This window comes from Streptomyces sp. NBC_01622 (assembly GCF_045209635.1).
Taxonomy (GTDB): domain Bacteria; phylum Actinomycetota; class Actinomycetes; order Streptomycetales; family Streptomycetaceae; genus Streptomyces.
Window position 1 is genome coordinate 9,549,716 of record NZ_CP109293.1, and the last position, 55,049, is coordinate 9,604,764.

The following is a 55,049-nucleotide window of genomic DNA, read 5'->3' on the forward strand; positions in this document are numbered from 1 at the left end:
GGAGTTGGTTCCAGGGCGCGCGGGCTTCGGCGAGAGTGGTGACGGGGCTCTCGCCCGTCGCTGTGTGGCTGGCCATGTTTCCCGCAGAGGTACCGTCGGCGGCGGCCGTCGGCTGGTCGTTCTTCACGGCGTTTCCTTGCGTCGCGAGCGGAGCCGGTGCGGGTTTTGGATCTCTCGGCTTCGCGAAACGGTCTGTGAGGTGCGGGTTTCTGGCCCGGCCGCCGAACCTGCCGACTTGCTCAAGGGCGGCAGAGCGTACGGCGACCGGGCCGGAGGTCACCCGGAGCCCTCGTCGAGGGCGGGGCCGCGGCGGGCCTTGCGGAGCGCCTCATCCTCGGTGAGGTCGCTGGAGAACATGTCCCAGGCCGTGCGTTCGCTGGGGGTGCCATCAGCGTGGACGGTGGGACTGTTCTTCAGCTTGTCGCCGAACACCTTCTGGAACATCAGGCCCATGTGGTCGCCGACGTTGTCGAGGAACTCCTTGCCCCACGGGGAGCTGCACAGCAGCGCGGGTAGCCGGTCCGTACTGACCAGCCAGTCCCCGGCGCTCTTGATACGACGGGTGCCGTGTGCGTCCCGCTCGGGGTGTTCGGGGTCGGGTTCGAAAAGGTCCAGCCCCAGGTCGATGTAGTCGGTGAGGCATTCCCAGCCGAACCGGCCGTCGCCGCGTTCCTCGTCGTGGTCGCGCTGGTCCTCTATCGCGTACAGGTGCTGCTGCCGCACCCACTCGTGGGCCTTGTAAAGCGGCCAGCCGAGGGCTTCGGCGATATCCGAGAGGAGCAGGTAGCTCTCGTCCTCCGTGACGTACACGATGGGCGCCTCGCCGAACCCGGCGAGGTCGACGATGTTCCCGGCCGGGAACGGGGCGAGCGTCTTCACGGCGCTGACGCGGTCGAGGGCGGCGATCACGTTCGGGATCTGCTCGTCGGGACCTTCGTTGATCAGCCGGTCGTCGTGCTTGGCGACGAGGCGCTCGGCGAACAGGATGTGGACGGAGAGGGTCACGCGCCCGCTCCCGCCTGCTTGGCGGCGGCCTTCGCCCACAGCTCCGGCAGGACCGCGATGATCTGCCGCATCGTGGCCTCGGGGTTCGGCATCCGGTTGGCCGCGACGGTCAGGTCGTGCGCGAAGCTCTCTTTGAAGGCGCGGCCGAGTTCGGTGAGCTGGCCGCCCTCGACAACGAGCGCGTCGTCTGCGCCCTCGGCGAGGATCGCGGCCGAGTGCCGGGTGAGTTCGACGACGGGGACGGTGGGCATAGCGCCCGCAACGTCTGGCATTCTGGTCAAGACGTTCTCCTCAGGTGAGAGATGGGCCCTCGGTCGCTGGCAGGCGGTTAGCCGGGGGCTCCGTCGTTTGATGGGGGCGTAGAGCCCGGCCGTTGGCGCGTCTATCGCCGACGGCCGGGCGTCTCATGCGCCTTCCAAAAGGCGGACAAGGGAAGCGGTGACGACGCGGTGGCGGGCGCCGAAGCTGAGCACCGAGACCGGCGCCTCTCCTCGCTTCACGAGGTCGTACAGATAGCTCTTGGATACGCCGATGGCGCGGGCGGCCTCCGGTACCCCGACGGTGGCGGGCCATGTGCGGATCTCATCGAGGGTCGGTACGGCGCCCATCAGGCAACTGCCTCGGACCGCTCGCCGTTGATCCATGCATCGACGTCCGCGCGCCGATAGCGGATACGTCCGCCGCGCCCCGGGGACAGCTTGGTGAACTTCGGGCCGGTGCCCCGCCACCGCTTGTCCTTCAAGGTGCTTGTGGTGAGGCGCGTGATATGGCCAACCTCGGCGGGCGTAAGCCAGTCATCGGGACTGCCCGCATCCTGCGGCATACCGGCCGAGGTCAGGGCGAGTTTACGCATAGAACTCTGCCGTTCTGTCAGAGGTTCTCTGTCGTTCTGAACAGTACGAGAGTGTCGGTAGATATGCAACAACGGCAGTGAGATGCTGTCGTTGTGACAGAGGATCGAAGCATCGAGAACCCGCGCCCACGGCGAGCAGACTCGTGGGGTCCCACCAGTCGACGCGTGGCCGAGAACCTGCTCGAACTGCGTAAGGCGCGCGGGCAGTCCACCCTCAAGCTCTCCGCTGCCATGGAAGAGTTGGGGCAACCGGTCCCGGCAAGCGGCATTACGCGGATCGAAAAAGGGGATCGGCGCGTCGACGTCGACGACCTCGTCGCGTTCGCGCTGGCCCTCAATGTGTCGCCGAACGCGCTGCTCCTTCCGGCCAGGTGGGACTACGGCCAGGTCAACCTCACTCCGAACAGGAGCGTCTCCTCTCGGACCGCGTGGCTTTGGGCTGAAGGGCGCTCGCCAGCCAACGACTACGGCGTCAGTCCAACAGAGATCGTCGGCATGCCCGACGAAGATGACGACGAGGACGCGAAGGACTCCGAGTACTGGACTCAGCGAGAGGCGTACGAGTCACTCACGCACCCGCCCGAGCGCAGGCGCGCGGCACGGCACAGTGCGAATCGGGCGGCAAAGGCTACGACCAACGCAGTGGACATCCTGGTGAACGCGGTACTGGATGGCGACAAAGAGGCTGCAAGCCGCCGACTCAAGGCCGCCAAGTTGCAGCTACGGCAGCTGGAAAACGAGATCGCTCAGATCGAGCTTGAACTCGACAACTAGCAGGGGAGGGGGCGCCGGAGGCCATGTCGGACAACGTGAAGAAAGTGGTCCTCAGCAGCGGCACTGTGCGGTACCGCACAGTGGTCGACGCTGGCCGCGATGAGAACGGCAAGCGGATCCAACTCACGATCACCAAGGACACGAAGAGAGAAGTCCTCGCCGAACGCGCCCGCATCCAGTCTCAGCGGGCCGCCGGCACTCTGATCGCCCCCAACAAGATCACCGTGGGGGAGTGGCTGGACCAGTGGCTAGAGTACAAGCAGCGGGACGTCGAGGAGACGACGATCCGCACGTACCGGCTTGCCCTCGTGCACGTCTACGACAAGCTCGGGTACATCCGACTGCAGGAACTCGGCGAGGACCAGGTGCGCGAGTTCGTCGACGAGCTCGTTGCCACCGGCCGGCGCAAGGGCGGCGAGCCCGGTAGCCGTCTGGCGGTGTCGACGGTCGACGGGATCCTGATCCGGTTGCGGGAGGCCCTGAACCGGGCCGTGGTCCGCAAGCTGATCGCGGTCAACCCCGCGCAGTCCGTGCGGGTCGCGCTCGTCGACAAGAAGCTCGACAAGCGGGAGCGGGAACGACCCAAGCCGTGGACCGTGGCCGAGGTGCAGCTGTTCATCGCGGGCATCGAGGGCGACCGCCTGTACGCGCCGATGCTGCTCAGCCTGATGGGGCTGCGGCCGGCCGAGGTGTGCGGGCAGCGCTGGATGGACGTCGACGTGCGGCTCGGCACGCTGGACATCACGAACACGCGGACGATGATCGGCAACGTCCGGATCCTGGAGAAGGACACCAAGACGGCGTCCGGCGAGCGGATCCTGCCGTTGCCGTCGAAGGCGCTGGAGTCCCTGAAGCGGTTCAGCGCACGGCAGGCGCGGGAGAAGCTGGCCGCAGGCGAGGCGTACACCGACACCGGATACGTGGTCGTCGACGAGCTGGGGATGGCGCTGAACACGCGGCAGCTGCGGGAGCACGCTTACCGGACGATGCGCCGGCTCGGCCTGCGCCAAGTCCGGCTGTACGACGCCCGGCACAGCTGCTTGTCGTACCTCGCCGTGAACGGCGTCCCGGACGTTGTCCTCGCCGCGTGGGCCGGTCACTCGTCGGCGAGCTTCACCAAGCGCAAGTATGTCCACGTCGAGGCCGAGGACATGCGGGCCGCAGCTGCCGCGTGGGATGCGTTCCATGGTGGTGATCCAAAGGCCGCCACGTGAGAGATTGTGAGAAACGATCTCCCTGATACCGTGGAAAACAGCGCTTGACCAGCATAGATACTGAACGAAGTAGAACAGTGTACGGATTCTACTGGCGATTCGTGCAGGCCAGCGCCACAGTCCCCTTCGTCGGAAGCTACGAGACCTCCGTCACCGTCCCGAGTCGGCCAGCCCGGCCAGCACCCCCGCATGGCACGGCAGCGGCGCGCACCAGCAGGCCAGCGTCAGTCCGCGCAGCTCCGGCACCAGGGCCAGCAGGTCGGGGCGCTCCAGCAGATACGCCCGGTACTTCGCCATCACCTCCGCGCGCGTGCCGTCCCGAAGGCGCGTGGGGGTGTCGTAGGCGAAGGGGTTGTAGAGCGGGTGCCGGGGGAGGTCCCAGCCGCCGAGGGTCCAGCGGCGGCCTACGTAGACGAGGTCCTCGGGGGCGAGTTCCAGGCGGGGGCCGAAGTCGTGGATGCGGCCCCTGACGTTGATCACCCGCGTGGTCATGGGGAGTTACGCCGCCGGGCCCTCGTAGGGGAGGAGGTCGGGGCGCTTGGGGGAGAGGCCGTCGCCGGAGGAGCGGCCGGTGAGGCGGCGGCCTATCCAGGGGAGCAGGTACTGGCGGGTGAAGCGGACGTCGGCGACTCGGCGGGCGGTCCAGTTCGGGGGCGGGGTCGGCGGCATCGGCGTACGCCACTCCGGGTCCTCGGCCTCGTAGCCGAGGGTCTGCCACGCGGCCTCGGCGACCCGGCGGTGGCCCTCATCCGTGAGGTGGAGGCGGTCGACGTCCCACGCGCGCGGGTCGGCGAGTGAGGGGGCGCCGTACAGGTCCACGACGAGGGCGCCGTGCCGGGCGGCGAGGTCGTCGACGCAGGCGAAGAGCTCCTCCATGCGCGGGCGGAAGCGCTCCAAGACCGGGCCCTGGCGGCCGGGGCTGCGCATCAGCACCAGGTGCTTGCAGGCGGGCGTGAGGCGTTCGACGGCCTCCTCCATCAGGGCGCGCACCCTGCCCATGTCGCACTTGGGGCGCAGGGTGTCGTTCAGGCCGCCCACCAGCGTGATCACGTCGGGCTGCATGGCTGCCGCCGGGCCGACCTGCTCGTCGACGATCTGCGCGATCAGTTTGCCGCGCACGGCGAGGTTGGCGTAGCGGAAGCCGGGCTTCCGGGCGGCCATCCGTCCGGCGAGGAGGTCGGCCCAGCCCCGGTAGGTGCCGTCCGGGAGCCGGTCCGACATGCCCTCGGTGAAGGAGTCGCCGATCGCGACCAGGCTGGTGTGCGTGGGATTCGTCTGCATGGCGACGAAGATGATATCCCGCGTCCATACCCGCCGGTCGGTGACCCTCCACCGATGCTCGCCGTGCCTACGCTCGCTGCCCGAACAACTCCCGCAGCACGTCCTCCATGGTGACAAGACCGGTCAGCCGGCCCTCCTCGTCGAGCACCGCCGCGAGGTGCGTACGGCCGCTGCGCATCGCGGTGAGGACGTCGTCCATGGGCGTGCTCTCCCGGATGTTCGCGATGGAGCGCATGTCCTCCACCTTGAACGGCTCGTCGCGCGGCGAGGCGTCGAACGCGTCCTTGACGTGGAGGTAGCCGATGATCCGGCGCTCGCCGTCCACCACCGGGAAGCGGGAGAAGCCGGACTCGGCCGACAGCACCTCCAGCTCGGCCGGTGTGATGCCGGCGACCACGTAGTCGACGCGTTCGAGGGGGAGTACGACGTCCCGGACCGGCCTGCTGCCGAGCTCCAGGGCGTCGTTCAGCCGCTCCCTGGCGCGCTCGTCGATGAGGCCCGCCTCGCCGGAGTCCCGGACGATCCGGGCGAGTTCGGTGTCCGAGAAGGTCGCCGTGACCTCGCCCTTGACCTCGACGCGCAGCAGCTTGAGCAGCGTGTTGGCGAACGCGTTGATCGTGAAGATCACCGGCCGCAGAGCTCGGGAGAGGGCCACCAGCGGCGGTCCCAGCAGCAGCGCGCTGCGCACCGGCTCGACCAGGGCGATGTTCTTCGGCACCATCTCGCCGAGCAGCATGTGCAGATAGGTCGCCAAGGCCAGCGCGATCACGAAGGACACCGCATGGCCCGCGCTCTCCGGGACGCCGACCGCGCGGAACACCGGTTCCAGCAGATGCGCGATCGCCGGCTCGGCGACGATGCCGAGCACCAGCGTGCACAGCGTGATGCCGAGCTGGGCCGCGGCCAGCAGCACGGACACCTGCTCCAGACCCCACAGCACGCTCTTCGCGCGCCGGTCGCCCTGCTCGGCGTGCGGCTCGATCTGGCTGCGGCGCACCGAGATCAACGCGAACTCGGCGCCCACGAAGAAGGCGTTGACGACCAGCGTCGCCAACCCGATCAGCAGTTGTACGGCGGTCACAGCTCCCCCTTCGCGGAGTCGGAATCGGAGTCAGGACCCGATGTGTCGAGCGGCGCGTGCAGTAGCAGCCGCGCGGCCCGCCGCCCCGACGCGTCCACCACGTCGATCCGCCACCCGGCGACCTCGACGGTGTCACCGACCTCCGAAATCCGCCCCAGCTCGGTGGCGACCAGACCGGCCAGCGTCTCGTACGGCCCCTCGGGCGCCCGCAGCCCGACGCGCGCGAGCTGGTCCATCCGGGCGGCGCCGTCCGCCGAGTACAGCGCGCGGCCCTCGTCGTCCGTCCCGGCCGGGGCCAGGTCGGGCGTCTCGTGCGGGTCGTGCTCGTCCCGCACTTCTCCTACGACCTCCTCGACGATGTCCTCCAGGGTCGCGACCCCCGCCGTACCGCCGTACTCGTCGATGACGACGGCCATCGTGCGCTTGCCGGACAGCCGGTCCAGGAGGCGGTCCACGGTGAGGGATTCCGGGACGAGGAGGGGTTCGCGCAACACGTCGGAGAGGGGGAAACGGGACCGCTGGTCCGCCGGTACCGCCAGGACGTCCTTGATGTGCACGGTGCCGACGACGTCGTCGAGGCTGCCGCGGTAGACCGGGAAGCGGGACAGCCCGGTCGCCCGGGTCGCGTTGGCCACGTCCTCGCAGGTCGCCTGGGTGTCGAGGGCGACGACCTGGACGCGGGGCGTCATCACGTTCTCCGCGGTGAGGTCGGCGAGGTTCAGGGTCCGGACGAACAGTTCGGCGGTGTCCGGCTCCAGGGCGCCCTGCTTGGCGGAGTGCCGGGCCAGCGCGGCCAGCTCCTGCGGCCCCCGCGCGGAGGCCAGCTCCTCGGCCGGCTCCAGGCCGAAGGCCCGCACCACGTGGTTGGCGGTGTTGTTCAGATGGCTGATGAACGGACGGAACGCGGCACTGAACCAGCGCTGCGCGTTGCCCACCCGTTTGGCCACGGCCAGCGGCGAGGAGATCGCCCAGTTCTTCGGCACCAGCTCGCCGACGACCATCAGGAACACCGTCGACAGTGCCGTGCCCAGCACCAGCGCGACGGACTTCGACGCGGAGTGCGAGATGCCCAGCGACTCCAGGGGGCCCGCGATGAGTGCGGCGATCGACGGCTCGGAGAGCATGCCGACGACCAGGTTGGTGACCGTGATGCCGAGCTGGGCACCGGAGAGCTGGAAGGTCAGATTCCGTACGGCCTTCAGGGCACCGGAGGCGCCCCGCTCGCCGCGCTCAACCGCGCGCTCCAGTTCGCCGCGCTCCACGGTGGTCAGCGAGAACTCGGCCGCGACGAAGGCGCCGCAGAGGAGCGAGAGCAGGATCGCCACCAGCAGCAGAAGCACTTCGGTCATCGGGTCACCTCCGTCCCATGATCGGACAGGGCAGGGAGGTTCGCGCGATGTCGCGTACTGGGAGGCTCGCCCATGGGCGGACGCTCACACCTTTCGAGGAGATGCAGAAGTTCCGGGTCGTCCGCCAATGGTAAAGGATGGGCAAAGCGTTCAGGTGGTGAGGTGCTTCACCCAGCGCCGCCAGTGGTCCTCGCGTGCATACCCCGCCGCGCGCCACGCATGCTGCCCGGTCTCGTTGCGTTCCAGCACCATCGCGTCCCCGCGCCGCCCGCCGAGCGCCACGAACCGCTCCTCGGCCGCCGTGAGCAGCGCCGAGCCGATGCCCCGGCGGCGCTGCTCCGGGTGCACGGCCAGCCGGTAGAGGTGACAGCGCCAGCCGTCGAAGCCGGCGATCACGGACCCGACGAGCCGCCCGTCGCGCTCCGCGAGGATCAGCGCGTCCGGGTCCCGGTCGATGAGCCGGGCCACGCCGTCGCGGTCGTCGCTGATGCTCGTCCCTTCGGCGGCCTCGCGCCAGAACGCCAGCACGGCGTCGATGTCGGTACGGGCCGCGCTGCGGATATGAAGATCACTCATGGGAGGAGCCAAGCAGAGGGCCGGCGGGTGCGGCGAGCGGATTTCGGCGAAGTTCCTCGACGACCGGCGCGAATGCCTCCAGGAGCGGCTCCAGCACGGTGAGATAGGAGAACCCGTACCGGTCGCGCAGCGCGCGCAGCTTCGAGGTGATGTGGTCCAGGGTGCCGACCAGCATCACGGGGAGGTCCAGCACCTGCTCCAGGGTGAGGTCCGGCCGACGCTCCAGCAGCGGACCGAGCGCGCCCGCGGGGTCGTCCGTCACCGCCACCATCTGGATCAGCAGGTTGAGTTCGGCGGGTTCCGCCCGCCCGGCCGCGAACTCCCGGTAGCGGGCGACCCGTTGAGCGAACTCGGTGGAGTCGACCGGCGCCAGCTTGCCCTCCGTGTCGCCCGGCACCAGCCGCGCACCCGTGAACGCCGCGATGTCCGCGTGCTCGGCGGTCAGACGCAGCACGCGGTCGCCGTTGCCGCCCAGGAGCAGCGGTACCCGGCACTCCGGGGTGCCCAGTAGTCGATCCAACTCCTCGACCGTACGCCGGAGATGATCCACGCGTTCGCCCGGCGAACCGAAGGGCAGCCCCGCCGTGTCGTGCTCCGCCTGGATGTAGCCGGTGCCAAGGCCGAGTTCGAGGCGACCGCCGGTCAGGTCGTTGGTTGTCGCGACCTCGCGGGCCAGCAGAGTCGGGTTCCAGAAGCCCGCGTTGAGCACGAACGTGCCCACCCGTGGCCGCTCGGTGGCGTCCGCCGCCGCGACCAGCGCCGGGAACGGCGCGACCATGCCCAGATGGTCGGGGACCAGGATCACGTCGTAGCCGAGTTCCTCGACGCGTCGGCATCTCGCGCGCCACTCGCCGGCGGGCGCGGACGTGAGCAGACTGGCCCCGAAGCGGAACGGGCGCGGCATGAACTCTCCTTAGCAGCGGGGACTTCAGAACGACCGTCGCGATTCCGTCACTCGTGCGCGATCGCCGCCAGCACGTTCATACGCGACGCGCGCAGCGCCGGCAGCAGTGCCGCCACGATGCCGACCACCGCCGAGCCGATGACGACCGCGACGATCGTGGTCCAGGGGACCGCGAGCGCCTTCATGCCCTGGAGCGCCAGGACTTGCTGTGCGCAGACGCCCCACACCAGGCCGAGACCTAGCCCCAGCACCGCGCCGAACACCGCGATGACCACCGACTCCAGCCGGATCATCCGCCGGAGCTGACGCCGTCCGAGGCCGATCGCGCGCAGCAGGCCGATCTCGCGGGTGCGCTCGACGACCGACAGGGCAAGGGTGTTGACCACGCCGAGCACCGCGATGACGATGGCCAGCCCGAGCAACGCGTAGACGAGATACAGCAGTACGGCGATCTGGTCGTGGACCAGCTTCTTGTAGTCGGCCTCGTCGCGGACCTGCACCTGCGGATAGGGCTTCAGCGTCGTGTCCAGTGCCTTGCGGAGCTGGTCGGCGCCGGTGCCGGAGGCGGCGTTCACATACAGCGCGGAGTCCTGGCCGTTCGGTACGTACTTCTCGGCCGTGGCGATCCCGAAGAACAGCCCGCCCTGCGTCCCGAACCCGTCCGCCGAGTCCTGGTCGCTGAGCGCGCCCACCGTCAGCTGTGTGGTGCGTCCGCCCGGGAACTCGACGGGGAGCACGCTGCCCAGCCGTACGTCGTGGTCCTTCGCGAAGTCGACGTCCATGGCGAGGTGTCCGGCCGCGAGCGCCGAAGTCGTGTTCCCCTGGGCGTACTTGATGTGGGCGACGTCGTCGAGCGGGGTGTCGTAACCGGCGGCCGTCGTCTCCACCCGCTTGCCGTCCGGCAGCCGGACCGCGAGCGGCGCGAAGCGGGCGCGTACGACGAGGCCGACGCCGTCGGTGGCGCGCACATGGTCCGTGACCTCCTTGGAGAACGGCACGAAGCTGCCGTTCTGGATCACGAAGTCGGAGCCCAGGGTCTTGTCGATCTGCTGGTCGAAGGACTTGGACATGGAGGCGCTCGCCACCGACATCCCGCCGACCAGGGCCAGGCCCACCATCAGGGCCGCCGCGGTGGCGCCCGTACGGCGCGGGTTGCGCAGGGCGTTGCGCTGGCTCATCCGGCCGACCGAGCCGAACAGGGCGGGGAAGGCACCGCCCAGCACCCGGATCATCGGGCGCACCAGGAGCGGGCCCGCGATCACGGTCGCGATCAGGGTCAGTACGATCCCGAGCCCCAGGAGCGAGGCGGCCGAGGTGGTCTTCGTCGCGGCCGCGCAGCCCGCGAGCGCGGCCACGCCGATCGCGCCGACGATCGAACCCACTACGGCCCGCACCCTCAACGGCCGCCCCACACCGGCGACTTCGGCGTCCGCGAGGGCCGCCATCGGCGAGACCGTCGCGGCCCGCCGGGCCGGGAGATACGCGGCGACGAAGGTGACGCCGACGCCGACGACGTACGCTGCCACGGGAGTCGGCCAACTCACCACCATCTCCGTGGTCTTGAGGTTCATGCCGAACGCGGTCATGAGTTTGATCAGCCCGGCCGCGAGTCCGATACCGGCCGCCAGACCGAGCGTCGAACCGACCAGGCCGAGCAGCAGCGCCTCGGTGAGCACCGAGCGCCGCACCTGCTTGCGGTCGGCGCCGAGGGCGCGCAACAGGCCCAGTTCGCGGGTGCGTTGGGCGATCAGCATCGAGAACGTGTTGACGATCAGGAACACACCGACCAGGACAGCGATACCGGCGAAGCCCAACATCACGTACTTGATGACGTCGAGGAAGCCGCCCAGGTCGGCAGCGGCCGACTTGGCCTGCTCGTCGGCGGTCTTGATGTCGTAGGAGCCGGACGAACCGATCGCGGCGGCCACCCGCTGCTTGAGCACGGCGTCGGACACACCCTTGGCCGCGTCCACCGAGATGCTGGTGGCACGGTCGGACGCGCCGAGGAGTTGGGACTTCGCGGTGGCGGGGTCGAGGAAGACCAGCGCGGCACCGGGGTTGGTGGTGGTGAAGGTGGCGATGCCGACGATCTCGACCTTGAAGCTGCCGGGCTGCGCCTGCACGGTCAGCGTGTCGCCGATCTTGACGTGCTTGTTGTCTGCGGTGTCCGCGTCCAGGAGGGCCTGGCCGGCGCCCTGCGGGGCGTGTCCCGAGGTCAGTTTCACCGGGCTGCGGTCGGTGAGGTACCAGTCGGTGGCGATGGTGGGCGCGCCCGTGGTCGGCCCGACCGACTTGTCCTTGCCGTCGACGACCACGATGTTCTGCACGGACACGTCGGCGTGCGTCGCGGCGACCCCGGCCACCTTCGCCACCTGCCCGGCCAGCGCGGCGGGCACGGTCTCGGTCGCGCCGGTGGGCACCGAGGACTTGAGGTCCTGCTTCGGCTCCACGGTCACATCGGCGGACGTGGAGGCGAAGAGGCGGTCGAAGGTACGGGTCACCGTGTCGGAGAAGATCAGACTGCCGGCCACGAACGCCACCGACAGCACGACGGCCAGCGCCGAGAGCAGCAGCCTTCCCTTGTGCGCGAGGAAGCTCCGGAGGGTCGCCTTCAGCACGGGTTCAGTCCTTGTCCTCGGTCTGTGGCAGCGGCCCGTCGAGCTGCCCCCTGGCCAGGTCGAAGCCGGGGGTCTGGGGGTCTCCCCCAGAAAAGAGGCGCATGCGCTCCAGCACGCCCTCCGCCGTGGGCCGCTCCATCTCATCCACGATCCGCCCGTCCGCGAGGAAGAGCACCAGGTCGGAGTGGGCGGCGGCGCCCGGGTCATGGGTGACCATGACCACGCTCTGCCCCAGGCTGTCCACCGCGTCACGCAGGAAGCCGAGCACCTCAAGACCGGCCCGTGAGTCGAGGTTGCCGGTCGGCTCGTCCGCGAAGATCAGCTCGGGCCGGGAGGCGAGCGCCCGCGCGCAGGCCACCCGCTGCTGCTGGCCGCCGGACAACTGGGACGGCCGGTGCTTGAGGCGGTCCCGCAGCCCCAGCGTGTCGATGACCTGGTCCAGCCACTTCTGGTCCGGCTTCTGGCCGGCGATGTCCATGGGCAGGGTGATGTTCTCGGCCGCGTTGAGGGTCGGGATGAGGTTGAACGACTGGAACATGAACCCGATCCGGTCGCGGCGCAGCCGGGTCAGCTCGCGGTCCTTCAGGCCCGTTATCTCGGTGTCGCCGAGCCACACCTGCCCGGCCGAGACGGTGTCGAGCCCCGCCAGGCAGTGCATCAGCGTGGACTTCCCGGAGCCCGAAGGCCCCATGACGGCGGTGAAACGGCCGCGCGCGATGTCCACGTCCACCGCGTCCAGGGCGAGCACGGTCGTCTCGCCCGAGCCGTACGCCTTGGTCAGACCGCGGGCGCGGGCCGCGATCCGGCCGGCCGAGGCCTGGCCCGGGGCGTGCTCCGCTGCAGGTGTGGACAAGACGGCCTCCTGGAGTTCCCTCGCTCGTGGACGTGCCCGGCTCCGTACTCCCGGCCGAGCCTAGTGTGACGCGGCGCACACCCGATATCCCCCGTGCGGCCGAGGCGGTCTCCGCCCCAGGTCGGGCCCCCGATACCGGTGTAAGGGGCACTCTCCACCCACCGGACGAGCCCTTGCCTCTGCTAGCAATTCGGCGCTAGCGTCTAGGTATGGCGAAGACCCAGCTGAACGTACGCGTGGACGAGGGCACCGCCCGCGCGGCGCGTGAGCGTGCCCTGGCCCGTGGAATGAGCGTCAACCGCTACATAGAAGAGCTGGTCAGACAGGACACCGGAGAGGTCGGCCACACCTTCGTCGAGGCCGCCGCCGACTTCATGAAGCAGTACGAGTCCGTCTTCGCCGACGAGTTCGGCGCCGACGGGGAGAGCACCCGCGAAGGTCGCCGCTGATCCCTTGAACAACCTCAGGATCGACCTCGCCTGGCTGCTGATGCTCGCCGAACAGAAGACACCCGGAGACCCCCAGGTCACCGACTGGGGCGCGCTCGTCGCCGCCGTAGCCCGCCACCAGGCCGACATATTCGACGTCCCCGTCTACGACAGCCCGCACGCGCGCGCCGCCGCGTTACTCCAACTCCTCATCCACGTCCCCGCGTTGGAGCGCTCCAACGCCCTCTTCGCCTCGGCCGTCGCCTACGCGTACCTCGTCGCCAGCGGCCTGAAGGTCATCACCTCGCCCGAACAGGTCCGCGATCTGGCCCGGTTGGTGAAGAGCGGCGAGGCGTCGGTCGACGACATCGCCCACGAACTGCGCCGGTGGAGCCTGTGATCACCCGTCCGCGACCGGGCGCCAGGCCGTACCCAGGACGCAGTACGACGTCGGCAGCGCGGGCCCCTTCTCCGGGATCAACACCCGCCGGTACGGCCCGAGTTCGAACCCCGCCTCGCGCAGCGCGGCGACCGGCTCGCGGGCCAGATGGCAGCCTCCGTTCAGCGGCGGCCACAGCGTGCGGTCCAGGGCGCGCTGGGTGAACGTCATCGCCGGTCCGCCGCCCCGGCCGTGCTCGAAGAACCGCACGACTCCGCCGGGCCGCAGCACCCGCCGTGCCTCCGCGAGCGCCCGCGGCACATCGCGCACGCTGCACAGCACCAGCGAGAGCACGACCGCGTCGAAGGCCTCGCTCTTGACGGGCAGCTTCTCCGCCGCGCCCGGCACCACGTCGACGGGCACCTCGGAGCGGCGAGCGGACTCCACGGCAAGCTGCCGCAGAGTCCGCTCGGGCTCGATCGCGACCACCTCCGAGACGGCGCTCGGGTAGTGCGCGAAGTTCAGCCCGTTCCCGGCGCCGATCTCGATCACCCGCCCGGAGAGCCCGGCGAGCAGCCGGTCCCGCATTCCGGCCAGGCCGAACCGTGACTCGGCGCGCACACTGAGACGGGCGTAGTAGCGGGCGAACAGTGGGTGGTGGACGGCGTCCCGCGGCAGAGTGCCGGAGCCTGCGGACCGTAGCGGCATGGCGACCTCCCGGGCAGGACCGGACCGGAACCGGTCCCTACCGGGATTGTCCCCCCTGCCGCCCTTGACCACCCCCGCTGCCGCCGGGGAAGGACCGGGGCCGGGTCAGGAGATGAAGTCCCGGACCTGCTCGTAGACGCCGTGGTCGTTGTTCATGTTCGTGTGCGAGATGCACCCGACGTCGACATTGGTCGCGCCGCTCAGTTCGGCCGAGGTGTCCGGGTTGATCGCCTCGTCGCAGTCCGACCAGTAGGCCGCGTACGACACACTGCCGGGCGTCTCGTCATCGGAGTTGAGCGCGGTGAGGAAGGAACTCCCGGTCTGCATCTCCTTGCAGGACGTGTACAGCCAGCCGCACAGCGAGGCGATGGAGGTGCCGTGGTTGACCCCGGCGACGGACACGAAGTGGTCCACGTACGACGTGCCGCCCAGGTTCTTGAGGAAGTAGCGGGAGCTGAGCGTCCCCATGGAGTGACCGACGATGTCGACCTTCGACGCCCCGGTCTGCGCGAGCACGCTCTTGACCTCGGTGGCCAGCTGCGAGGCGGTCGTGACGTTCGACTGCGTCCAGTCGTACGACCACGCGAACAGCTCGGACGAGGAGTAGCCGTCGGCCTCGAAGTCCGCGACCCAGTCGTCCCAGCCGCTCGCCGAACCGCTCAGGCCGTGCACGAAGACGATGGGATCGTGGCTCGCCGCGTGGGCGGGCGTCGAGGCCAGGGAGAGTGACAGAAGGAGCGAGGTGGTCACGGCCGACAGGGCCGTGGCGATGCGACGCTTGTGGCGCTGCATGATGCCTCCTGATACGGGTGGGGTTGTCAGGAGTGTCAGCGGGGGTCTACGCGCGCCGCATCGGCGAAATCGCCGGTCTTTACGTGTGAATTAACTCGCCAGTAACGTCAGTTGTGTGGTGACACCAGTGAACCCCCCACCTCTGGACCGCACTTGGCCACCGTCGCGCACCGACGTGTGGCGAACGCCCGATCCCGCGCTCCCCGAGGGCGTCCGCATCCGACTGCTCCGCGCGGCCTACGGCGACCCCCGCGCCGCCGCCGAACTCCGCTCGCGCCTGACCCCACGCCAGGCCGCGGGACTCGACCCCCTTCCCACCGAACCGGCGTCCCTGGCGCCGGAGTTGCTCAGCCGCCACCGCCGGGAGATCCGAGCCTTGCCCGACGCCACACGCCTGCTCCTGCTGCTCGCCGCCGCCGACCAGTACCCGGTCCCCACCCACGCCTTCCTGCGCGCCGTCGCGGCGGGCCGGCTCGACACCCGGCCCCTGGAAGCCGCCGAGACCGCAGGGGTCGCGCAGGCGACAGCCGGCGGCATCGTGTTCCGTGACGCCTGGACGAGGATCGCCGCGTACGAGACCGGGTCCCCGGCGGACCGGCGGGACGTCCACCGGCTGCTGGCGCGGGTGTTGCGCGCCGAGGGCGAGACGCCTCGCCGCTCCTGGCACCGGGGCGCGGGCGCGCTCGGCCCCAGTGTGCGGCTCACCGCGGAACTCCGGACGGCGGCGGGGAAGGCACGGGCGACGGGTGAACACGCCCTCGCCTGCGCCCTGGTGGAACGCGCCGCCGCCCTCTCCCGCGACCCCCGCGAACACTCCCGCCTCCTCGACCGCGCCGCCGGTGACGCCTGGCAGTCCGGCGAGGGCGACCGGGCCCGAAGACTCGCCGCCGCGACGGACAGCGACGCGCTGAACGGGGTGTTCGCGCTGCGGTCCGGCAACGCGGCGGAGGCGTTCGACGCGTTGCTGGTCGCGGTGGCGCGACGGGGGGCCGAGGAGTCGGTGGCGGGGGCCCACCTGAGGGAGACGCCCCGGACTCCCGCCCCGGATCACGCGGTTCACCTCCTCGCCCGGGCCACCGAGGCCGCCGTCTACACCGGGGACCTGAGACGCTGCCGGGAGGCGGCAGCCGTCGCCTCCCGGCTCGGGATCGTGCCGCACGGGACGCTCGGGGGACTGGCCGCCGCCTTCGAGGGGCGGTACGAGGACGCGCGGGACCTGCTGAAGGCCGCCGCCGGAAGATGCGGCCCCGGCGGCGACCCCACCCTCCTCGTCCACGCCGGCATCGCCGCCCTGATGCTCGGCGACCACACCCGCGCCACCACCGCCACCGTGCGGGCGGCGGCCTCGGCCCGGGCGCGCGGCGCGACGGTGATCGTGGCGCAGGCGATGGAGTTCCGGGCGTACGCCGAGTTCTGGACCGGGCACTCGCGAGCCGCCGAGACGGCAGCGGCGGACGCCCTGTGGCAGGCCCACGCCACCGGTCAGGACAACGGCGCCTGCCATCTCCAAGCGGCCCTCGCGATGTTCGCGGCGCTCACCGGCGACGCGGACCTGTGCCGGGAACGCGCCGCCGCCGCCCGCTCGTACGCCCTCGGCCACGGCCTGGGACTGGCCGCCGCGCTCGCCCAATGGGCGCTCGCCTACCTCGACTTGTGCAGCGGACGCTTCGCCGCCGCCGCGGCCCGGCTGCGCGCGCTCGCCGGATTCGGCCCGGGCCACGGCCACCGCGCGATCCGCCACCTGGCCACCCCGCACTACGTCGAGGCCGCCGCCCGCAGCGGCGACACCCGTATCGCCCGCGCCGCGCACGCCGACTACGACCGCTGGGCCCGTGCCGTGCGCAGCCCCGACGACCTCGCCCTCAGCGCCCGCTGCCGGGCCCTGCTCGCCCCCGGCGACGAAGCCGTGGAGCACTACCGCACCGCCCTCGACCTGCACGCGCGCGGCACCCGCGACTTCGAACGGGCCCGCACCGAGCTGCTGTTCGGCGGCGCCCTGCGCCGACTGCGCCGCCGCACCGAGGCCCGCGACCGCCTGCACACCTCACTGGAGGCCTTCGAGTCCTTCGGCGCCCCGCACTGCGCGGCCCAGGCACGAGCCGAACTCCGCGCCCTCGGCACACCCGTGGGCGCGACCGCCCTCCCTACACCTGCCGCTCGCCTGACGGCCCAGCAACTGATGGTCGCCCGCATGGCCGCCGACGGCGCCACCAACCGCGAGATCGCCGTCCGCCTCGCCCTCAGCCCCCGCACCATCGACCATCATCTGCGCGGTGTCTTCAGCCGGTTGGGCATCCGCTCCCGGATCGAACTGGTACGGCTGCTGGCGGAAGGGGAGGCGTCCTGAAGCCCCCGGATCTGCCGCCCGGCACACACGTCCCGGCGGGAGGTGTGGCGCCCAAGGAGCCGCTGGAAGAGGCGGTGTTGCGGGAAGTCGCGGAGGAGCGCGGGCTGACCTGCGTGCGCGTGCTGCGCCCGATCGCGGAGGAGCACACCCCGCACCCGATCCGCCGCTTTCCGCGCCACACCACCTTCTTCGAAATGGAAGCGGACGGCGACGCGGAGGTGCCGGACATGTGGGACCACCAGGTGACGGGCACGGGGCGCGACAACGGCATGACCTTCCACTGCCGTTTCGAGTCGCTGCCCCTGGATTTCCCCTTGGCGGATGGTCAGGACGCCTGGCTGGACCGGCTGGAGGCCTGAACGCCGTCCGGTTCCGGTGCCTCGCGCACCCCGAACCCCTCCGCGTCCCACGCCCCGTCAAGCCGCGGGGCCAGCCAACTCGGCGCCGCAGCACGGAAGTCGGCAGGGGCGAGGGCCCCGGCCCCCTCCGGCAGCGCGCCGAGCAGTGGTGCGCCGGACACCTCCGGCAGGTCGGCGACGTTGCAACGCGACGCGAGATCAGGAGTGGTGGGCCAGCTGCCGATGACCACGCCCAGCAAGTCGAGCCCCTGGGAACGGAGTTCACGGGCCGTCAGTTCCGTGGTGTTCAGGGTGCCCAGGCCCGCCGACGCCACGACCAGGACCGGTGCGCCCAGCAGCCGCGCCGCGTCCGCCAGCGTGCCACCCTCCGCGTCGAACCGTACGAGCAGCCCGCCCGCGCCCTCGACCAGGACGAGGTCGTGCTCGGTGGCCAACTTCTGGGCGGCTTCCGCTACTTCGCGCGGACGGACCGGAGGCATACCGGCCCTGCGGGCCGCCGTGCCAGGCGCCAACGGCTCGGGGTAGCGGGCGAGTTCGGCCGCCGTCACGGCGCCCGCGAGCCTCGCGACCTCGTCGGCGTCGCCGCGCTCGTCCGGCCGTAGACCCGTCTGGGCGGGTTTCAGGACGGCCACCGTGCGGCCGGCCGCGAGGGCCGTCGCGGCTACGGCGGCCGTGGTGATCGTCTTGCCGACCTCCGTGCCCGTGCCCGTGATCACCAGTACCGGCATGTCATCCCTCCCGTGCCGCCGCGCACACCGCGCGGGCGATCCGAGCCAGGTCGGCGTCGCCCGTGACGTACGGCGGCATCGTGTAGACGAGGTCGCGGAACGGCCGTAGCCACACGCCCTCGCGTACGGCCGCGTCCGTGGCGGCCTTCATGTCCACGTCGTGGTCGAGCTGGACCACACCGATGGCGCCGAGGACGCGGACGTCCCGGACGCCGGGAATCGTGGTTGCCGGGGCGAGGCCCTCCCGCAGGGCCGCCTCGATGCGCTTGACCTCCGTCAACCAGTCCTGGTTCAGGAGGAGTTCGATCGACGCACAGGCCACGGCCGCCGCCAGCGGGTTGCCCATGAAGGTCGGGCCGTGGGCCAGGACCGGCACCTCGCCCCGCGAGATGCCGTCCGCCACGCGGGGCGTGCACAGCGTCGCCGCCATGGTCATGTAGCCGCCGGTCAGCGCCTTGCCCACGCACATCACGTCCGGCGTCACCGCCGCGTGCTCCGCCGCGAACAACGCCCCCGTACGGCCGAAACCCGTCGCGATCTCGTCGAACACCAGCAGCACGTCATGCGCGACGCACGCCTCGCGCAGCACCCGCAGATACGCGGGGGAGTGGAACCGCATCCCGCCCGCGCCCTGCACCACCGGCTCCACGATCACCGCGGCCAGCTCGTGCGCGTGGCGTTCGATCAGCTCGCGGAGATGGACGGCGTACGACTCGTCGTATTCGGTCGGAGGCGCGTCGGCGAAGACCTGCCGCGGCAGTACTCCCGACCACAGTTCGTGCATCCCGCCCTCGGGGTCGCACACCGACATCGGCTGCCAGGTGTCCCCGTGGTAGCCGCCGCGCCAGGTCAGCAGGCGCTGTTTCGCGGGGCGGCCGAGCGAGCGCCAGTACTGGAGGCACATCTTCACCGCGACCTCGACCGACACCGAGCCCGAGTCGGCCAGGAACACGTGCTCCAGCCCCTCGGGCGACATGTCGACAAGGAGCTTCGCCAGGCGTACGGCGGGCTCGTGCGTGAGCCCGCCGAACATCACGTGGCTCATCCGGCCCAGCTGCTCGCGCGCGGCCTCGTTGAGCACGGGGTGGTTGTAGCCGTGGATCGCCGACCACCAGGACGACATCCCGTCGACCAACTCGCCCGATCCGTCAGCCAGCCGGAGCCGGACCCCGCTCGCCGATTCCACGACGAGCGGTTCGACACGGCCGGGCATCGGACCGTACGGATGCCAGACGTGCCGACGGTCCAGCTCCAGCAGCTCCGGGACGGGCAGGCGGCCGGTCGGGTCAGGCATTGGGCGCGAGATCCGTTCCGGCACCTCGACGGCGTACGGCGACCAGGTCCCGACGGACCTCGTCGACCTGCGGCGCGGGCGTGGAAGCGGGGGCCGAGCCACAGACGCCGGCGCCCTCGTGCGAGTCGCAGCCCCCGCAGGCTCCCTCATGGGACCCGCAGCCACCCGCCGCAGCCCGGTGCTCCGGCAGCGTCACCTCGCCCGCGCCCTCCACCTCGAACCCCGCGTCCGCGATCATCTCCAGGTCGGCGTGGCCGGCCTGGCCCTCGGACGTCAGATAGTCGCCGAGGAAGATCGAGTTGGCGAGGTTCAGGGCGAGGGGCTGCATCGTGCGCAGGTGGACCTCACGGCCGCCCGCGATGCGCACCTCGACGTCCGGGCACACGAACCGCACCATCGCGAGGATGCGCAGACACCGCTGCGGGGTGAGGTGCCACTCCTGGGCGAGCGGGGTGCCCTCCATCGGGATCAGGAAGTTCACCGGCACCGAGTCCGGGTCGAGGTCGCGCAGCGAGAAGACGACGTCGACCAGGTCCTCGTCCGTCTCGCCCATGCCGGCGATCAGGCCGGAGCAGGCGGAGAGCCCGGCCGCGTGCGCCTTCTGCACGGTGTCGACGCGGTCGGCGTACGTGTGGGTGGTCGTGATGTCCCCGTACGTCGACTCGGACGTGTTGAGGTTGTGGTTGTAGGCGTCCGCGCCCGCGTCGCGCAGCCGGTCGGCCTGGCCGTCGGAGAGCAGGCCGAGGCAGGCGCACACCTCGACCCCCTCGTTCTGGTCCTTGATCGCCTTGATGGTGCCCGCGACCCGGTCCACGTCCCGGTCGGTCGGGCCCCGGCCGGAGGCCACCAGACAGACCCGCTTGGCGCCACCCGCCACACCGGCCGCCGCGGCCTTCGAGGCGTCGTCGGGTTTCAGCCACGTGTACTTCAGGATGTCGGCCTTGGAGCCGAGCCGCTGCGAGCAGTACGAGCAGTCCTCGGGGCACAGGCCGGACTTCAGGTTGACGAGGTAGTTGAGCTTCACCCGTCGGCCGAACCAGTGCCGGCGCACCTTTCCGGCCGCGGCCACGACGTCCAGCAGGTCGTCGTCGGAGGTGGCGAGGACGGCGAGTGCTTCGGCGCGGGTCGGCAGCTCGCGCCGAAGCCCCTTGTCCACGAGCGTGTTCAGCAGGTCCATGAGTCCCGATCCTGTCCTACGGGACCGCCCTCGGCCAAGGAGAGATTGCACAAGACATGGGGCCGGCGGTGTGGGTATCACCACACCATGGGCGGCTGGTCGTCCGATTAGTGTCTGTGCACTGCCTACAAAAGCCCCGGAGGAACCATGGCGTTCGGCTGGATCGACGACCAGGCGGAGCTGCGCCGCCGCGCCGGGCTCGTACGGACCCTGCGCCCGCGCCCCGCCGACTCGCCGCTCCTCGATCTGGCGAGCAACGACTACCTGGGCCTCGCCCACCATCCCGAGGTCGTCGAGGGGGCCGCGGCGGCGGCGCGGACCTGGGGCGGCGGGTCCACCGGGTCGCGGCTCGTCACGGGCACGACCGAACTGCATGCCCAGTTGGAGCGCGAGCTGGCCGAGTTCACCGGGTTCGAGGCCGCTCTCGTCTTCTCCTCCGGCTACGCGGCCAACCTCGCCGCGGTCACCACGCTCGCGCCGCACGGCTCGCTGATCGTCTCCGACGCGGGCAACCACGCCTCGCTGATCGACGGCTGCCGGCTGGCCCGGGGCGCCACCCAGGTCGTGGGACACGCGGATCCGGACGGGGTGCGGAAGGCGCTGCGGACGCATGACGGGCCGGCCGTCGTCGTGTCCGACTCGGTGTTCTCCGTGGACGGGGACGCGGCTCCGGTGGGGGCGCTCGCCGAGGCGAGCCGGGAGTTCGGGGCGGGGCTGCTGCTCGACGACGCGCACGGGCTCGGGGTGCTGGGCGAGGGCGGGCGCGGGGCGCCGTACGCGGCGGGGCTCGCGGGGGCCGAGGACGTGGTCGTGACGGTCACCCTGTCCAAGTCGCTGGGCAGTCAGGGCGGGGCCGTGCTCGGGCCGGCCCGGGTGATCGACCATCTGGTCAACGCGGCGCGGACGTTCATCTTCGACACAGGCCTCGCCCCGGCCGCCGTCGGAGCCGCGCTGGCGGCGCTCACCCTGCTGCGGCGCGAGCCCGAGCGGGCCGCCCGGGCGCGCGCCGTGGCGGGTGAACTGCACACACGGTTCACCGCCGCGGGTCTGGAAGCGGTACGTCCGGACGCCGCGGTGGTGTCGGTGCGGGCACCGTCCCCGGAGGCGGCCGTGCAATGGGCGGCCGACTGCCGTACGGCAGGGCTGGCCGTGGGCTGCTTCCGTCCTCCTTCCGTGCCCGACGGCATCTCACGGCTCAGGCTGACCGCCCGAGCGGACCTCTCCGGGGCCGAGATCGAACGCGCTGTACGTGTGATCGGCGAGACGCGACCATGAGTCGGCGTGACACGGCCGTGAGTCGCTGATGGCCGAACCGATCAGTGGAACGCGGTGAGGAAGCCCGTCCAGCTCTCGGGGGAGAAGAGCAGGGCGGGTCCTTGCGGGTCCTTGGAGTCGCGTACGGCGAGCAGCCCCGTGTCGGGGCCCGAGCGCGGACGGGCCGCCTCGACGCAGTTGTTCGCTCCCGTGCTGTAGCTGCTGCGCAGCCACCGCACTCCGGACAGTTCGGTACTGGAAGGTACGTTCCGAGGCAGTGCAGACATGGTGCCTCCTTACGCGCCGTCACCTATCCCGGCGATGTAGTCCAACGAGTCCTCGGGCGAAAGGGCGTGGAACTGAAGGGTGTTGAAGGCCTCGCTGTAGGCCTCTAGGTCTTCTTTCCGTTCGAGGTAGAGGCTACTCGTCAAGTGGTCGAGAACAACCACGTCCAGATCAGAAGTGCTCGGAAAGGAGAAGATAACGAAAGGTCCGGTGATGCCGATGTGTGCTCCTGCGGCGAACGGCAAGACCTGAAGCCGGACTTGGGGCAGCTGGGCCGCCTCGATGAGCCGCTCCAGCTGCCGTGCCATCACACCCGGCCCGCCGACCTCCCGGCGCACCACCGCCTCGTCGAGGACCACGCTCAGTTCCAGCGGCGGATCCGCCCGCAGGATGTCCTGCCGGGCCAGCCGCACCTGCACCAGCGCGTCGAGCCGCTCCGGCCCGTCGTTGTCGAGGCCTCCCACGGCGGCCCGGGTCACCGCCCGGGCGTACTCGCGTGTCTGCAGCAGTCCGGGCACCACCGAGGTTTCCAGGGTGCGGATCGTGCTTGCCTGTGACTCCAGGCTGATGAAGTCCCGGTAGGCGGGCGGCAGTACACCGCGATAGGCGTGCCACCAGTGGTGCCGGCCGCCGCCGTCGTCCGAGCCCGCCAACACGAGCAGCATGTCCCGGAGTTGTGCGTCGCCGACCTGGTAGGCGTCCAGGAGTAACCGGACGTCGGGCGGTTTCACGCCACTCGCGCCGGTCTCGATCCGGCTCACCTTCGACTGGTGCCAGCCGACCAGCCGGGCCGCCTCACCGCTGGTGAGCCCCGCATCCGCACGCAACGCGCGGAGTTCGGCGCCCAGTTTCCGGCGGCGCACCGCGGGACCGTACTGCATGGGTTTCTCCTTACTCCTTCCGAGCCGCCCAAATACGGTCTGGGGTCGCAGAGTTCACCGCTTCGAGCGACAGATATATGCATATCTTGGTGGATCGCCACTGTTACCGACGCGGTAATGGCAGTCTGGCGAAGAAGCACCAGTCCGGGACCGTACTCGAACCATCCGCTCCGTGCCGGACACCGGTCCCGCGGGAAAGGGACGACCGCGCCATGGCAGACCATCTGGAAGCATCCGTCACTCTGCCGAGCGATCCCGCCTCGGTCTCCACCGCCCGCTCCTACGTGGTCGGGACCCTCGTGGAATGGGGACTGCCGGCGGACACGGAGGTTGCCGACACCATCCGCCTCATCGTCTCCGAACTCGCCACCAACGCCGTACAGCACACCTTCGGACAGTCACCCACCTTCACGGTGGACATCGAGCTGGAGCGTGACGAACAGCTGCGCATCGGAGTCACCGACAGCCATCCCCGCTTCCCGAAACGCCTGCCGGCCGCCGTCCAACAGGACAACGGCCGGGGCATGGTGATCATCCGCTGGCTGACCGCGGAGTGCGGCGGCAAACTCAGGGTCCGGCCCACCCTGGAGGGCGGCAAGACGGTCTCCATCGAGGTGCCCTGGACGGTACCGGCCCGCCCGGTGACCGCGGCGGGCCAGCAGGAGCCGTAGCGGACCATGCCGAACACCTCCGGACACCCGAGGGGGTGGCGGTCCGTCAGGAGACCGCCACCCCCTCGGGAGTTTTCAGCGCAGGTCAGCTGACCCGGCCGTACCAGACGCTCTTGGTCCAGATCTTCTGCAACCGCACCACGTCCCCGGTCCTCGGGGCGTGCCAGATCTTTCCCTTGCCGGCGTAGATGCCGACGTGGTAGACGCTGGAGCCCGAGTGGAAGAAGACGAGGTCCCCGGCCTTGCGGCTCTTGGCCGAGATGTGGTGGGTCTTGTTGTACTGCTGGGCCGCCGTACGGGGCAGCTTCTTGCCCGCCTTCTTGTACGAGTACAGCGTGAGCCCGGAGCAGTCGAAGCGGCCCGGTCCGGTGGCCCCGTACCTGTACGGGGCACCCTTCTTGGACGCCGCGACCTGGAGTGCCTTTGTCGCGGGTGTCGCGGCCGCGGCGTCGGATGCGACACCCGGGATCACGACGGAACCGCCTACGGCGGCGATGGCGAAGGCCGAAGCCGTACCGGCCCGGACCATCAGCGACGGGACACGATTGAGCGCAGTCATGCGCAACCCTTCGTCAGCCGCCTGTGAAGGATGACCTGTCGGATTCGGGCTGGCGAAGTTGCCCGGCCGCACACTCGCGGCTTCACCCCAAGGGCTGCTCGACCCGGTCATGGCGTGACCGTCCCGGCGACCCGTCGTGCTTGGGTCCTCCACTCCTGCCGATGCAATCCTGTCGACCTGTCATCCGGGCGGCGGCAGGACTCGGCGTCCGCCCGGATCGCCCCGCCGCTGCGGCGGGGTCTTGTCGTCAGACAGGGATCTTCACCTATGAATGTCCGGAAAGCCCAACGGAATCGGGGATTTGTGGGGTTACTCACCACTCACCCGTTCGGCTGAACGCGGCTGTGTTCGAAGGCGTGTCGAGGGTGCATGACCCTCGGACCAGCACCGGAACACCTCACCCGCCCCTCGGGCTACGCGTGTTGCGCAACCCGGACGGCCGCATGGGCGGAGCGGCGACTACGCCGATCGGGGGTACACCGTTCGGCCCGTTTCGCCCCCGCCCGGGACGGTCGCGTGTCCGTCAACTGTCGGAGGGTGCGGGGATCGTGACGCGAGCCGTGCGGCGCTCCCCGTCCAGCACGCGCAGCGCCCGCGTGAGGGTGGGGGCGTGCAGTTCGGTCTCGCCCCGCTGGTGCATCAGGGCCAGCGCGTCCCGCAGTTCGGTGGCCTTGGCCACCAGTGCCTGAGCGGCCCTCAGTCCACGGTACGTGTCCCCGTGGTGCGCGGGGTTGATACGGCCCAGCAGGTCGGCCACATCCAGATAACGGTCGATCAACTCGCCCTCGGCGCGCGTCAGTGCGGGCAGCGGCGGAAGCTCCGGCGGCAGCATCGTCGGCTCACTCCCCGCCGGGCTCGGTGAGCGAGGTCTTCCGGGTCGACACGATCCGGTCCACCAGCCCGTATTCCAGGGCCTGTTGGGCATCCAGAATGCGGTCCCGCTCGATGTCCTGGCTCACCTGCTCCACCGTCCGGCCCGTGTGCAGGGCGAGTACGGCCTCCAGTTGGGACCGGGTGCGCGCCAACTCCTCGGCCTGGATAGCGAGATCACTCGCCTGACCCTGGATCGGCTCGGGCAGTGAGGGCTGGTGGAGCACCATCCGCGCGCCCGGCAGCGCCGACCGCTTGCCCGGGGTGCCCGCCGCAAGCAGCACCGCCGCGCTGGTGCCGGCCTGGCCGAGGCAGATCGTCTCCACGTCGCACGTGACGAACCGCAGCGTGTCGTAGATCGCCGACATCGCGGTGAACGAGCCGCCGGGCGAGTTGATGTACAGCGAGATGTCCCGGTCCGGTGCCTGGTACTCGAGGTGCATGAACTGGGCCATCACGTCGTTCGCCGAGATGTCGTCGATCGGCGTCCCGAGGAAGACGATCCGTTCCTCCAGCAGCTTCGAGTACGGATCCATCGTCCGGTGCCCGGAGCTGGTGCGCTCCGTGAATTCGGGCAGGACATGGCGGGCGAACGGTCGGGTCATGGGTACCCCTCCTTCGGCATCTGTAAGAAATGTACAGGACGTACATGACGTTATGATGGGAGCGGATTCTAGTGATCAAGTAAAATGCCCAGGTCGGAGGGCCTTTATTGCTCCCTGTGGGGGCTCGTGTCTCACATTCCTGTCACGGTTTGACGGCTCTATGTCGGGAGTGTTGTCGCCGTTGCATTCGGCAACTGGCCTGTGGTCCTCCCATGGCCACCCTGATCTGCGAGCCTGTCGCGACTCGCCGCGGTAGGAGCGTCCGTCAATGGGTGTGGGCGGCCCGGCTGGAATGCCTGAGCCTCAACAGGCCCGTTGCTGCACCGCGGTCGTCGGCGATCGGGTGGGTATCCCCGATCATGCGAGTCCTACCGTGTCCCCGGTGGCAGTACGACGAGCGCCGGCACACGACGCTGCAGCCGCGGTGTTCTCCGGCCGTTTCCCCGCCGCAGAGGCCTCCGCTCCGGCTATCGAGCCCACTGCGGTGCCCCGGGCTCGTGCCGTCTCCCCTGACGGGGCGCCCCCAGGGATCAGGCAAGGGGGAAAGATCGCGCAGCGGATCGTCCCCCACACCCTGCGGCCCGATGCGCTGCGGAGACCTCGTCGAGCTCGGGGATGTGTTTCGTGCTCATCAGCAGCGCACGGAACCTGGCCGGTTGCTTCGTGGTGTAAGCGATCAGCTGGCGGGCTTGTTGGTGGTGTTGGGTAGTGCGGTGGTGCTGCCGGGCTGGGATCCTTGATCGACTGCCGTGATGGAGTTCCGGCACGGAGGAACCTCTGGGAGTGGCAAGAAGTAGCCGCCGAATCAGTGCTCTCTACGACTTGAGTACCACAGCCTAGGGTGCTGTCTAGGGTGCGGAAATATGAGCTGACCTGTGGAAACGCCTGTGTGCACGCTGGGGCGGGCGGGGCGCTGGGTCCGTACTTCCCGGGTCGCTGAGTGAGATGGTTTGACGGTCTTGCCGGTGTGGCCGCGTTGGTCCGGGTGTGTCGATGACTTCCTGGTCCCCAAGGCCACGGACGGAACGCCCTCGCGTGGAGGACGTGATTGAGTCCGCGGTGACCAAGCGCCTGGGCGCTCTGCCTGTCGCTGCCGAGTTTCTGCGTCGGCTGGACGTCGCGGGGATCGTCGACGGGCTGCGGCCACCGGATTCGCGGGCGGACCTGATGCACGGCCAGGTGATCGAGGTACTGGTGGCGTACCGGCTGACCGCTCCCGCGCCGCTGTTCCGCGTCGGGGACTGGGCGTACTCGTGTGAGGCCGTCAAGGGTCTTGGTGGAGTCCGATGCGTGTCCCGTCTGGTGCATTGACGGATCTCATCGGTGTCTTGCTGGGGGCTTCGGCGATCAGCGGCGTTGTCGCGTCCGGCCGGTGGCAGCAAAACGTCTCCTCAGGGACACCACCGGAACTCGAAGATGTCCATGGCGAGACGCCGACGTATCAATCGGGTAGGAGGGCCGGGTGATCGGCCCTCCTACCCGATTGATGCTCCGTCAGAAGAGCAGCTCAGGCTCAACTTCCGAGATGCATCCTCCGCGGTTACCTACAGCGAGGACCCCGGGGACGACCGTCGGCGACTCCCAGTCGGCGAAGAGCACGACGACACAGACGGCCTGTGCTGACCTGAGCCCACACACGGAGACGCCCCGGTGAGCGTCAGGGGAGTCGCAGGGGTTGTCTGGGCCTCGCAGGGCGATTGTCCGCGGGCTGGTTCCGAGCGGCCTGTACGGGCCGGTGCGGGACTGCCTCGACGGCGTCTTGGGCGACTGACGCGTTCCTGAAGTGTGGCTGCTGCTGGTGCGTCGGTTACAGGCGCTTCGCTGTGCGGTCGCGCAGCAGCAGTTGCGGCCACACCTCGTGTGCGATGAGGGTGAGGTCGTAGCCAGCCGGGTGTTCGCGCTGCAGCTTGGCCCGCGCTTCGAGCACGGCGGGGTAGAGGCTGCCGGTGGTCGAGATCGCCGAGACGATGTCGTCAAAGTCGCTGCTGGCGTCTGCCGTAGTGGTGGGGTCCGCTTTTTTTGGGGGCCCGGTCGCTGGCGAGCGAGAAGCCGGCGGCTTGCGCCGGAGCAGGGCTTTCAGGCGGTCCCGCTGCTCAGGGGTGAGTGGGGGCGCCTGGTCGGCCAGTTCCTGGGCGTAGCGCTGAATGTCGGCGATCTCCGCAGCGGTCAACGCCATCAGTGATCTCCTCACCAAGGCGTACATTCTCGACGACGGCCGTGATGCTGGACTGCGGCGTCACTGGGCCGGGCAGTTCGCGGCATGCATTCCGACGGGATCGGCCGGCAGGGGAGTGAGGCAGCTCCGGGGGCTCCGACAGCGCCGGCCCGTCGTCCGGCTCCCCGGGGACCGAAGCGCCGTGTGTTCAGGGCATCGGCATCCGTGCGCTGTGCACACCTGCATCCTGGGCGTCGGTTCGCAGCCGCAGTGGGTTGAGCGCGGTGCCTGCCCGGCACCGGTTGCCGCCTTGCGGGCCCGGCCTGCCAGGGCTGTCAGCCCTGCGCGGTGTGCGGCTATCGAAGCGGCAACGGCGCCCCCGGCTTGGATGGCCAGTGCGGGGATCGGACGGAGGGCGACAGTGGCCGCAGCTGCAGTCTGTGAGTTGCTCAAGCGCTCGGCAGGCGTCGCAGGGTCGGGACGGGAAACGGTCCTTGACGAACGCAGTGTGTCGTCCCTGGGCGGAGGGCCGGAGCGTGGCTGCGGGGCCAGCCATGCATGGGCAGGTGGTGTCGAGAGTGTTGCCATGCTTCCACGATTCCATCGCGGGGAGTCCCCGATGCGCATTTCTTCCGGAATGCCTCCAGCGCGGCATTCCATATGCTTTGTATGAATATGTGCAATGCTCACCTGGAGCAGGAGTGCCCTTGCCGAGAACTCCGTCCGTGCAGTTCAGGCCGTATGTCGGTACTCGTGGAGGGCGCCGCCGAGGTGGTCACGTCGGCGTATGTCGAGGTGGGTGAGCTGCTCCGAATCGGTGATCGGTGGGGGCAAGGCGCGCAGTGGTCGGGCGCCTGCGATGCCCTGGTGGGGCCGGTGGGAGTTGTAGTGCTGCTCGAACTCGCGCAGGGCGTGGAGCAGATGGTGCTGGTTCCAGATCAGGGTGGGGTCCAGCAGTTCGTGCCGGCAGGTCTGTATCCGGCGTACAGCCCGACTCGTCTGCTATCAGGGCTCTGACCTGGTCTTTTGGCCCGGTCGGGGTCCTTTTCAGTGTTCGGGTGCTTCCCGCTTCTACCTGCGAGTTCCTGGGAGTTCCCGCGGAAGTGTGCACGCGTTGTGCACTGAGTCGGGGTGCCCGGCGGTGGGTTCGATGAGCGATGTCACCGAGCCTCGGGAGGGGGCTGCCGGGAGCCGGGGCTTCGACCTGGACGCATGGATTCGGCCTCTGTGTGCTCTTGTCGTTGCCGGGGTCGCCGCGTATGCCTCGTATGTTCACCAGGGGGAGTTCGCGCTGCAGGGCGGAGCGGACACGGTCAGCGCTTCGTTGTGGCCGCTGTCCGTGGACGGGCTCTTGCTCCTGGCCGCGGTCGGCCTTTTGAAGCCCGTGGCGCCTCACACGCGCCGGACGCGAGGCGTGGTGTGGCCGGCTTTCCTGCTGGGGATCGCGGTCTCGCTGGCGGCGAACATCGCGGCGGCACGGGCGTTGGAGTGGAAGCCGGTCCTTGTTGCCGGGTGGCCTCCCGTCGCGTTGCTGTTGTCGGTGGAACTCCTGGTGCATCGCCCGGTTGACCGGCTGGATGTGACGACAGGGCATATGGGAGATGGGGACAGTCACGCGAGGAGCGAGTCGCTGCAGGAGGACGGCGATCCGTTGCTGCCACGGGCTCGCATGGTCGATGCCCAACATCGGGAACTGTACCAACGACCCGTCTCGGCCGAGACCCTGCGAAAGGAACTGCGGATCGGCGCGCGACGGTCGAGACAGTTGGCCGCATTCGTACAGGGGAGCCGAAGTGGCAGCGCCGATGTAGAGGTGCTCCGCGATCGGGCAAACGAACCAAAGGGTCGGCGTTCCGATTGAGCCCTGGCGACTACGGTGTCGGCGACGTTCGACTTACTGCAGTGGCTCGGTCGCATGTTCGAGTCCTGGGGGACTATCCGCAGATGGTTGCGGGGCTGACCAGCGGGTTCTTGTTGGTCGGCTGGGGTCTGTACGCTCACCGGTGTAATTGATGATCGTCGACGAGACATCAAGTGACTGACACCGTGACAGAGTTCGTGACCGCCGATGACCAGACGGATCGGTCGCCGGAGGCCGCGACGGTTGAGCAGAAACTGATCGAGCAGCTCGTCCAGCAGGCCCGCAGTGAGGGGCTGCAGCTGACTGGCGAGGGCGGGCTGCTGCAGCAGCTGACCAAGACGGTTCTGGAGTCCGCCCTGGAAGGCGAGATCACCGACCATCTCGGCTATGACAAGCACGACCCGGCGGGCAAGGACGGTGGCAACTCCGGTAACGGCATCCGGTCCAAGACGGTGCTGACGGACATCGGGCCGGTCGAGATCGACGTGCCCCGCGACCGGGAGGGCTCCTTCGAGCCGGCCATCGTCAAGAAGCGGCAGCGCCGGCTGACCGGCGTGGACGAGATGGTGCTCTTACTGTCCGCGAAGGGCCTCACGCACGGGGAGATCTCCGCGCACCTGGCCGAGGTCTACGGCGCGGATGTGTCCAAGACGACTATCAGCACGATCACCGATAAGGTATGGATGGCATGGCGGAATGGCAGAACCGGCCGCTCGACCGCGTCTACCCGGTCGTCTTCACTGACGCTATCAACGTCAAGATTCGGGTTCTGTCGACGATCTTGTGATCCGGACGGCTGAGGCTCACCGTGTGAGCAGGACGCGTTTGCGAAGGAGATCGAGACCGGCCCTGCCGAACATCTGGCGTTTCAGCACAGACGGTTGATGTTGCCCTCGACGGCGCCGGAACTGTGCGGCAGAGACAGCCCGTTGCGGACCGCGTCGAAGTCGCGGCGGAGGTTGCGGGCGAAGCCCGCGAGCGGAGCCAGACTGTCGCGTTCGACGTCGGTGATCCAGTCTTCGAGGCGGTCGCCATGGCGTCCGGTCATCATCGCGGCGAACTTCCTGATGTGAAGAGTGAGCCGGTCGAGTTCGGGATCACGCTCACGCAGCCGGTGCAGCTTTTCGGCGTGCTCGTCCCGCAGGTGCTCGGGGTGGGTCATGATCCAGGAGGCGACCTCGCGGACCGATGGGGGCTTCGGTCCCGGGTCGGGTGCGTGTCCGCGCCCGGTCCGGTAGCGTCGCAGATGCCGTTGAACAGCCAACTCGCCGCCTGGATAGCCGAGTTGTTTGATCTCCCGGTGGAGCTGGGCGGCCTTCCTGACGCCCTCATTCCAGCGCCGGTGCAAGTAGCCGACGTAAGGGTCGACGACATGCGCTCGTTGGAGGCTTTTGGCCACGACGTCGTCGGCGGAGCGGGCGTTGACCAGTTTGCGGACGGTGGCCTGGTGCAGCCCGAGCCTCCGGCCGATCGCCGCTTTCGACATCCCCTGCTGCCACAGCTCGTGGGCGGCAGCATGTTGCTCGCGCAGCCGGATTACGATCTTCAGCTCTTTCGGCGGCCGGACCACCTCGGGCTCCACCTCCACGTGGTCGGGGCTGGAGGCTGAGCCGGGAGGAGTTTCGGCCAGGCGGGAGCGATGGGCGTGGACCGTTTTCTCGACCGCCTGGCCGAGGTTGGCCCACAGGTGATAGCGATCCGCGACCTGTTCGGCCTGCGGCGCCCCGACCCGAGCGCCCACCGAGTAACCGCTGGAACGGTCCCGGCAAATGATCCTCACCTCGGGGTGATCGCGGAGCCAGCCGGCCAGGTCCTCACCTTCGCGGCCGTCGTAGAGGTGCAGTGGCCGGTGGGTGGCCATGTCGATCAACACCGTGCCGTAGTGGCGGCCATTGCGGAAGGCGAAGTCGTCGACGCCGAGGATCTCCACCTTGCCGATCTCCGGCTCGGGCAGAGACCTGACCAGCCGCAACAGCGTGTCCTTGCCTACGGTCAGGCCGACCGCGGACGCCAGTCGGGCTCCTGCCCGGCCCGCCAGTGCCAGCCCGATCTGCGTCAACACCCCGCGTAGCAGCGGGGTATGCCGACGGTGCGGGGTGGTCAGCCCCGAGACCTGTTCGGCGAACGTCACCGCCGTGCAGGCAGGATTCTCGCAGCGGAAACGGCGCACACGTAACTCGATCACGACACCGAGCCCGCCCACAGCGACATCACGCAACCGCGTACGTACCGACCGTGCACCCGGGCCGAGCTCTGGCCGCACCGACAGGAGCCAGTCGTCGCCCGCACCCGCGTTCTCAGCATTACCTGGTCCGGTCGCCGCTCGACCTCCTCGATCAGCAACGCGGACAGGTACGGAAACAGCTCCAGGAGCACATCACGAGAGCACGCGATGCATGATCGCGAACAGGCGGAGCAACCTGCTCAGCCGTCCGGATCACAAGATCGTCGACAGAACCAAGATTCGCGATGGCCAAGTAGCGAACAGGCTGATCTACATGGCCCTGGCGGTCACCGCCGAGGACACCGCGACATCCTCGGCCTGTGGGCCGGCGACGGCGGCGAAGGCGCGAAACACTGGCTTCGAGTGCTCTCCGCGGTCAAGAATAGGGGGGGTCGAAGACGTCCTCATGCTGGTCTGCGACGGGTTGAAGGGGCTGCCCGACGCAGTCGGCGAGGTCTGGCCGCGAACTGTGGTGCAAACGTGCGTGGTTCACCTGCTGCGGGCGTCATTTCGATACGCGGCCCGGCAGGACTGGGACAAGATCGCCAAGGCACTCAAGCCCGTCTACACCGCGCCGACTGAGGACGCGGCCACGACACGGTTCCTGGAATTTGCCGAGACCTGGGGCAAGAAGTACCCGGCGGTCGTCCGCCTCTGGGAGTCCAGCTGGCCTGAGTTCACGTCTTTCCTTCAGTTTGATGCAGAAATACGCCGCATTGTGTGCACGACCAACAGTATCGAGAGCGTCAACGCCCGCATCCGCAAGGCCGTCCGCTCCCGCGGGCACTTCCCCACGGAGCAGGCCGCCCTCAAATGTGTCTACATGGCCGTCATGAGCCTCGACCCGACCGGCGCCGGCCGCAAACGCTGGACCATGCGCTGGAAGGGCGCCATGAACGCCTTCGACCTTGCCTTCGACGGCCGCCTCACTGCAGGCCAACTCTAGCCACACCAAGCCCAGTTACACCGCTCGCTTTACAGACCCCCTGGCCCCAAAAGCCGATGCAGCGGACTCACCCTCCGCAAGCCGGATACGGCACGGCTGCGGTCGCAAGGGCTGGCCTGCAGTCTTCGATGCCGAACTCCGCAGATGCCGGAACCGGCACACCACGAACAGGCGGGCGTACGCCGGCTTCGGACCTCGACCGCGTCTGCGCACAAGGGCCCGGGCTGGACGCACACCGACGATGTCCCGTTCCGCGTGAACGGGGGAGCGGGGTGATCCTTTTGGAGATGTGGGGCGACCTGCGGTGCTTGTTCCCGGCCGGGCCCGCTACTCCGGGGTGCGATTGCTGCCGGAGGGCGCACAGAGGCGTCGCGCCGCCTCGACGACGACGGCCCGGTGCTCGGCCAGCCGTTCCGGCCGGTATGGATCAGCCGTACTGACGGCTGTGAGCAGGTCGCGCGGCGCGAGGATCCAGCTCTGTGTCAGGCCGGTGATGAGAACCAGCAGGTCGGTCGGGGGAAGATGCGCGGCGCTCGAGTCCGCGGTCATACGGGCCATCTTCTCGCTGTAGACGTCCGCCGCGTCGGGGCCCAGCTCGGGCCGCTCCAGCTGGCGCCACAGGTGCATGCGCAGGGCGGCGGGACGCTGGGTCAAGTAGTCGAACATGCGGCCCGCGTATCCGGGCAGGTCGTCCTCGGTGAGCGGGGTGGCCTCGTTCAGTTCGTTGATGACCTGGTGCAGGGCGGCGGCGAACAGGAGCTCTTTGTTCGTGTAGTAGACGTAGATGGATCGCTTGTTGGCGTCCGCGGCCTCGGCGATGCGGTCGATGCGGGCCCCGGCGAAGCCGTGGTCGCTGAACTCTTCTATGGCTGCCGCGAGGATCTTTGAGCGGGTGGCCGCGGAGTCGTAAGTCATGCTCCCGATCCTAGGTAACCAACCAGTTATTGACAACAGGGCACTCCTGGTGCTCTAGTCATAACTATCCAGTTATTTTCATTGCTGGCTGTGACGAAAGGCATGCCATGAGTACCCACACCTCGCCCGCTCCGGTCTTCGAGCGGGACCTGTTCATCAACAACACCTGGCGTCCCGGCTCCTCGGGCGAGCGCATTGCGGTCGTCGACCCGGCAACCGAGAAGGAGATCGGATCGGCTGCCGCGGCGGCCTTCGAGGACGTCGACGCGGCCGTCGCCGCGGCCCGTACCGCGTTCGACTCCGGCCCCTGGCCGCGGCTGACCCTGCAGGAGCGTGCCGAGATCCTGACGAGGTTCGCCGAGGAACTGGAGAAGGACGCCGACCCGGTCACCGAGGTACTGGTCGCCGAGACCGGCCTGACGGTCGGCCAGAGCCGCGGCGGGGCGCTGACCATGCCCGGCCTGCTGCGCTACTACGCCTCCCTGGCGGACGTGACGGAGCTGACCGAACTGCGCACCGGCCTGTCGGGTGTCGACGCCCGTATCGAGAAGCGGCCGGTGGGCGTCGTAGCGGCCATCGTCCCGTGGAACGCCCCGCTCGCGCTGGCGGCGTTCAAGCTGCCGCAAGCCCTGCTGGCCGGCTGCACCGTCATCATGAAGCCGTCGGAGGACACTCCCCTGAGTGCGGGCTACTTGGCCGACGCCGCGCTACGGGCCGGGCTGCCCGCCGGTGTGCTGAACATCGTCAACGCCCTCCCCGCGGGCGGCGACTACCTGGTGCGCCACCCCGGCGTCGACAAGATCACCTTCACCGGCAGCACCGTGGTCGGGCGCCGCATCGCCGCCGCAGCCGCCGACACCCTCAAGCAGCTCACCCTCGAACTCGGCGGCAAGTCACCGGCACTCGTACTCGACGACGCCGATCTGGACCGCATCGTCGACACCCTGGTGCCCGGCGTCTGCGGGAACAACGGGGAGAGCTGCACGAACCCCAGCAGGCTGATCGTGCCCGAGCACCGCCACGACGAGATTGTCGGCGCCCTCGCCGAGGCGTTCGCCAAACTCACCGTCGGCGATCCCCGCGACCCGTCCACCGACGTGGGCGCGATGGTCACCCGCAAGCACTACGAGCGGGTCCTGGGCTACCTCGACTCCGCGAAGGAGGAAGGCGGCAGCTTCGCCGTCGGCGGCGGCCGGGCCCCCGGCCACGACGTCGGCTACTACGTCGCTCCCACGATCGTCACCGGCGTGTCACCCGACGCGAAGATCGCACAGGAGGAGATCTTCGGACCCGTCCTGACCGTCCTGACCTACCGGGACGAGGAAGAGGCCATCCGCATCGCCAACGACACCGAGTTCGGCCTGTCCGGCGCCGTCTACAGCACCGACACCGAGCACGCCCTGCGCGTGGCCCAGCAGATCAACTCCGGCACCGTGAACCTGAACAACGGCATCACCGTCGACATCGGCGTGCCGTTCGGCGGCGTCAAGCAGTCCGGCTACGGCCGCGAACTCGGCCCCGAGGGACTGGACGCCTTCTTCAACACCCACGTCATCTTCCTCAACGGCGAACCGCTGCGCGTGATCAACGGCTGACACATCACCACCGGTCCGGTCCGCCACGGCGGACCGGACCACTACCCCTACCGCACAGACGACACCCACCTGGACAACATCCATGCGTATGACGACACCGTTCACGGCTTCCAGCACCGCCATGGACGTCACCGCCGGCGTCGACCTCACCGGCCGGGCGATGATCGTCACCGGTGCCTCCTCGGGCATCGGCGTCGAAACCGCCCGCGCGCTCGCCGCCCGCGGAGCACATGTCACCCTCGCCGTCCGTGACCCAGGTGCAGGACGGCGCACCGCCGACGACATCACGGCCACCACCGGCAACGCTCGCGTCAGCGTCCGCAGGCTCGACCTCACCGACCTGGACTCCATCGACACCTTCGCCGCCGGGTGGAACGGCCCGCTGCACGCCCTGATCCACAACGCCGGCGTCATGGAGACCCCGCGGAGGTACACCCGCTACGGCTGGGAATTCCAGCTCGCCACGAACCATCTGGGGCACTTCGCCCTGACACTGGGCCTTCAAGGCGCCCTCGCCGAAGCGGCAACCGCCACTGGCGAGGCACGCATCGTCGCCGTCAGCTCCAGCGGGCACGGCAGCTCACCCGTCCGCTTCGACGACCTGTTCTTCCGCCGCCGCCCCTACGACTCTGGACAGGCCTACGGACAGTCCAAGACCGCCCAGATCCTCTTCGCCGTGGAGGCCACCCGCCGCTGGTCCCGCCACGGCATCACCACCAACGCCCTGATGCCCGGCGGCATTTGGACCAACCTGCAACGCCACTGGGACCCGGACCGGCGAGCGCGGCTCAAGGCCGCCATCCCCGGCAAGACCCCCCAGCAGGGAGCCGCCACCAGCGTCCTCCTGGCCGCCTCCCCTCTCCTCCAAGGCATTAGCGGCCGCTACTTCGACGACTGCAACGAGGCCGAACCCGTCGAAGAGATCATCGACGGACTGCACGGCGTACGCGCATGGGCCCTCGACAAGGACGCAGCCCGGCGCCTCTGGGACGTCTCACTCGCCCTCACCGACGCAGCCCGCCGATGACCTGCACCCACGGTCGACAGTATCGCCGCCGGTAGCCCCACCCTCGCCAATCGACGGTGCGGCCGCACCAGCGTCACCGTCGGGCTGGGCGTGTTCATGGGCAACGCCAAGAGTCGCTGTGACGAACTCACCCAGCCCCACCGTGCCACCCTCGCCGAAGTCGGCGTGGAACGGCCAACAGCGCTCAGGAACAGCCCCTCAGACGATGCCAGCGGCCGGGGGCGGAGATACCGCTGCCGACCAGCTGCTACTGAGCTTGCTGGCCTGATGTCGTCATGGGGAGTCCGGTTCCGGCGAGGCATCCACGAGTCTCACAGGTGACCCAGACGAGCACGATCGGGGCACCGATCTGCTGGTGGGCAGCGATGAGCAAACCACGGTAATCGGTTCAGCTGAAACTGCGCCGCCCGCCCCGCTTGTGATCCACATGCCGCTTGGGGTGGTAGATCAGATGCGATCGTTCGTCGGCGTGTGTCCGCGCCTGGCTCAGATGCGGGCGGTGCGAGGCGTCATAGAGAAGTCGGCTTCGTGTTCGAAGCACAGCCATGCCCCGAGCGCCGCCACGGCGGTTCCACGTCGGCTCAGGTCTCCTTCACCCAGCCGGTGACGACTTCCTCGTTGCGCTCCAGCGCGCGCCTCGCCGGGACGTGGTGGCTGAAGCCGTGCCGGTGTGGCATCTGCGCGACGGCGGAGAGCGTCAGGCTCCCGTGGAACCGTCGTCCGATCAGCGTCTTGATCCGCGCCGGCGTCCAGTTCCGGTCCGGCCAGCCGTGCGCTACCAGTCCCTTGGCCGGCTCCCGTTCCAGCACCACTGGCAGCGCCTCGCTCAGCTTGGGTCTGGATGCTGGCGCCTTCGAGCGCAACCTTGCTCTCCTGCGTGTTCCCACACCCGGTGCCACCGCTGCACCGACCCCACGCTGACACGCAACGCCCGTGCGACTGCGGCATTGTTGAACCCTTGGGCAAATAGCCCGGCCGCCTGCGTGTGGATACCCTCGCGAAATGCCCGCCGCTCCGCGGCCAGCCCGCCGCCTCGCGGAGACCTCATACAACCGACCTACCGCGACGACCACTGCAGCCCAGAAGGCGGGTGCCCCGCGCGATCGGTGTCGACGACTTCGCCCCGCGCAGTCTGCCAATACGGCGGGTTGACTCCGTACTTGGCGTGTCGGTGGGGCCTTCCTCGGTATCCGCAACGGCGATGGCGGGGTCCCGGCTTCCCCACCGGCGCAGTCGCGGTTACCGATCAGTGGCCGTGGGGACGGGCAGGCTTGATGTTCTTGTTGTAGCGGAGGATGTTGCTCGGGTCCCATGTGTGCTTGAGGGCCGCGAGCCGTTGGTACTTGTCGGGGCCGTACGCCCAGCGTATGAATTCATCGTCGCCCGGGCGGACGTTGTTGTGGTTCAGGTAGGCGCGAGGGCCGCTCAGCCTGCGCAGCCTCGGTGTGATCGTGTCCTTGACATAGTCGGACCAGATGGCGTCGTCGGCCTGACTGCGGTGGCTGGCCAGCGCCTCCCAGTAGAACTGGGCATCGCCTCGCGGCATCGCCGCGCCGTCGTCGGGGAAGCGGTGGAGTGCCCCGCCCATCGCGGAGATGGGGAGGATGACGACATCGGTGTCGCCGGGGCGGGCCACGGGAGAGGCGTGCATGATGTCCAGGGCCTCATCGATGAACGCGTCCGTCATCTCGGGCACGAACCCTGAGTTCTGATAGGTCCTCCTCTCGTTCTGGGGGAGCAGGGGGCCTTCGAAGACCTGCTGGAGATCGGTGAACAGCATGGGGCGAATGGTGTCCGCGAGGGGCTTGCCCCATGCCCGTACGGGTTCGAGTACGCGCTCGCCTTTGTATGGGTCTCCGGCGTAGGAGAAGATCGTCGCCAGCACGAGCTTGTCCTTCAGCTCGGCGGGGAAGTTGGGCTCCTTGGCGCGCATGACGATGGCCATCGCACCGACTTCGTCGGGCGCGCTCATCATGAAGTCCCGCCAGTAGCGGAGGAAGCCCGGGGCGTCCTCCCCGGAGTGCGCCAGCGTTCCCGCGAGCACCACCGGATCCTGGCGGTGGAGCTCGAATTCGAACGAGGTCGCGATGGCGAAGTTGCCGCCGCCGCCGCGCATACCCCAGAAGAGGTCGGGGTTCTCATCGGCGCTGGCTCGGACGGTCTCGCCGTCCACGGTGACGGCGTCGACAGCGATCAGGCTGTCGATGGTGGCGCCGTACTTCCGCGTGAGCCAGCCGAATCCGCCGCCGAGCGTCAGGCCGGCGACGCCGGTGTCGGACACGGTTCCGGCCGGTACGACCGTTCCTTGGACCGCGGTCTCGCGGTCCATGATGCCCAGGCGGGCTCCCGCCTGGACCGTGCCACGGAGCGTTCTCGGGTCGGCCAGGACGCCGTTCATCGGGGTGAGGTCGATGGCGAGCACATCATCCTGCAGCCCCCATCCGTCGACCTCGTGCCCGCCGGCCAGGACGGAGAACGGGATGTCGTGTTCCCGCGCGAAACGGACCGCGGCGATGACGTCGGCGACGCCGGTGCACCGGGCGAGCGCGGCGGGCCGCCGGATGTTGCGCGCGCTGGCGAGGTGACTGGCGCCGAGGTAGGAAGGGTGACCAGGCGGCACTACCTCACCGCGAAGACGCTGGGAGAGATCGTCAAAGCGCCCGACTCTAGATGTCCCTGTGGACGTCACTGTCACTCCTTACCGCCTCGGGTGGGTTCTGACCGGAAGTCCACACGCAGTCGGATCTCCTGTCAACCAGATCGACGTTCTGTTATAAGGAACATCGAGGTATCTCGGTCACGTCCGGCCTGAGCGGCTCGTCGGTTGCCGATGGAGGGTTGCGACTTGGGGTGTGTCGTGGACATTGCCGATCGCCATCCTTGACCGGCTGCATGGAGGGCGGTACTTTCGTTCTGCATAGCGGATCGTAGTTCTGTAAACATGTAATGGCTGTTAGTGAAGGATGCGTCAGGACACATGTCAGCACAGGTGAGCATGCCGAGCCGCCTTCGCGCGGAATTGCGGGCGGGGCCGGTCCATGCCGCCGGATGCTTCGACGCCCTCTCCGCCCGTCTCGCCGAGGACGCGGGATACAAGGTCGCCTACATCAGCGGCCTCGCGGTGGAGGCGACGCAGCTCGGCAGCGCGGACATCGGTCTCATCACCAGGACGGAGATGGCCGCACACGCCGCCCGTATCGCGGCTGCCGTCGACATCCCCGTGCTCTGCGACGTGGACACCGGCTACGGCGATGTCGTCAACATCGGACGGACGGTCCACGAGTTCGAGAGGGCCGGTGTCGCCGGCATCCAGATCGAGGACCAGACCGATCCCAAGAAGTGCCCGCTGCTCGGTTCGCCCGACGTGCTGGATGCTCGGGTCGCGGTACGCCGGATCCGCGCGGCGGTAGAGGCCCGACGCGACCCGGACTTCGCCATCATTGGCAGGACCGACGCCTACGAGAAGACCTTCGACGAGGTCGTGCGACGCTTGAACCTGTACCTGGAGGCTGGTGCGGATATCGCACTTTCCCCGCTCAAGGTCGTTGACGGGACGCCCATGAGCTCGCTCAGCGCGGATGAGCAGATGCGATGGCACGAACGATTCTGCGCAGAGGTCGATGGTCCGGCCGTCGCCATGACGTTGCCGCCGGGCCGCACTGTGCAGGACATGATTTCGGTCGGCTACCGGGTCGTGGTCCTGCCGACCGCCAGCCTGCAGGCGGCGGCAACGGCGATTCGGGCGGCCTTGGTGCGGTCCTTGCGGGACGGCACCAGCGCCGCCTACTTCACCGACAACCCGAAGGACGAGCGGGTCGTAGGCGTGGGGCTGCTGAAACTTCTCGGCGCCGAGTCGGCCGCCGAGACACAGCGAAGGCTGGGACCGGACGTCGACTGAACAGCGGGTCGTACGCGTCACGCGCAAAGTGCGGGCACGAGAGAGGAACACCAGATCATGGGCCGGACGATGACGGCAAAAATACTGGCCAAGGCGGCGTCGGCGCAGTCCGTGGACGCCGGGGATGTCATCACCGCCGAGGTGGACGTCCTGGCGGTCCCCGACACGGAACGCTTCATCGACTTCATCAACGACAACCAGCTCAAGGTGTGGGACCCGCGGCGGATCGTCTTCTGCTTCGACCACTTCTTCGAGGACTGGCTGCCCTCGGGAGCGGTCCGCAAGCATCCCAAGATCCGCCAGTTCGCTAAGGAACAGGGGATTCCGGAGGAGAACATCTACGACGTGGGCCGCAACGGGCTGTCCCATCAGGTCCCGGTGGAAGAAGGCTGGGTGCTGCCCGGAACCGTGAGCCTGGGTGCGGACACGCAGGCCGCGACGATGGGGGCGATGAACTGCTTCACCATCCCCACGTTGTCCTCGGGCACCACGAGCGTCGTACTGACCGGCCGGCTCTGGCAGGTCGTTCCCGAGTGCGTGTCCCTCCGCCTGCATGGTCGGCTGCCCCGCGGCGTGCTCGGCAAGGACGTGGTCTACCGCTTGATCAAGGACCTCGGAGGCGTCATCGGCGGCCGCGTCGTCGAAGTCTCCGGGCCTGGGGTGGAAAGCCTGCCCGTGGACGTGCGGATGGCCATCGCGAACGGTTCCATCCAGATGGGCGCGCAGACGATCGTCTTCCCCGCCGACCGCGTTCTCCAGGAGTATCTCGCGCCCCGGGCCCGTGGGCCCTTCACGCCCGTGGCGCCGGATCCGGACGCCGAGTACTCGGACACCTTCGACTACGACCTCGGCGACTTCGAGCCGCTGGTCTCAGGTCCCCATGACATCGACCTCATCCGCCCGGTCAGCGAGCTCGCAGGTCTGACCGTCACCGCGGCGTACATAGGCTCCTGCGCAAGCGGTCGATTCGAGGACCTGAGCCTGGCCGCCGAGATCCTTCGGAACAGACGCGTCCACCCCGATGTCCGCATGGTGGTGACGCCGATCTCGGCGACTGTCGCGCAGCAGGCTGAGGAGGCGGGGATCCTCCAGGTCTTCGAGTCCGCGGGAGCCACGGTGACCAGGCCGGGCTGCGGTGCCTGCTACCACGGAAACGCGTCCCCGCTGAAGCTCGCCGACGGAGAGCGATGCGTCAGCGCGTCCGTGGAGAACGTGGCCGGCCGGATGGGCAGTGCCTCGGCCGAGATCTACCTGGGCAGCGCCGCCGTGGTCGCGGCATCGGCGGCGGCAGGCCGACTGACCGGACCCGCGGACTGTCTCGACTGAAAGGTGGGAGAGCGTGGAGATCCACGGCAACGTGTGGAAGCTGGGCGACGGCATCGGTGCCACCGACCTCGTTCCGGCCCGGTACGACAAGATCGGTATGCGACGTGACTGGGCGCAATGCGCGTCGCATCTGCTGGAGGACGTGGAACCCGACTTCGCATCATCGGTCCGCAAGGGAGATGTGCTGGTCGCCGGGAGCAACTTCGGTTCCGGGCACGCCCACTACTTCGGCGCGGCGATCAACGCATGCCTCACCGCCGGGGTGGGGGCAGCCTTCGCCCAGAGCATCAACGGCATGTTCTTCCGCGCGGCGACGGACCTGGGCCTGGTCTCGTGGACCTACGGGGAACTCGCCGAGGCCGTGCAAACCGGGGACGAAATACGCATCGACCTCGACACCGGAGAGTTCCGCAACGAGACGACCGGACGGGAACTCCGGCTGACGCCACCGCCCGAGCTGATCAGAAGCATCTTCCGGGCGGGCGGATCGACCCCCTGGGCGGTCCAGACGGTACGCGGGGCAACGACACGAGCCTGACCCCACTCACATCTCGGGAGGCTCGAAGCTCCGATGGAGGGCGTTCCCGAGTCCCTGCGCGGACCGGCGAGTACAGACGAGAAAGGACCCACATGCTCAACGACATCATCATCGCGGATGCCACGGCTCATGCCTACAACTGGATTCCCGAGAACTTCGCCGCCGAGGAATCCCAGCGGATCGTGGCCGGCTCCTGGGCCTTCCATCAGGGAATGACGGCTGATCGTCCTGATCTGCGTCTGAGCGAGCAGGAATTCAAACAGGACTGGCAGAGTCAGGACATCTCCGAAGCCCTGTTCTTCGAGACAGGGATCGACTTTGTCTCCTACCACGGAACACCTATATTCGATTTCTTCAAGGACGGCCACTCGGCCACCGGGAAGGGCTTCGAGCTGCTCGCACGTTATCCGGACCGGGTCATCGTCTACGCCGGGATCAACCCGTGGGCGTTCGAGACGGCTCAGGAGATCAGGGACGAGGTTGACCGGTTGGTCGATCTCGGCGCCACTGGGCTGAAGCTCTACGCCGCACGCTACGAGCGCGGGGCCACGCTACCGAGCCGGATGGACGACGAGAAGCATGCCTTCCCGATGATCGAGCGAGCGATCGAGCGGGGGGTGCGGGTCATCGCCTCGCACAAGGCCATCCCCATCGGCCCGGTCAATTACGAGCCGTACGGCGTCGGCGACTTCCCGCACGCCTGCGCGACTTTTCCGGAGATGAAATTCGAGGTCGTCCACTCGGGCATGGCCTTTGTGCAGGAGACGGCCTTCCTGGCGTCCACCCAGCCCAACTGTTATTTCAACCTTGAGACGTCGTTCGCCATCCAGACCAGGCAGCCGCGCCGTTTCGCGGAGTTCCTTGGCGCGCTGCTGCGGGCGGGCGCCGCCGACCGGATCCTGTATGCGAGCGGTTTCTCACTGTTCCACCCGCTGCTCGCCCTGCAATCCTTCCTCGACTTCCAGATGCCGGACGACCTCGTCACCGGGTTCGGCATGCCGCAGGTCACCGACGAGGTGAAGGAGAAGATTCTCGGACTGAATTACCTGCGCATGCACGGCATCGACCCGGCCGAGTTCCGGACGAGGATCTCCGGAGACCAGGTGTCGAAGCGCCAGGCGCACGGCCTGGAGGCGCCCTGGTCAAACGTACGTGCCCGTCTCGGAGCTGGGGGCGAAGATGCCAACCGGAACAGCTGACGGCGACCCGGCGGTCCTGCGGGCCGTGTGGGCGAAGCTGGGGGAGGTGCTCGACCCGTGCAGTGTCCACAACGGCACCCGGCTCAGCTTCGTCGACCTGGGCATGGTCCACGGTGTGGTGGTCGACGACACGGGCCGGGCCGTGGTCCGGCTGCTGCTCGACGACCCCGTCTGCATCTATCTCGTGGACATCATGACGAGCGTGCGGGACGCCGTGCTGGGCGTGGAGGGCATCACGGGCGTGGAAGTGGACATCGTCGGCGAGGAGCTGTGGTCGCCTGACCGCATGACGGCCGAGACGACGGCGAAGATGCAGCGGTGGAGGGTCGTCCGTGAGGGTCGTACGGCACTGCCGCTGACACCGCTGTAGCGGTCGGCACCGAGGAATTCGCTGGATCCCGCCCGAGAGTCCCCTACGTATCCCGGGCTTGCGCGAATCCTGAATACATCCCTCAAGGAGGATTGCCGATGAAGGCCGGTGTGATCGGTCTCGGCCAGATCGGTGGGGGCATCGCCGTGTGCCTGGCACGCGCGGGTCGGCTCGCCGCTGTCTATGACCTCCACGATGATGCGGCGGACAGGCTCGAGGGGGTGCCCACTGTCGCCGCCTCGCCGGCGGAGGTCGCCCGGCAGAGCGACGTGGTGATCATCGCGGTGGTGGACGCGCCCCAGACGCTCGACGTGCTGAGCGGCCCAGATGGCGTGTTGAGGGCCGCACGGCCGGGGGTAAGCGTGATCTTGGTGGCTACCGTCGCGCTTGAGGACCTCGACGCCATCCGCGCGCTGACCGACAGCGCCGGCGTCGCGCTGATCGACAGCGGTGTCGTGGGCGGGCGGAAGGCCGGCGAGAACGGCCTGATTTGCCTTGTTGGCGCCCAGGACGAGGAACTTGCCCGCGTCATGCCGGTCTTCGATGGCTTTGCACGGCGAGTGGCGCATCTTGGCGGGCCGGGCGCGGGCATGGCGGGAAAGATCATATATAACGCCGTTTTCCATGCGACGCTACGAGCCGGCCATGAAGGCGCCGGGCTCGCCCGCGCGTACGGTCTGGACGTTCACGCACTCGACCGCGTCTTCCGGGAAAGCACGGAAAGCGTGGGCGGCCCGCTCATGGCGGCCACACTTCCGGGCGATCCCGAGAGCGATCCCGATGAAGCTCAGAAGCGCCTTCGGCTGAGCTCGGTGATGACCAAGGATCTTGAGGCAGCCCTGGCGCTGGCGCGCGCACACAAAATTGAGGTGCCGATGATCTCCTTCACGCGTGAGACGATCACTGACGTGATGGGCCTGGGTGCGACACCGATATCCCGAAGCCGGCAAACGCGCCCGTAAGGGCGGAGACCGCGCGGTGTCATCCCCGGCCGACCAGGTAGGCGCCGTAATGTGACGGCTGAGGCTGTCCGGCCCGCGATGGGCGACCCCGTTCCCACCTCCTCGGCGATCGGCGGAGCGGATCGGCGGGCAGGTGGGCAGCCGGCGATGCGAGTGTCCGGTGCCGTCTTCACGGGGAACCGGGGGCGAGCTGCGGCGCATTCATGGCCGCGCATCAGCGGAGAACGTCAGAAGAGGCCGCCCGTCCGGCCGCCGTCGACCGCGATCGTCTGCCCGGTGATGTAGCCCGCCAGATCGGAAGCGAGAAAGACGGCCAGGTCGGCCACGTCCTGCGGATCGCCCATACGTCCCATCGGGATCGCGAGTTCCGCCACACGGGCCTTCTCCAGTTCCGCGTAGCTGCCTGCCGACGAGCCAGTGCGCTCCGCGTAGGCGTCCCGGGCCCGTTCCGTCTTGATGGACCCCACCGCGATGTTGTTCACCGTGATCCCGTATGCGCCGAGCTCGTTGGCGAGCGACTTGTTCAGCCCGACCACCGCCGGGCGCATGACATGGGAGAGGATCATCGGAAATCCGAAGGTCGGGCCCTTCATGGTGACGGAACCAATATTGATCAGCCGCCCGCTCCGGCGGTCCTTCATAAGTGGCAGAACTGCTCGGATCAGCCGCACGATGCTCATGACCATCGACTCGAACTCGCTGGTGAAGTCGGTGTCGCTCGCAGCGTCGAACCCCTGCCGGTGCAGAGGATGCACATTCGACACCACGATGTCCACCTGACCGAACTCGGCCATCGCTACGTCCACCACACGTGCGATGTCCGCGGGTGCGGTCATGTCGGCGGCCACCGAGCGGATACTTCCACCCGCTGACCTGATCTCCTCGGTGGTCGCCCGCAGTGCCTCCGCCCCGCGCGCGACCGCGACCACGTGCGCTCCTTCCGCGGCCAGCCGGCGAGCGATCTCCCGACCTATCCCCTTGCTGCCGCCGGACACGACAGCGACCTTGCCCGTAAGGCCGAGCTCCATAGTGGTTCCCCTTTCCGTGGCTCGACGAGAGCCAAGTTGATGCACACCTGCCGTGGGCCGCGCGCAGATCGCGGTCATCCGTTCCGTGCAGCTGTGCGCTTGTCCAAGTCGTGGAAGAAGCGAGCGATGTCGGTGCCGAGGCTCTTCGGGTTCTCCACCGGCGGGAAGTGGCCGCCCCGCTCCATGACCGTGTAGCGGTCGAGGTTGAAGTACTGCTCGACCCATTTCCTGGGGTAGGCGCCGCCCTCTTTGGGGTAGGCCGCCACCGCGGTGGGCACGGGGATCACCGGCTGGCGGGTGCTCACGGGCTGCCATCCCTGACTGGCGCTCTCGGCGTAGAACCGCGCAGCTGTGGCCAGCGTGCCGGTGAACCAGTAGAGGGAGACCGTGGTGAGCAGGCGCTCCAGCGGATAGGCGTCGTTGAGTTGTCCGCCGTGATCGGTCCAGGCGTGCACCCGGTCGATCAGCCACGCCGCTGTCGCCGCTGGGGAGTCGATGAGGTAGGCGACTGTCTGCGGGCGGGTGGTCTGCATGTGCAGGTATCCGCTCCCACGAGTGACCTGCTCGTCTGCGGCATCCCGTCGCGACTGCTCCTCGGGCGTCCACTGGGCCGGGTCACGTCTGCGCTCGGCCGGTGACCAGCCGAGCGGGACCGGCATCGACGTGTGCAGTCCGCAGACGACGTCCGGGTGCTTGTGGGCCAGCTGTTCGCCGATGAGCGCGCCCCAGTCCATCCCGTAGATGCCGTACCGCCGGTGCCCCAGGACCTCGGTCATGAGGTGGTGGAACATGTCTGCCGTCTGGATGAACCCGGTCCCCGGGCCGTGCAGCGGTGTGGAGAACCCGTGTCCTGGCAGGTCAGGCACCACCAGCTCGAAGCCCTCAAGCAGGGGCAGGACATCGGCGAAGTCCCAGAAGGTCTGGGGCCAGCCGCCGACGAGCAGGAGCGGCAGCCCTCCCGGGCACGGGACATGGAGGAAGTGCAGGTTCTGGCCGGAGAGAGCGACGCGGTAGTGGGTGTACGCGTTCATCGCCCGCTCGTGCGCACGCCAGTCGTAGTCGTCGCGCCAGGCGGTGAGGAAGTCCTGAAGGTATGCGCGGCTCGTGCCATAGCGCCAGTCGTCGTTGGCCAGGTCGCCGGGGAGCCTGGTCGCCTGGAGCCGTCGTCGCAGGTCGTCGACGTCGGCGTCGCTGACGTGTATCTCGAAGCGCTCCAGCACCACTACCTCCTGTGTGCCCGATGCCCCGGCCGGTCCTGCCTGGTGAGGCCGACCGCGAAGTGCGTGCCTCCACCGGGACCGTGGGGAACGGATACGCGTTGACACCGATCCGCGTCGCTCCTATGTTGCGTTCTGTATAGCAGATCCTCATTCTGTAACAAAGACTTCGCGGTCTGGTTCGCAATCTCGGCCCGGCCGCCTCAACCGCTATGTCGAAGCAAGGTGAGGACCATGGAGTTCCTGGTGCGCGTACGCGTGCGCTTCCCGTCTGACATCGACGCCGGCCTCAAGGCGGCCATCATGCGTGAGGAGCGAGAACGGGGCGCCGCACTGAGAGCCTCCGGGCATCTCTTGCGTGCTTGGCGTATCCCCGGGCGGGTGGAGGCCCTGCTGCTGTGGCGGGTCAAGCACGCCACCGAACTGCACGACATCATCTCCTCCCTGCCCGTTTACCCCTACTGCGCGGAAGTCGAGGTGGAGGCGCTGGCCGAGCACCCCATCGACCCGACGAGCCATGAACCGCGGCCTGCGGCCGACCGCTCTGACTGAGGGGAGAGCAGTGGGCGCCCTATGTGTCCGCCAAGCAGAACATTCTCCTGTCTAGCGGAACGTTGGCGTTGTTGTTAGGTTGCGGTTCATCGCCCATTCCCAACCCACTGCGGAGGTCACCATGGCGACGTGGACGACGGATCCCGGGACTTCGGTGGACGAGCCCCCTGCATATCCGATGAACAGGCAGTGCCCCCACCACCCTCCCGCGGAACTGGCTCAGCTGCGCGCTGGACGGCCGGTGTCGAGGGTCAGGATCTGGGACGGCACGACCCCGTGGCTGGTGACCCGCTACGACGATGTGCGGGCCGTCCTGTCCGACGCGCGTTTCAGTGCCGACGCCAGCCGTCCCGGCTACCCCGTGAGTTCCGAGGCCGTGAAGATCAGCCGGGAGCGCGGGCCCTGGTTCGTCGCGATGGACGACCCTGAGCACGCGCGATACCGCCGGATGCTGACCGCGGAGTTCGCGGTACGGAACGTCGCGTCAATGCGGCCGATGGTCGAGGCCACCGTGGCGGAACTGCTCGACGGTATGGCGGCGGCGCCTCAACCGGTCGACCTGATCGAGGCGTTCGCGCTGGCTCTGCCGTCGATTGTCGTCTGCCGGATACTGGGGGTGCCCTACGAGGACAGCGCGTTCTGGCAGGAACAGAGCAAGGCGCTCTTCGACGTGACCTCGCCTCCGGACGTCGGTAGGCGGGCTGACAACGAACTGCGCGCCTACCTCGACAAGCTGATCGCCGAGAAGGAGCGCGATCCCGGCGATGACCTGCTGAGCCGCCTGGCCACCACCTATATACGCACCGGGGAGCTCACCCGCCGCGACGCCGTCTCGATGGCCCTCCTCCTGCTCGTCGGAGGGCATGAGACGACCGCCCACATGATCGGGCTCGGCACGCTCACGCTACTGAACCACCCCGAGCAGGCAGCCGCGGTACGAGACGGGGATGACGCGACCGTGACCAGCGCCGTGGAGGAACTGCTGCGGCTGCTGACCATCGTGCACACCGGGCGCAGGCGCGTTGCCACCGAGGACGTGGAGGTCGCCGGGGTGCGTATCCGCGCCGGGGAGGGGGTGATCGCCTCCGAACCGTCCGCGAACCGCGACCCGGCGCTGTTCGCCGAGCCGGACAACCTGGACATCCACCGGACCGCCAACCACCACCTGGCCTTCGGCTTCGGTGTGCACCAGTGCCTCGGGCAGCCGCTTGCCCGTCTTGAGCTGCAGGTCGCCATCCCGGCGCTGCTGCGCCGTTTCCCGGACCTCCGGGTCACGGCGGCAGAGCACGAACTCCGCTTCCGGGACGAAATGATCACCTATGGAGTGCACGAGCTGCCGGTGACCTGGGGGAGTGCCGAATGAAGATCACGATCGACCGGGACAAATGCATCGGCGCGGGGAACTGCGTGTTCGCCGCACCCGATGTCTTCGACCAGGACGACGACGGGTTTGTCGTGCTGCTCGACGACCCGCCGCCCTCCGAGCAGGAGGACGCCGTGCGTTCCGCGGCGCACGCCTGTCCGGCGCAGATCATCACGGTGGAGTAGCCGGATGACTACTGCCATGGGAACCGGGCACGATCCCGCCGCTGGCGACCGCATCGTCGTCGTCGGCGCCTCGGTCGCGGGTGTGCGTGCGGTGCAGTCGCTACGCGCCCGGGGCTGCTCGGACGAGATCGTGCTGCTCGACCGGGAGGCGGCACCGCCCTACGACAAGCCGGCACTGTCGAAGGACCTGCTGACCGGCGGTCTGGACGAGCCCGTGGTCCTGGCCTCGCCCGCGCAGTTGCGGCAACTCGCGGTCGACTACCGCCCCGGCTGCGAGGCGGTGGGACTTGACCTGGCGCGGCGCCACGTCGGTCTGCGCGGAGGGGCATCCGTCCCCTTCGGCCGATTGATCATCGCGACCGGGTCCCGGCCCGTCAGGCTCCCCGGTCTTGAAGGTGTCCAAGGTGTCCACTATTTGCGGACCCGTGCGGACGCCGTCGCACTGCGGGCCGCGTTCGCCGACAGGCCGCGCGTGGCGGTCGTCGGCGGTGGCTTCATCGGCGGCGAGGTGGCGTCCAGCGCTCGCCGGCTCGGCTTGGAGGTGACGGTGGTCGAGGCGGCCGAGCGCATCCTGGCCCGGCTGATGCCGCCCGAGGTGTCCGAGGCGGTACTCCGCCTGCATCATGACCATGGAGTCGAGGTCAGGTGCGGGCATGCGGTTCGCGGTCATCTTGGCGGGGGCCGAGTCGAGGCCCTGGAGCTGGACGACGGTTCGGTCGTTCCGGCCGACGTGGTCGTCGTCGGGATCGGCACCGTACCGGACACGGCCTGGCTGGCGGGCTCAGGCCTTGACATCGCCGACGGCGTGCGCTGCGGCCCGGACCTGGCGGCGGAGGGGGCCGACGGCGTCTACGTCGCCGGTGACGCCGCGCGCTGGGGGAACGACCGGCTTGGCGGCCACGAGCGCGTTGAGCACTGGACGGCCGCCTGCGAGCAGGCGGCCGTGGTGGCCCGCAACCTGACCGAGCCCGGGTCTTCGGTGCCGTACGTCTGTGACGGCTATGTCTGGTCGGACCAGCACGGCGTCCGAATCCAGCACATCGGTCGCAGCGCACCCGGCCTGCGTGTCGAGGCCGTTCCCGGCTCCGACGGCAACGGCATGCTCTACCGCTATCTGGACGGAGAAGGGGCGGCCGGTGCTACGGCCGTCGGAGCCGCACGTGACTTCTTGGCCCTGCGCCGTGGACTCGCCGCGCGGCAGAGGGACGCGTCGGAAGCGGTGCGGACCAGATGACCCGGCAACCGCAGCCCTCGGAGATCGCATGGACGCTGTGGGCGGGCACCATCGGCCTGGACAGTCCGATCACCTCGCGGGTGGAGGCGGCGACGGCGGCGGGGTACCAGCGGATCAGCCTCAGCCCGCCCGATGTGGCCCGGGCCGAGTCGGCCGGGATCCGGGCGGGTGAGTTGGGCCGGATGATCCGGGACGCGGGCCTGGGGATCGTTCTCGATCCGGTGATGAACTGGTACCAGGGGGTGCCCACCGGGGCGTCCTCGTTCGCCGCCTTCTCGATGGACGACGCGCTGCGGATGTGCGAGGCGCTGGGTGCCGAGGCGATGAGTGCGATGGCGAACGTGGGTCCGGGCGGTGACACGCCCGCGACCGAGTTCGCCGAGGCTTACGGCCGCCTGTGCGACCGGGCGTCGGACCTCGGTGTGCGGGTCCAGCTGGAGTTCATCCCCATGACGGCCGTCCCCGACCTCGCGGCGGCATGGCGCATCGTCAAGAGCGCCGACCGGGACAACGGGGGCCTGCTCTTCGACACCTGGCACTTCTTCCGGGGAACGCCGGACTTCCGGCTGCTCGGCCGGATCCCGGGCGAGCGGGTGTTCGCCGTCCAGCTCTCCGACGCCCCGGCCGACGTGCACGGCACGCTGCTGCAGGACACCAGGCGCAGGTCGGTGCCAGGGGACGGCTCGTTCGACCTTCCCCGGGTCGTGGCCGTTCTGCACCGGATCGGCGCGCTCAGGGAGGTCGGCCCCGAGGTCATCCACCCGGCGCTTGAGGCGATGCCCGCCGTGGCCGCGGCGCGGCTGGCCGGTGACCGCAGCCGGGCGCTGATCAGCCGCACGCTCGCCGGGACGCGGTGAAGGCTTCGTAGAACGAACAGGGAGGGAGGAGCACGATGGCAGGCAGGATCGAGGGAAAGATCGCGCTGATCACCGGGGCAGCCCGGGGGCAGGGTCGTGCCTTCGCCGTCCGGCTGGCGGAGGAGGGCGCGGACATCATCGCGGCCGATGTCTGCGAGGACATGCCGGGCCGCAACTACAAGGGCGGGACCTCGGACGAGCTGGCGGAGACCGTCCGGCTCGTCCGGAAGGCGGGCCGCCGCGCCAAAGCCGTGCAGGCGGACGTCCGCGACTACCCGGCGCTCAAGGAGGCCGTTGACGCGGGGGCGGCCGAGCTCGGCGGCCTGGACATCGTCTGCGCCAACGCGGGAATCGGCTCACGGCAGTACCTGGCACATGACATACCCGAAGAGGAGTGGCAGCTCATGCTGGGCGTCAACCTCACCGGCGTCTGGCACACCTGCAAAGCCGCCGTACCCCATGTCATCGCCGGCGGACGCGGCGGCAGCGTCGTGATCAACAGCTCGGTGACGGGGCTGCGCGCCTACGCGAACATCAGCCACTACGTATCGGCAAAGCACGCCGGAATAGGGCTGATGCGGTCCCTGGCGATCGAACTGGGGCCGCACGACATCCGGGTCAACGCCATCCTGCCCACGCAGGTCAACACGCCGATGATCATGAACGAGAAGTCCTGGAAACTGTTCCGGCCGGATCTGGAGGAACCGACCAAGGACGATTTCGCGGCAGCGTCGCAGCGCACCGGAGTGCTGCCACGCCCTTGGGTGGAGCCCGAGGACATCAGCAACGCCCTGCTCTTCCTGGTCTCCGACGAGGCCAGGTGTATCACCGGGGTCGCGCTTCCCGTCGACAACGGCGCTCTGGTCAAGTAACGGAGCGAGGACCTGCGAAGGACAGCAATGCCCAACACGGACACCAAGCAGACCGTACTCGACTTCTTCGACCTCCTGCTGGTCAAGAAGGACCCCGCGGCCGCGGCCGCGCGCTATATCGGCTCCGAGGGCTATATCCAGCACAATCCGGGGGTCGCCTCCGGCCCCGCCTCGCAGCTCGTCGAGGCCATCGACGCTCTGTTCGCCAGGCACCCGGACTGGTCGACCGAGATCAAGCGGGTGCTGGCGGACGGCGATCTCGTCGCCGTGCACCACCACGTACGCGCTGAACCGGGTGACGCCGGACTGGCGGTGGTCGACATCTTCCGGGTGCGCGACGGCAGGCTCGTGGAGCACTGGGACGTCATCCAGCCGGTGCCGAGCAAGGCGCAGAACGACAACACCATGTTCTAGGGCTCCGTCCCAAGGCTCTCATCCTCGCTGGCCTCTGCCCGGGGTCCCGGCCCCGCGCCACACGTCGAGCCGCCGCCGCGCCACGCGCCGACCCGGCATGCCCCGGCGCCGTCCGGCTGGTCGGCAGCACCCGGTATGGCGCCGCGCGGCCTGCCGACCCGGGTTCACCAGAACGCGAGGAATGTCCTTGCTCATGTATTGACATCGGCAGATTCAGGCCGACATGGTGTTCTGGAAGAAAGAACGTTGTTCCGCAAAGAGGTACACAACATGCAAGCAGGAGAGAGATATGGGCGCACGTCGAGGTACCCCATTCGCAGTCCTCGCGCTGGCCGGGGTCCTCGCCGCTGCCGGCTGCGGTACAGGCGGCAGCAGCGCCGGCTCGTCCGGTGACGGCTCCGGGGCCGGCCAGATCGTGATAGGCAACATCGGGTCGTACACCGGCCCGCAGTCGTCGAACATCGGGCCGAGCCGGGACGTCGTCGAAGCGTGGGCGAAGGACCTCAACGCGGCCGGCGGCATCGGCGGGAAGAAAGTGAAGCTGATCGTCAAGGACGACGGCGGAATCGCTGCCAAGGGCATCGCCGCGGCCAAGGAACTCGTCCAGAAGGACAAGGTCGTCGCGATGGTCGGCCAGATGAGCCTGGTGGACACCGCCTGGGCCGACGTCGTGACCTCCGTCGACGTGCCGGTGATCGGCGGCCAGCCCTTCAACACCCCGTTCCTGACCAACCCGGACTTCTTCCCGTCCGGCACCAACTCCATCGCACGGAACTTCGGCGTGGTGCTCGAGGCGAAGAAGATGGGCAGCAAGTTCAGCATGCTCTACTGCGCCGAGGCCCCTGCCTGCAAGGTCGGCGTCGGGGTGACCAAGGCCATCGGCTCGCAGCTCGGAGTGAGCGTGCCGGTCGCCCTGTCCGTATCGGCCGCGGCACCCAACTACACGGCGCCCTGTCAGGCGATCAAGGAATCCGGTGCGCAGTCCTACCGTGTCGGACAAGCCTCAGCCGTGGCGCTGCGTATCCACGACGCGTGCGCGGCCCAGGGAGTCAAGGCGACGCCCATCAGCACCGGGGGCACCGCCGACGACACCTGGCTGTCGCACGACAGTGTTCAGGGCACCGTCAACATCGATCTGAACTTCCCGTACTTCGACTCGTCGACCCCAGCGACCAAGGCCTACCAGGACCTGCTGGCGAAGCACTCCCTCGGGCACAAGTCCGGCGCCTCCGGCACCTACGCCTACACGGGAGCCAAGCTGTTCGAGGCCGCGGCCAAGGCCGTGTCGGGCAAGACCGTGGACTCGGCGTCGCTCAAGGCCGCGCTGTACGGGATGAAGGGGGAGACCCTGGGCGGGCTGAGCGCACCGCTCACCTTCACCAAGGACAAGCCGACCCTCATCGACTGCTGGTTCGTCTCGACCATCGAGAACAAGAAGTGGACGGCGCCTCGTGGTCTTGAGACCAGTTGCGCTCCTGGCGACAGCGTCGCTGCGATGGCCGCCAAGCTCGGCTGACCACCGTCCGGCGGGAGCACCCGGACCGCTCGGGTGCTCCCGCCGGAGACCAGCGGAGACCGGGTCGACAAGAGCCCGCTCCGGTAGTACGAGCCCGCTCCGCCCACGTGCGAGTGCCGTCGGCAGGCACGGGACCAAGGGATGGCTGGAATGATCCCCTTCATCATCGCCGGTATCACCACCGGCTCGATCTACGGCCTCGCCGGGGTGGGGCTGGTGCTCACCTACAAGACGGCGGGCATCTTCAACTTCGCGCACGGCGCATTGGCCACGGTGTCAGCGTTTCTCTTTTACGCCCTGCACGTCGAGCACGGCATGCCGTGGCCACTGGCGGCCTTCGTCTGTGTCTTCGTCGCAGGTCCGGTACTCGGCCTTCTCTTCGAGCGCCTCGCCAGGTCACTGGCCGGAACGAGTCTCGCAGTTCGGGTCGTCTCCACCGTCGGAGTGCTGCTGATTGTGCAGTCGATCGTCGTCCTGATCTACGGTGCCGCCGCGACGATGACCGTGCCGCAGTTCCTGCCGACGGCCACCTTCACCATCGGGGGAACCCCGCTGAGCTTGAACGACCTGATCGTGGTGGCGATCGGCCTGCTGGCCACAGTGGGGCTGTACGTCTTCTTCCGGACCGCCCGGACGGGAGTCGCCATGCGGGCTGTGGTGGACCGGCCCGAACTCCTCGATCTCGCAGGTACCAACCCCGGCATGGTGCGCCGGTACGCCTGGGTGATCGGGGTGTGCTTCGTATCGGTCTCGGGAGTCCTGCTCGCGCCACTGGTCAGCCTGAACAGCACGACGCTGACGCTGCTGATCGTCCAGGCGTTCGGTGCGGCAGCCGTCGGGCGGTTCACCAGCCTGCCGATGACCTACGTCGGAGGGCTGCTGATCGGTATCGGTTCCGCCCTGGCGACGAAGTACTTCACCTCCGGCGTCATGGCCGGTCTGCCGTCCGC

General features: G+C 68.9%; 60 protein-coding genes, 1 pseudogene and 1 riboswitch (2 of these 62 running past the window's edge). Of the genes and pseudogenes, 29 read left to right on the forward strand and 32 right to left on the reverse strand.

Going from position 1 to position 55,049, the window contains the following annotated elements; all coding sequences use genetic code 11:
• From OH768_RS44315 to OH768_RS44335, 5 genes are all read right to left on the reverse strand, one after another.
• Positions 1-127, reverse strand: the 5' portion of a protein-coding gene (locus OH768_RS44315) for a hypothetical protein (RefSeq protein ID WP_406462333.1). Its footprint begins 131 nt before the window's first position; the window shows 127 of its 258 coding nt (coding positions 1-127); it begins with the start codon at positions 125-127; the stop codon falls past the left edge of the window.
• Positions 128-276: 149 nt separating this feature from the next.
• Positions 277-1,005, reverse strand: a complete 729-nt coding sequence (locus OH768_RS44320; protein ID WP_406462334.1) for a hypothetical protein — start codon at positions 1,003-1,005, stop codon at positions 277-279.
• Complete coding sequence (locus tag OH768_RS44325; protein WP_406462335.1) at positions 1,002-1,286, reverse strand: hypothetical protein; 285 nt, start codon at positions 1,284-1,286, stop codon at positions 1,002-1,004. Before OH768_RS44325 ends, OH768_RS44320 begins: the two co-directional genes overlap by 4 nt.
• A 123-nt stretch (positions 1,287-1,409) precedes the next feature.
• Positions 1,410-1,613 (reverse strand): helix-turn-helix transcriptional regulator, encoded by a 204-nt coding sequence (locus OH768_RS44330; protein WP_406462336.1) that lies wholly within the window; start codon positions 1,611-1,613, stop codon positions 1,410-1,412.
• The gene (locus OH768_RS44335; protein WP_406462337.1) at positions 1,613-1,858 is read right to left on the reverse strand and encodes a helix-turn-helix transcriptional regulator; all 246 of its coding nucleotides are present in this window, start codon (positions 1,856-1,858) and stop codon (positions 1,613-1,615) included. Before OH768_RS44335 ends, OH768_RS44330 begins: the two co-directional genes overlap by 1 nt.
• 165 nt (positions 1,859-2,023) lie before the next feature.
• Here OH768_RS44335 and OH768_RS44340 point away from each other — a divergent pair, with 165 nt between their 5' ends.
• The gene (locus OH768_RS44340) at positions 2,024-2,632 is read left to right on the forward strand and encodes a helix-turn-helix domain-containing protein (protein WP_406462338.1); all 609 of its coding nucleotides are present in this window, start codon (positions 2,024-2,026) and stop codon (positions 2,630-2,632) included.
• 23 nt (positions 2,633-2,655) lie between these two features.
• The gene (gene xerC / locus OH768_RS44345; RefSeq protein WP_406462340.1) at positions 2,656-3,846 is read left to right on the forward strand and encodes a tyrosine recombinase XerC; all 1,191 of its coding nucleotides are present in this window, start codon (positions 2,656-2,658) and stop codon (positions 3,844-3,846) included.
• Positions 3,847-3,996: 150 nt separating this feature from the next.
• Here xerC and OH768_RS44350 read toward each other — a convergent pair whose 3' ends face one another.
• The 8 genes from OH768_RS44350 to OH768_RS44385 all read right to left on the reverse strand — a co-directional run bounded on the left by OH768_RS44350 (position 3,997) and on the right by OH768_RS44385 (position 12,508).
• Entirely contained in the window at positions 3,997-4,338 is a 342-nt protein-coding gene (locus OH768_RS44350) for a DUF4326 domain-containing protein (protein ID WP_406462341.1), read from the reverse strand.
• Positions 4,339-4,344: 6 nt separating this feature from the next.
• The gene (locus OH768_RS44355) at positions 4,345-5,127 is read right to left on the reverse strand and encodes an SGNH/GDSL hydrolase family protein (RefSeq protein WP_406462343.1); all 783 of its coding nucleotides are present in this window, start codon (positions 5,125-5,127) and stop codon (positions 4,345-4,347) included.
• Positions 5,128-5,194: 67 nt separating this feature from the next.
• A complete protein-coding gene (locus OH768_RS44360; protein ID WP_406462345.1) occupies positions 5,195-6,208 on the reverse strand; it encodes a hemolysin family protein in 1,014 nt (337 codons plus the stop codon).
• Complete coding sequence (locus OH768_RS44365) at positions 6,205-7,557, reverse strand: hemolysin family protein (RefSeq protein WP_406462346.1); 1,353 nt, start codon at positions 7,555-7,557, stop codon at positions 6,205-6,207. The genes OH768_RS44360 and OH768_RS44365 overlap by 4 nt, the downstream gene beginning before the upstream one ends.
• Positions 7,558-7,707: 150 nt before the next feature.
• Complete coding sequence (locus tag OH768_RS44370) at positions 7,708-8,133, reverse strand: GNAT family N-acetyltransferase (RefSeq protein WP_406462347.1); 426 nt, start codon at positions 8,131-8,133, stop codon at positions 7,708-7,710.
• Positions 8,126-9,037, reverse strand: a complete 912-nt coding sequence (locus OH768_RS44375; RefSeq protein ID WP_406462349.1) for an LLM class F420-dependent oxidoreductase — start codon at positions 9,035-9,037, stop codon at positions 8,126-8,128. The genes OH768_RS44370 and OH768_RS44375 overlap by 8 nt, the downstream gene beginning before the upstream one ends.
• Before the next feature lie 47 nt (positions 9,038-9,084).
• A complete protein-coding gene (locus tag OH768_RS44380) occupies positions 9,085-11,655 on the reverse strand; it encodes an ABC transporter permease (RefSeq protein ID WP_406462351.1) in 2,571 nt (856 codons plus the stop codon).
• 4 nt (positions 11,656-11,659) lie between these two features.
• Complete coding sequence (locus OH768_RS44385; RefSeq protein ID WP_406462354.1) at positions 11,660-12,508, reverse strand: ABC transporter ATP-binding protein; 849 nt, start codon at positions 12,506-12,508, stop codon at positions 11,660-11,662.
• Positions 12,509-12,717: 209 nt separating this feature from the next.
• On the opposite strand from OH768_RS44385, the gene OH768_RS44390 reads away from it, so the two are divergent.
• Both OH768_RS44390 and OH768_RS44395 read left to right on the forward strand, forming a co-directional pair.
• On the forward strand, positions 12,718-12,957 hold the full coding sequence (locus OH768_RS44390) for a hypothetical protein (RefSeq protein WP_043668432.1): 240 nt from the start codon (positions 12,718-12,720) through the stop codon (positions 12,955-12,957).
• A gap of 4 nt (positions 12,958-12,961) precedes the next feature.
• On the forward strand, positions 12,962-13,336 hold the full coding sequence (locus OH768_RS44395; protein WP_406462355.1) for a fic family toxin-antitoxin system, toxin component: 375 nt from the start codon (positions 12,962-12,964) through the stop codon (positions 13,334-13,336).
• Here the strand turns inward: OH768_RS44395 and OH768_RS44400 are convergent, their stop codons facing one another.
• Together OH768_RS44400 and OH768_RS44405 are read right to left on the reverse strand one after the other, a co-directional pair.
• Positions 13,337-14,023, reverse strand: coding sequence for a class I SAM-dependent methyltransferase (locus tag OH768_RS44400; protein ID WP_406462357.1), 687 nt, complete (start codon positions 14,021-14,023; stop codon positions 13,337-13,339).
• A 105-nt stretch (positions 14,024-14,128) separates the two neighbouring features.
• The gene (locus OH768_RS44405; RefSeq protein WP_406462358.1) at positions 14,129-14,815 is read right to left on the reverse strand and encodes an esterase/lipase family protein; all 687 of its coding nucleotides are present in this window, start codon (positions 14,813-14,815) and stop codon (positions 14,129-14,131) included.
• 118 nt (positions 14,816-14,933) lie between these two features.
• Here OH768_RS44405 and OH768_RS44410 point away from each other — a divergent pair, with 118 nt between their 5' ends.
• Entirely contained in the window at positions 14,934-17,162 is a 2,229-nt protein-coding gene (locus tag OH768_RS44410) for a LuxR C-terminal-related transcriptional regulator (protein ID WP_406465691.1), read from the forward strand.
• A gap of 11 nt (positions 17,163-17,173) precedes the next feature.
• On the forward strand, positions 17,174-17,521 hold the full coding sequence (locus OH768_RS44415) for an NUDIX domain-containing protein (RefSeq protein ID WP_406465693.1): 348 nt from the start codon (positions 17,174-17,176) through the stop codon (positions 17,519-17,521).
• On the opposite strand, the gene bioD is transcribed toward OH768_RS44415, so the two are convergent.
• From bioD to bioB, 3 genes are read right to left on the reverse strand one after another with little or no spacing between them, the layout of a single operon-like run.
• A complete protein-coding gene (bioD, locus tag OH768_RS44420) occupies positions 17,488-18,249 on the reverse strand; it encodes a dethiobiotin synthase (RefSeq protein WP_406462360.1) in 762 nt (253 codons plus the stop codon). The genes OH768_RS44415 and bioD overlap by 34 nt on opposite strands.
• A gap of 1 nt (position 18,250) precedes the next feature.
• Positions 18,251-19,543 carry an adenosylmethionine--8-amino-7-oxononanoate transaminase gene (locus OH768_RS44425; protein WP_406462362.1) on the reverse strand — a complete coding sequence of 431 codons (1,293 nt, stop codon included), beginning with the start codon at positions 19,541-19,543 and terminating at the stop codon, positions 18,251-18,253.
• Positions 19,536-20,720 (reverse strand): biotin synthase BioB, encoded by a 1,185-nt coding sequence (gene bioB / locus OH768_RS44430; RefSeq protein ID WP_406462364.1) that lies wholly within the window; start codon positions 20,718-20,720, stop codon positions 19,536-19,538. Before bioB ends, OH768_RS44425 begins: the two co-directional genes overlap by 8 nt.
• 147 nt (positions 20,721-20,867) lie before the next feature.
• Between bioB and OH768_RS44435 the strand changes: the two genes are divergently transcribed.
• Entirely contained in the window at positions 20,868-21,995 is a 1,128-nt protein-coding gene (locus OH768_RS44435; RefSeq protein WP_406462366.1) for an 8-amino-7-oxononanoate synthase, read from the forward strand.
• A gap of 41 nt (positions 21,996-22,036) precedes the next feature.
• Here the strand turns inward: OH768_RS44435 and OH768_RS44440 are convergent, their stop codons facing one another.
• Together OH768_RS44440 and OH768_RS44445 are read right to left on the reverse strand one after the other, a co-directional pair.
• Positions 22,037-22,261, reverse strand: a complete 225-nt coding sequence (locus tag OH768_RS44440) for a DUF397 domain-containing protein (RefSeq protein ID WP_406462368.1) — start codon at positions 22,259-22,261, stop codon at positions 22,037-22,039.
• A 9-nt stretch (positions 22,262-22,270) separates the two neighbouring features.
• A complete protein-coding gene (locus OH768_RS44445; RefSeq protein ID WP_406462370.1) occupies positions 22,271-23,140 on the reverse strand; it encodes a helix-turn-helix domain-containing protein in 870 nt (289 codons plus the stop codon).
• A 212-nt stretch (positions 23,141-23,352) separates the two neighbouring features.
• Between OH768_RS44445 and OH768_RS44450 the strand changes: the two genes are divergently transcribed.
• Positions 23,353-23,811, forward strand: coding sequence for an ATP-binding protein (locus tag OH768_RS44450; protein WP_019070948.1), 459 nt, complete (start codon positions 23,353-23,355; stop codon positions 23,809-23,811).
• 85 nt (positions 23,812-23,896) lie between these two features.
• Here OH768_RS44450 and OH768_RS44455 read toward each other — a convergent pair whose 3' ends face one another.
• From OH768_RS44455 to OH768_RS44465, 3 genes are all read right to left on the reverse strand, one after another.
• Positions 23,897-24,370 carry a C40 family peptidase gene (locus OH768_RS44455; RefSeq protein ID WP_406462372.1) on the reverse strand — a complete coding sequence of 158 codons (474 nt, stop codon included), beginning with the start codon at positions 24,368-24,370 and terminating at the stop codon, positions 23,897-23,899.
• A gap of 3 nt (positions 24,371-24,373) precedes the next feature.
• Positions 24,374-24,555: riboswitch (cyclic di-AMP (ydaO/yuaA leader) on the reverse strand.
• Between the two features lie 338 nt (positions 24,556-24,893).
• On the reverse strand, positions 24,894-25,202 hold the full coding sequence (locus OH768_RS44460) for a hypothetical protein (protein WP_406462374.1): 309 nt from the start codon (positions 25,200-25,202) through the stop codon (positions 24,894-24,896).
• Between the two features lie 7 nt (positions 25,203-25,209).
• Complete coding sequence (locus OH768_RS44465; RefSeq protein ID WP_406462375.1) at positions 25,210-25,845, reverse strand: ATP-dependent Clp protease proteolytic subunit; 636 nt, start codon at positions 25,843-25,845, stop codon at positions 25,210-25,212.
• 1,035 nt (positions 25,846-26,880) lie between these two features.
• Here OH768_RS44465 and OH768_RS44470 point away from each other — a divergent pair.
• Positions 26,881-27,156 carry a hypothetical protein gene (locus OH768_RS44470; protein ID WP_406462377.1) on the forward strand — a complete coding sequence of 92 codons (276 nt, stop codon included), beginning with the start codon at positions 26,881-26,883 and terminating at the stop codon, positions 27,154-27,156.
• A gap of 496 nt (positions 27,157-27,652) precedes the next feature.
• Here OH768_RS44470 and OH768_RS44475 read toward each other — a convergent pair whose 3' ends face one another.
• Both OH768_RS44475 and OH768_RS44480 read right to left on the reverse strand, forming a co-directional pair.
• Complete coding sequence (locus OH768_RS44475; RefSeq protein ID WP_406462379.1) at positions 27,653-28,021, reverse strand: hypothetical protein; 369 nt, start codon at positions 28,019-28,021, stop codon at positions 27,653-27,655.
• A 711-nt stretch (positions 28,022-28,732) separates the two neighbouring features.
• Positions 28,733-28,978: an integrase core domain-containing protein gene (locus OH768_RS44480; protein ID WP_406465695.1), complete on the reverse strand. Its 246-nt coding sequence runs from the start codon at positions 28,976-28,978 to the stop codon at positions 28,733-28,735.
• Between the two features lie 172 nt (positions 28,979-29,150).
• Here OH768_RS44480 and OH768_RS44485 point away from each other — a divergent pair, with 172 nt between their 5' ends.
• Positions 29,151-29,861, forward strand: coding sequence for a DUF2637 domain-containing protein (locus OH768_RS44485; protein ID WP_406462380.1), 711 nt, complete (start codon positions 29,151-29,153; stop codon positions 29,859-29,861).
• 173 nt (positions 29,862-30,034) lie between these two features.
• Positions 30,035-30,627: pseudogene (locus tag OH768_RS44490) on the forward strand (transposase); the annotation flags it as partial.
• A 102-nt stretch (positions 30,628-30,729) separates the two neighbouring features.
• Here OH768_RS44490 and OH768_RS44495 read toward each other — a convergent pair.
• Positions 30,730-32,124: an ISL3 family transposase gene (locus OH768_RS44495; RefSeq protein WP_406462381.1), complete on the reverse strand. Its 1,395-nt coding sequence runs from the start codon at positions 32,122-32,124 to the stop codon at positions 30,730-30,732.
• 133 nt (positions 32,125-32,257) lie between these two features.
• Between OH768_RS44495 and OH768_RS44500 the strand changes: the two genes are divergently transcribed.
• Positions 32,258-33,031, forward strand: a complete 774-nt coding sequence (locus tag OH768_RS44500) for a transposase (RefSeq protein WP_406462383.1) — start codon at positions 32,258-32,260, stop codon at positions 33,029-33,031.
• Positions 33,032-33,358: 327 nt separating this feature from the next.
• Here OH768_RS44500 and OH768_RS44505 read toward each other — a convergent pair whose 3' ends face one another.
• The gene (locus OH768_RS44505; RefSeq protein ID WP_406462384.1) at positions 33,359-33,946 is read right to left on the reverse strand and encodes a TetR family transcriptional regulator; all 588 of its coding nucleotides are present in this window, start codon (positions 33,944-33,946) and stop codon (positions 33,359-33,361) included.
• 107 nt (positions 33,947-34,053) lie between these two features.
• Between OH768_RS44505 and OH768_RS44510 the strand changes: the two genes are divergently transcribed.
• A complete protein-coding gene (locus OH768_RS44510; RefSeq protein ID WP_406462386.1) occupies positions 34,054-35,541 on the forward strand; it encodes an aldehyde dehydrogenase in 1,488 nt (495 codons plus the stop codon).
• An 88-nt stretch (positions 35,542-35,629) separates the two neighbouring features.
• The gene (locus tag OH768_RS44515; RefSeq protein ID WP_406462387.1) at positions 35,630-36,568 is read left to right on the forward strand and encodes an SDR family NAD(P)-dependent oxidoreductase; all 939 of its coding nucleotides are present in this window, start codon (positions 35,630-35,632) and stop codon (positions 36,566-36,568) included.
• Positions 36,569-37,149: 581 nt separating this feature from the next.
• Here the strand turns inward: OH768_RS44515 and OH768_RS44520 are convergent.
• The 3 genes from OH768_RS44520 to OH768_RS44530 all read right to left on the reverse strand — a co-directional run bounded on the left by OH768_RS44520 (position 37,150) and on the right by OH768_RS44530 (position 39,188).
• The gene (locus OH768_RS44520; RefSeq protein WP_406462389.1) at positions 37,150-37,431 is read right to left on the reverse strand and encodes a winged helix-turn-helix domain-containing protein; all 282 of its coding nucleotides are present in this window, start codon (positions 37,429-37,431) and stop codon (positions 37,150-37,152) included.
• Positions 37,395-37,616, reverse strand: coding sequence for a helix-turn-helix domain-containing protein (locus OH768_RS44525; RefSeq protein WP_406462391.1), 222 nt, complete (start codon positions 37,614-37,616; stop codon positions 37,395-37,397). The genes OH768_RS44520 and OH768_RS44525 overlap by 37 nt, the downstream gene beginning before the upstream one ends.
• A 198-nt stretch (positions 37,617-37,814) precedes the next feature.
• Complete coding sequence (locus OH768_RS44530) at positions 37,815-39,188, reverse strand: FAD-binding oxidoreductase (RefSeq protein WP_406462392.1); 1,374 nt, start codon at positions 39,186-39,188, stop codon at positions 37,815-37,817.
• Between the two features lie 357 nt (positions 39,189-39,545).
• Here OH768_RS44530 and OH768_RS44535 point away from each other — a divergent pair, with 357 nt between their 5' ends.
• The 6 genes from OH768_RS44535 (at position 39,546) to OH768_RS44560 (ending at position 44,861) form a co-directional block, all read left to right on the forward strand.
• Entirely contained in the window at positions 39,546-40,466 is a 921-nt protein-coding gene (locus OH768_RS44535; RefSeq protein ID WP_406462394.1) for an oxaloacetate decarboxylase, read from the forward strand.
• A 57-nt stretch (positions 40,467-40,523) separates the two neighbouring features.
• Positions 40,524-41,792: an aconitase family protein gene (locus OH768_RS44540; protein WP_406462396.1), complete on the forward strand. Its 1,269-nt coding sequence runs from the start codon at positions 40,524-40,526 to the stop codon at positions 41,790-41,792.
• Positions 41,793-41,805: 13 nt separating this feature from the next.
• Positions 41,806-42,330: a hypothetical protein gene (locus tag OH768_RS44545; RefSeq protein ID WP_406462398.1), complete on the forward strand. Its 525-nt coding sequence runs from the start codon at positions 41,806-41,808 to the stop codon at positions 42,328-42,330.
• A 92-nt stretch (positions 42,331-42,422) separates the two neighbouring features.
• Positions 42,423-43,529 carry an amidohydrolase family protein gene (locus tag OH768_RS44550; protein WP_406462399.1) on the forward strand — a complete coding sequence of 369 codons (1,107 nt, stop codon included), beginning with the start codon at positions 42,423-42,425 and terminating at the stop codon, positions 43,527-43,529.
• Entirely contained in the window at positions 43,510-43,899 is a 390-nt protein-coding gene (locus tag OH768_RS44555) for a metal-sulfur cluster assembly factor (RefSeq protein WP_406462401.1), read from the forward strand. Before OH768_RS44550 ends, OH768_RS44555 begins: the two co-directional genes overlap by 20 nt.
• 98 nt (positions 43,900-43,997) lie before the next feature.
• Positions 43,998-44,861: an NAD(P)-dependent oxidoreductase gene (locus tag OH768_RS44560; protein ID WP_406462403.1), complete on the forward strand. Its 864-nt coding sequence runs from the start codon at positions 43,998-44,000 to the stop codon at positions 44,859-44,861.
• Between the two features lie 227 nt (positions 44,862-45,088).
• Here OH768_RS44560 and OH768_RS44565 read toward each other — a convergent pair whose 3' ends face one another.
• Together OH768_RS44565 and OH768_RS44570 are read right to left on the reverse strand one after the other, a co-directional pair.
• Positions 45,089-45,967 (reverse strand): SDR family oxidoreductase, encoded by an 879-nt coding sequence (locus tag OH768_RS44565; protein WP_406462405.1) that lies wholly within the window; start codon positions 45,965-45,967, stop codon positions 45,089-45,091.
• Positions 45,964-47,109: an epoxide hydrolase family protein gene (locus OH768_RS44570; RefSeq protein ID WP_406462407.1), complete on the reverse strand. Its 1,146-nt coding sequence runs from the start codon at positions 47,107-47,109 to the stop codon at positions 45,964-45,966. The genes OH768_RS44565 and OH768_RS44570 overlap by 4 nt, the downstream gene beginning before the upstream one ends.
• Positions 47,110-47,340: 231 nt before the next feature.
• Here OH768_RS44570 and OH768_RS44575 point away from each other — a divergent pair, with 231 nt between their 5' ends.
• From OH768_RS44575 to OH768_RS44615, 9 genes are all read left to right on the forward strand, one after another.
• Positions 47,341-47,658, forward strand: coding sequence for a muconolactone Delta-isomerase (locus OH768_RS44575; RefSeq protein ID WP_406462408.1), 318 nt, complete (start codon positions 47,341-47,343; stop codon positions 47,656-47,658).
• Between the two features lie 241 nt (positions 47,659-47,899).
• Positions 47,900-49,021 carry a cytochrome P450 gene (locus tag OH768_RS44580; RefSeq protein WP_406462410.1) on the forward strand — a complete coding sequence of 374 codons (1,122 nt, stop codon included), beginning with the start codon at positions 47,900-47,902 and terminating at the stop codon, positions 49,019-49,021.
• The gene (locus OH768_RS44585) at positions 49,018-49,206 is read left to right on the forward strand and encodes a ferredoxin (RefSeq protein ID WP_406462412.1); all 189 of its coding nucleotides are present in this window, start codon (positions 49,018-49,020) and stop codon (positions 49,204-49,206) included. Before OH768_RS44580 ends, OH768_RS44585 begins: the two co-directional genes overlap by 4 nt.
• Before the next feature lie 4 nt (positions 49,207-49,210).
• Positions 49,211-50,440 carry an NAD(P)/FAD-dependent oxidoreductase gene (locus OH768_RS44590; protein WP_406462414.1) on the forward strand — a complete coding sequence of 410 codons (1,230 nt, stop codon included), beginning with the start codon at positions 49,211-49,213 and terminating at the stop codon, positions 50,438-50,440.
• Complete coding sequence (locus OH768_RS44595; RefSeq protein ID WP_406462416.1) at positions 50,437-51,297, forward strand: sugar phosphate isomerase/epimerase family protein; 861 nt, start codon at positions 50,437-50,439, stop codon at positions 51,295-51,297. Before OH768_RS44590 ends, OH768_RS44595 begins: the two co-directional genes overlap by 4 nt.
• Positions 51,298-51,332: 35 nt before the next feature.
• Positions 51,333-52,169 carry a mycofactocin-coupled SDR family oxidoreductase gene (locus OH768_RS44600; RefSeq protein WP_406462418.1) on the forward strand — a complete coding sequence of 279 codons (837 nt, stop codon included), beginning with the start codon at positions 51,333-51,335 and terminating at the stop codon, positions 52,167-52,169.
• Between the two features lie 27 nt (positions 52,170-52,196).
• The gene (locus OH768_RS44605; RefSeq protein WP_406462419.1) at positions 52,197-52,583 is read left to right on the forward strand and encodes a nuclear transport factor 2 family protein; all 387 of its coding nucleotides are present in this window, start codon (positions 52,197-52,199) and stop codon (positions 52,581-52,583) included.
• 289 nt (positions 52,584-52,872) lie between these two features.
• Complete coding sequence (locus OH768_RS44610; protein ID WP_406462420.1) at positions 52,873-54,099, forward strand: ABC transporter substrate-binding protein; 1,227 nt, start codon at positions 52,873-52,875, stop codon at positions 54,097-54,099.
• Positions 54,100-54,249: 150 nt separating this feature from the next.
• Positions 54,250-55,049, forward strand: the 5' portion of a protein-coding gene (locus tag OH768_RS44615; RefSeq protein ID WP_406462422.1) for an ABC transporter permease subunit. The gene runs 1,117 nt beyond the window's last position; only the first 800 of its 1,917 coding nucleotides appear in the window; the start codon lies at positions 54,250-54,252; its stop codon lies beyond the right edge, outside the window.

Excerpts from the sequence above, each read along its gene's own strand:
- OH768_RS44465 (WP_406462375.1), bottom strand. The coding sequence starts at position 25,845 with ATGACCCGACCGTTCGCCCGCCATGTCCTGCCCGAATTCACGGAGCGC.
- OH768_RS44370 (WP_406462347.1), bottom strand. The coding sequence starts at position 8,133 with ATGAGTGATCTTCATATCCGCAGCGCGGCCCGTACCGACATCGACGCC.
- OH768_RS44575 (WP_406462408.1), top strand. The coding sequence starts at position 47,341 with ATGGAGTTCCTGGTGCGCGTACGCGTGCGCTTCCCGTCTGACATCGAC.
- OH768_RS44560 (WP_406462403.1), top strand. The coding sequence starts at position 43,998 with ATGAAGGCCGGTGTGATCGGTCTCGGCCAGATCGGTGGGGGCATCGCC.
- OH768_RS44400 (WP_406462357.1), bottom strand. The coding sequence starts at position 14,023 with ATGCCGCTACGGTCCGCAGGCTCCGGCACTCTGCCGCGGGACGCCGTC.
- OH768_RS44595 (WP_406462416.1), top strand. The coding sequence starts at position 50,437 with ATGACCCGGCAACCGCAGCCCTCGGAGATCGCATGGACGCTGTGGGCG.
- OH768_RS44585 (WP_406462412.1), top strand. The coding sequence starts at position 49,018 with ATGAAGATCACGATCGACCGGGACAAATGCATCGGCGCGGGGAACTGC.
- OH768_RS44405 (WP_406462358.1), bottom strand. The coding sequence starts at position 14,815 with ATGCAGCGCCACAAGCGTCGCATCGCCACGGCCCTGTCGGCCGTGACC.
- xerC (WP_406462340.1), top strand. The coding sequence starts at position 2,656 with ATGTCGGACAACGTGAAGAAAGTGGTCCTCAGCAGCGGCACTGTGCGG.
- OH768_RS44500 (WP_406462383.1), top strand. The coding sequence starts at position 32,258 with ATGATCGCGAACAGGCGGAGCAACCTGCTCAGCCGTCCGGATCACAAG.
- OH768_RS44555 (WP_406462401.1), top strand. The coding sequence starts at position 43,510 with ATGCCAACCGGAACAGCTGACGGCGACCCGGCGGTCCTGCGGGCCGTG.
- OH768_RS44600 (WP_406462418.1), top strand. The coding sequence starts at position 51,333 with ATGGCAGGCAGGATCGAGGGAAAGATCGCGCTGATCACCGGGGCAGCC.
- OH768_RS44610 (WP_406462420.1), top strand. The coding sequence starts at position 52,873 with ATGGGCGCACGTCGAGGTACCCCATTCGCAGTCCTCGCGCTGGCCGGG.
- OH768_RS44605 (WP_406462419.1), top strand. The coding sequence starts at position 52,197 with ATGCCCAACACGGACACCAAGCAGACCGTACTCGACTTCTTCGACCTC.
- OH768_RS44505 (WP_406462384.1), bottom strand. The coding sequence starts at position 33,946 with ATGACTTACGACTCCGCGGCCACCCGCTCAAAGATCCTCGCGGCAGCC.
- bioD (WP_406462360.1), bottom strand. The coding sequence starts at position 18,249 with ATGCCGGTACTGGTGATCACGGGCACGGGCACGGAGGTCGGCAAGACG.
- OH768_RS44355 (WP_406462343.1), bottom strand. The coding sequence starts at position 5,127 with ATGCAGACGAATCCCACGCACACCAGCCTGGTCGCGATCGGCGACTCC.
- OH768_RS44445 (WP_406462370.1), bottom strand. The coding sequence starts at position 23,140 with ATGCAGTACGGTCCCGCGGTGCGCCGCCGGAAACTGGGCGCCGAACTC.
- OH768_RS44455 (WP_406462372.1), bottom strand. The coding sequence starts at position 24,370 with ATGACTGCGCTCAATCGTGTCCCGTCGCTGATGGTCCGGGCCGGTACG.
- OH768_RS44365 (WP_406462346.1), bottom strand. The coding sequence starts at position 7,557 with ATGACCGAAGTGCTTCTGCTGCTGGTGGCGATCCTGCTCTCGCTCCTC.
- OH768_RS44450 (WP_019070948.1), top strand. The coding sequence starts at position 23,353 with ATGGCAGACCATCTGGAAGCATCCGTCACTCTGCCGAGCGATCCCGCC.
- OH768_RS44440 (WP_406462368.1), bottom strand. The coding sequence starts at position 22,261 with ATGTCTGCACTGCCTCGGAACGTACCTTCCAGTACCGAACTGTCCGGA.
- OH768_RS44515 (WP_406462387.1), top strand. The coding sequence starts at position 35,630 with ATGACGACACCGTTCACGGCTTCCAGCACCGCCATGGACGTCACCGCC.
- OH768_RS44485 (WP_406462380.1), top strand. The coding sequence starts at position 29,151 with ATGAGCGATGTCACCGAGCCTCGGGAGGGGGCTGCCGGGAGCCGGGGC.
- OH768_RS44510 (WP_406462386.1), top strand. The coding sequence starts at position 34,054 with ATGAGTACCCACACCTCGCCCGCTCCGGTCTTCGAGCGGGACCTGTTC.
- OH768_RS44390 (WP_043668432.1), top strand. The coding sequence starts at position 12,718 with ATGGCGAAGACCCAGCTGAACGTACGCGTGGACGAGGGCACCGCCCGC.
- OH768_RS44550 (WP_406462399.1), top strand. The coding sequence starts at position 42,423 with ATGCTCAACGACATCATCATCGCGGATGCCACGGCTCATGCCTACAAC.
- OH768_RS44435 (WP_406462366.1), top strand. The coding sequence starts at position 20,868 with ATGGCGTTCGGCTGGATCGACGACCAGGCGGAGCTGCGCCGCCGCGCC.
- bioB (WP_406462364.1), bottom strand. The coding sequence starts at position 20,720 with ATGGACCTGCTGAACACGCTCGTGGACAAGGGGCTTCGGCGCGAGCTG.
- OH768_RS44540 (WP_406462396.1), top strand. The coding sequence starts at position 40,524 with ATGGGCCGGACGATGACGGCAAAAATACTGGCCAAGGCGGCGTCGGCG.
- OH768_RS44330 (WP_406462336.1), bottom strand. The coding sequence starts at position 1,613 with ATGGGCGCCGTACCGACCCTCGATGAGATCCGCACATGGCCCGCCACC.
- OH768_RS44460 (WP_406462374.1), bottom strand. The coding sequence starts at position 25,202 with ATGCTGCCGCCGGAGCTTCCGCCGCTGCCCGCACTGACGCGCGCCGAG.
- OH768_RS44375 (WP_406462349.1), bottom strand. The coding sequence starts at position 9,037 with ATGCCGCGCCCGTTCCGCTTCGGGGCCAGTCTGCTCACGTCCGCGCCC.
- OH768_RS44475 (WP_406462379.1), bottom strand. The coding sequence starts at position 28,021 with ATGGCGTTGACCGCTGCGGAGATCGCCGACATTCAGCGCTACGCCCAG.
- OH768_RS44335 (WP_406462337.1), bottom strand. The coding sequence starts at position 1,858 with ATGCGTAAACTCGCCCTGACCTCGGCCGGTATGCCGCAGGATGCGGGC.
- OH768_RS44565 (WP_406462405.1), bottom strand. The coding sequence starts at position 45,967 with ATGACCGCGATCTGCGCGCGGCCCACGGCAGGTGTGCATCAACTTGGC.
- OH768_RS44590 (WP_406462414.1), top strand. The coding sequence starts at position 49,211 with ATGACTACTGCCATGGGAACCGGGCACGATCCCGCCGCTGGCGACCGC.
- OH768_RS44350 (WP_406462341.1), bottom strand. The coding sequence starts at position 4,338 with ATGACCACGCGGGTGATCAACGTCAGGGGCCGCATCCACGACTTCGGC.
- OH768_RS44535 (WP_406462394.1), top strand. The coding sequence starts at position 39,546 with ATGTCAGCACAGGTGAGCATGCCGAGCCGCCTTCGCGCGGAATTGCGG.
- OH768_RS44525 (WP_406462391.1), bottom strand. The coding sequence starts at position 37,616 with ATGAGGTCTCCGCGAGGCGGCGGGCTGGCCGCGGAGCGGCGGGCATTT.
- OH768_RS44425 (WP_406462362.1), bottom strand. The coding sequence starts at position 19,543 with ATGCCTGACCCGACCGGCCGCCTGCCCGTCCCGGAGCTGCTGGAGCTG.